Below are 57424 nucleotides of genomic sequence, written 5' to 3'. Positions count from 1 at the left end.
GTGCGCGACGATCTGCTGCGCATCCCGGGCATGGGGTCGGTGCTGCAGTTCGGCGCCGGCGACTACGCGATGCGCGTGTGGCTCAATCCCCAGCAGCTGGCGGCGCGCGGCATGACCGCCGGCGACGTGGTCGCGTCGATCCGCGAGCAGAACGCGCAGGTGGCGGCCGGCGTGGTCGGCTCGCCGCCGTCGCCCGACGACACGGATTTCCAGTTGCAGGTCAACGCGCAGGGCCGCTTGATCACGGAAGAGGACTTCGCCAACATCATCGTGCGCAGCGATCCTGCCAACGGCGCCGTGGTGCGGATCAAGGATATCGGCCGGGTCGAGATGAGCGCCAGCACCTTTTCGCTGCGTAGCCTGCTGAACAACAAGGAGGCGGCGGCGATCGCGATCTTCCAGGCGCCGGGATCGAACGCGCTGCAGCTGTCGGACGACGTGCGGGCGACGATGGCGCGCCTGAAGGCCAACTTCCCCAAGGGCGTCGATTACAGCATCGTCTACGATCCGACGCGCTTCGTGCAGACATCGATCGAAAAAGTGGTGCACACCTTGATCGAGGCGGTGCTGCTGGTGGTGCTGGTGGTGATCATCTTCCTGCAGACGTGGCGCGCCTCGGTGATTCCGCTGCTGGCGGTGCCGGTGTCCATCGTCGGCACTTTCGCGGTGCTGCTGCTGCTTGGCTACTCGATCAACACCCTGACCTTGTTCGGGTTGGTGCTGGCCATCGGTATCGTCGTCGATGACGCCATCGTGGTGGTGGAAAACGTCGAGCGCAACATCGCCGACGGCCTGACGCCGCACGACGCCACGGTGAAGGCGATGAACGAGGTCAGTGGCCCGATCATCGCCATCGCGCTGGTGCTGTGCGCGGTGTTCATTCCGCTGACCTTCGTGCCCGGCCTGTCCGGCCAGTTCTACAAGCAGTTCGCCGCCACCATCGCCATTTCGACGGTGATCTCGGCGTTCAATTCGCTGACGCTGTCGCCGGCGCTGGCGGCGCTGCTGCTGCGGCCGCACGACGCGCCCAAGGACAGGCTCTCGCGCGGCATGGACAAGGTGTTCGGCCGCTTCTTCCACTGGTTTAACTGCATGTTCCAGCGCCGCAGCGCGGCATATAGTCGAGGCGTGACCGGTCTGCTGGGGCGCAAGTCGCTGGCGCTGGTGGTGTACGGCGTGCTGCTGGTGTTGACCGGGCTGCTGTTCACGCGCATCCCGAGCGGCTTCGTGCCGGCGCCGGACAAGCAGTATTTGATCGGCGTGGCGCAGCTGCCGGCCGGTTCCTCGCTGGCGCGCACCGAGAAGGTGATCCGCGACATGAGCGACATCGCGCTCAAGGTGCCCGGCATCACCGATTCGATCGCCTTCCCGGGTCTGTCGATCGCCGGCTTCTCGGCGTCGCCGAACGAAGGCATCGTCTTCTTCGGCCTGGCGCCGTTCGACAAGCGCACCTCGGGCGACCTGTCCAAGGACGCCATCCTGGGCAAGGTTAATGGCGCGATCCAGCAGATCCAGGGCGCGCGCATGTTCGTGGTGCCGCCGCCGGCCGTCGACGGCCTGGGTAACGCGGGCGGCTTCAAGGTGCAGGTGCAGGATCGCGGCAGCCAAGGGGAGCAGGCGCTGTATGGCGCCGTCTGGGGCGTGCTCGGTCAGATCTACGGCAATCAAAAGTCGAGCATCGGCACGCCGTATTCGACCTACGACATCAACGTGCCGCAGCTGTTCGCCGACGTCGACCGCACCAAGGCCAAGCAAATGGGCGTGCCGCTGCAGGATATCTACGACACCTTGCAGATCAACCTGGGCTCCTTGTATGTGAACGACTTCACCCGCTTCGGCAAGACCTACCAGGTGGTGGTGCAGGCCGACGCGCCGTTCCGCTCCCGCGCCGACAGCATCGCGCGGCTCGAAACCCGCAATTCGGCGGGGCAGATGGTGCCGCTGGGCTCCGTCATGCAGGTCAATCCGACCTTCGGTCCGACCCGCGTGACGCGCTACAACGGCTTCCCGTCGGCCGACATCAACGGCGCCGCCAATCCCGGCTTCTCCAGCGGGCAGTCGGAGGCGGAGATCGAGCGGCTGGTCAAGACCCTGCCGCGCGGCATGTCGTACGAGTGGACCGACCTGGCCTACCAGGACCGGCTGACGCGTTCCGTCACCTTGCCGGGGCTGGACATCAAGATACCGACGCTGGGCGCAGTGCTGTTCCTGTCGGTGGTGCTGGTGGTGCTGGTGCTGACGGCGCAGTACGAGAGCTGGAGCCTGCCGCTGGCGATCATCATGATCGTGCCGATGTGTATTCTGTCGGCGTTGTTCGGCGTGTGGCTGTCGCACTTCCCGCCGTTCGGCCAGGCGGGGGATTTGAACCTGTTCACACAGGTGGCGCTGGTGGTGCTGGTCGGGCTGGCGTGCAAGAACGCGATTCTGATCGTGGAATTCGCCAAGGAGCTGGAAGAGCAGGGCAAGCCGATGGTGGACGCGGTGATCGAGGCGTGCCATCTGCGTCTGCGGCCGATTTTGATGACGTCGATCGCCTTCTGCGCCGGCGTGATACCGCTGATCCTGGGCAGCGGTGCGGGCAGCGAGATGCGCCGCGCGATGGGGATCGCCGTGTTCTCGGGCATGGTCGGCGTGACCCTGTTCGGGATTTTCCTGACGCCGGTGTTCTACGCGCTGCTGCGCAAGGGCACCGAGAAACGGCGCGCCCACGCGGAAGAACTGCGGCGCGAAATCGACGCCGCCGCGCATCCGTTCCATGCCGGTGTCGACGACGCGGGTCCGGCGGGGGCGCCCGGGGCGCACAAGACGGCACCGGCGCACGAGCCACGCAAGGAGGACTTATGATCACGCGCCGCATGGCATCCCTGCGTCCGGCCGGTCTGGCCATCGCTGTTTCGCTGGCGCTGACGGCTTGTTCCAGCGCGCCGCCGGCCAAGCACTTCGAACCGGCGCTGGGCGCCGGTTTCACCAACGCGCCCGATGGCGCCAAGGCCGAGCAGCCGGTCAGCCAGTTCTGGCGCGGCTTTAATGACCCGCTGCTCGATAGCCTGGTGGAGCGGGCGCTCGCGGCCAACACCGACGTACGTTCGGCCGCCGCCAGCCTGCGCGAGGCGCGTGCGCTGAACCGCTTCGCCGACGCCAACCTGCTGCCCAGCATCGGCGTGAACGCGGGCGCCGCGCGCATACGCGGACCGAACGACGCCGGCGTCGTCAGCACCACCAACAACTACTCGGCCGGGCTGGATGTCAGCTGGGAGGTCGACCTGTTCGGCCGCCTGGGCGACGCCCGCCGCGCGGCCGAGGCCAACGTGCTGGCCGGCGCGGCCGGCGTGCGCGCCGCGCAGGTCAGCGTGGCGGCCGAGGTGGCGCGCAACTACTTCGATCTGCGCGGCTTGCAGGAGCAATTGCGGGTTGCCGTGTCGTCGCTGGAGACGCAGAACGAGGCGCTCAAACTGGTCGACGCGCGCCTGGAGGTCGGTCGTGGCACGGCGCTCGACAGCGAGCGCGCGCGGGCGCTGGTCAAGTCGACGGCGGCCAATATACCGGCGCTGGAATCGGCGCTGATACGCACCCGCTACCGCATCGCGGTGCTGTGCGGGCAGCAGCCGACGGCGCTCGACGCCGAGCTGGAGCCGGTCAAGCCTTTGCCGGGATTGCGGGCGGTGGAGCTGTCGGCGATCGGATCGCCGGCGGAGCTGCTGCGGCGGCGTCCCGACATCCAGTTGGCGGAGGCGCAGGCCAGCGCGGCGGCGGCGCAAGTGGGCGTGGCGCGCAGCGCGCTGTTCCCGCAGATCGTGCTGGGCGGGACGTTGGGGCAGAACGCGCAGCACCTGAGCGAGCTGGCCAAGGGGCCGGCCTATGTGTACAACCTGGGCGCGCAATTGACGTGGAATTTGCTGGACTTCGGCCGTATCCGCGCGCAGATCGCGGCCGCCGACGCGCGCAGCGACGGGGCGATGATCGCCTACGAGCGCGCGGTGCTGACGGCGCTGGAGGAGACCGAGGGCGCGCTGGCCGCGTACACGCGCAGCCAGCGCCAGGCCGCGTTGCTGTACGAGTCGGCGCAGTCGTCGGAGCAGGCGGCGCTGATCGCGCGCGAGCGGTTCGCTGTCGGCTCGACGGACTTCCTGACGGTGCTCGACGCCGAGCGCGAACTGCTGGCCGCGCGCGACAGGCTGGCGCAGTCGCAGGCGGGAGCGGCGACGACCCTGGTGGCGGTGTACAAGGCGCTGGCCGGGGGATGGGACGTGCCGGGCCAGTAAATACGGGGCGTGACTGCGGGTGGGCTGCCAGGCTTGCCACGACGTGCCGCTGTGCGCAAGAATCTCGAGAGTTTTTTCTATGATCCCGGAAGCCGAAGCGGTGCCGGGGACGGTTTTTTGTTTAAAAGGGTTTGGATGATCGTCGCCTTCAATTTAGCCGGTTTCTTCGCGGCGCATGCCATTTGGAGTGTCTCGGACGGCGAAGCCCTCGTTCCGATGTTCGCGTACGTCAGCGAGAGCGGAGAGAAACAAATGCAACGCCTCGTCATTGACGGCGACCTGGAAAAATCCGTGGCCTTCGGACAGGCGAAGCTCGAGTCCAATGAGAGCGACGCGAGCGACGGCGTTCTGGTTTACGATGGACGGATTCCGATCGACGATCGGATGGTCGATGCGGTGATCGTCGAAATCAGAAGCTATTTTTCACTTGACTCGAAGGCGGTGATGGCCGTCCCTTACGCCCTGGCGGCGCCCGGGGAGCTGCGCGTTTTCAAGCCCAAGTTGCTGCAATGGGAGGAGTGCGAGGATTTCGACATCGATCGGTCGGTACAGTCCTTCTTCGAGGGCGTTGACGCCCACGAGCACGGCGCGGCGATCTGGAACAAGGCGCTCGATCAGTCGATGTGATTGCCAAGGTCTCCCGAGGAAAATAACAGCGAGCCTATCATGACAAAATTTCTTATCTCCTTTCCCGCGAGTGCGATGGATGTTGCTGCGGAGGACATGGCGGCCGTGGCCGAGGCATCCCATGCGGTGATCCGCGAGGCCAAGGCCGCCGGGGTGTATGTTTTCGGCGGCGGCGTCAATAGTGACGTCGCTTCGCTGATGGTTGCAGCCGATGGGCGCTGCACGAACGAGACATACCCGCAAACCAGGGAGTTCGACGGCGGCTTTTGCGTTCTCGAGCTGCCCTCCAGGGAGGTCGCCGTCCATTGGGCTGCGCGGATTGCTTCGGCCTGCCGCTGTGCGCAAGAACTTCGCGAGTTCTACTACGATCCCGAGTGCTGAATAGCCGGGCCTTCTCATGCTAAAAATCTTAGGAAAAGCCACATCGATCAACGTGCGCAAGGTGTTGTGGACGTGTGTCGAACTTGGCATCGAATTCGAGCGCGAAGATTGGGGCGCCGGCTTCCAGTCCACTACGCAGGAAAGCTTCGTCGCGCTCAATCCGAACGCGATGGTGCCTGTGCTTGTCGACGGCGATTTCGTCCTGTGGGAGTCGAATGCGATTTGCCGCTACCTGTGCAACAAGACCGGCGACACGCGACTGTTGCCTGCCGAGGCACAGGCGCGGGCGCGGGTCGAACAGTGGATGGACTGGCAGGCGACCGAGCTGAACAATGCCTGGCGCTACGCCTTCATGGCGCTGGTCCGCGCGAGTCCGGCGCATCGCGACCCGGTCCAGATACGTACCAGCGTCGAGGCCTGGAACCGGCACATCGGCATCCTCGACCGTCAACTCGATGCCGGCGGCCCGTATGTGGCCGGCGCGACGTTTTCGTTGGCCGACGTGGTGCTTGGCCTGTCCGTCAACCGCTGGATGCTTGCGCCGGTCGAGCGGCTGCGGTACCCGGCTGTCCTCGACTATTACGAGCGCTTGGGCGAGCGCCCGGGCTTTCGTCGATTCGGCTGCAACGGGCAGCCTTAAGCGCTCCGTCGCTGCCCGCCGGCGCGTCTGTGCGAATAGCGTGCGCAGGTCTGGGAATGTGCCGATACGTCCCCATTTGTTCCGTATGCTGACCAAAACGGAAACGACAATGTGGACTTTCCTGCGCTCGCTCGTGGTGGCCGTTGTCCTCATCCTGGGCCATGCTTTGCTGGAGCCGGTTATCGAACGGGCGCTGTATCCGATGCGTCTGGCGGCGATGCCCAAGCCCGAAACGCTGCCCATGCCGGTCGACGGGGTGAAGGTAGGCGCGCTGCGCGACACCTGGGGCGGCGCGCGTGGGGAAGGGCGCAGACACGAAGGCATCGATATCTTCGCCGAGCGCGGCACGCCCGTGCTGTCCAGCACCGAAGGTCTGGTGATGAAAGTCGGCGCCAACCGTCTCGGAGGGCTGGTGGTATGGGTGGTGGGGCCGGGCGGCCAGCGGCATTACTACGCCCACCTCGATCGCCACTCGAATCTGGAGGCGGGCATGCGCATCCCGGCCGGCCGTGTGCTGGGCTATGTGGGCACGACCGGCAACGCGCAAGGCACGTCGCCGCACTTGCACTATGGCGTGTATGAGATGGGCGGCGCGATCAACCCGTATCCGCTGCTGCGCACGGAACGGTTTGCGGCCGGGCTCGTGTCCGAATGACAGACTTGACCCCGGGCTGGGTGCAGGTTGGGTTGGCGGACCGCGCCGTCTAATCCGCCCGGCGCGGTTCCGCGGGGTCGGCGCGTTCCAGGTTCGCCCTGACGCGCTGCAGCAGCGCCAGCAATTGCGCGCTTTCCGCGTCGCTCATGCCGCTCATGGCGAGGTTCGAGACCTCCGCGCCCAGCGCGTGCAAGCCCTGGATCACCGTTAGGCCTTCTTCCGTAGGACGCAGCCGCGCGCTGCGCCGGTCGTTTTCGTCGACTTGCGCGTCGAGCAGCTTTTTGTCGCGCAGGCCGCGCATCAACCGCGCCAGCTGCGCCTTGTCGCGCCCGGAGTGCGCGACCAGCTCGCTCTGGCTGGCGCCCGGATGCTTGGCGAAAAAGCCCAGCACCTTGTATTCCATGTGCGTGAGCTCGTGCCCGGTGTCGCGCAGGCTGCGCAGCTGCATCGAGCGGTACATGTGCATCAGCGTGTGGATCGCGTCAAAAACGGCCTCGGCCGGTCCGCTGCCAAATTGGTTGACAACGTTAACTTGTTTCTGTAGATTGGGGGACATTGTCAACTAAAGGTGATTTGCATGGATGATAAACGGATACAGCGTGTTCGTCACGAACTCAAGGCCCGCGAAGTGGTTGTCAGCGCCGTCAGGCAGCTGGCGCCGAATTTCGTTAGCGTAACATTCAAAGGCGAGAGCCTGCACGATTTCGTCTCTCTGTCGTATGACGATCACGTCAAGTTCATCCTGCACGACGCCGCCGGCGAGCGCGTGATGCGCGATTACACGCCGCGTCATTACGACCGCGACGCCCGCGAGCTGACCCTCGAATTCGCGCTGCACACCGACGGCCAGATGACCGACTGGGCGCGCCAGGCCGAGGTCGGCCAGCAGGCCGTCATCGGCGGTCCCAAGGGGTCGATGATCATCCCGGCCGATTACGCCTGGCAGATCCTGGCGGGCGACGCCACGGCGTTGCCGGCGATCCGCCGCCGCCTGGACGAACTGCCGGCGTCCGTGGACGTGCTGGTGCTGGTCACCGGCGAAGACGCCGCCGCCCTGGAATTTACCAGCGCCGCGCGCTTGCGCGTGCAACTGGCGCAAACGCCGGACGATCTGGTCGACGCCTTCCGCGCCATGTCGCTGCCCGGGGGAGACGGCTTTATCTGGTGCGCGGGCGAGGCGCGAATGGCCAGGCAGGTGCGCGACATTCTGTTTGTCGACAAGGGCTTTCCGCGCGAGGCGGCGCGGATTTCGGCGTACTGGAAGAAGGGTGCGCCCGCCCATCACGAGAACCTGGAATAAGCCATCACCCGCCGGTGAGGCGGCGGCCGGCCTCGCCGGTATGACGGCTTGATGACATAGCCATAGTAAAAAATGATGTGGCTAAATTGCCCAAAGTGAGCGAACGCACGCACCGGACTGGTGCAACGAGTGCACAATATCCTCCTTATTGAAGGAGATTGTCATGTCCAGTAGCCACACTTTTCGTCCCGATCTGGTGTCGTCGGAAATCGTCAAAACCGGCATCGAACTAGCGGATCGGGAAGGGCCGGACAGCGCCGCCGCCTATCTGAGCGAGCGCGGCGTGCTGGAACCCGTGATCGCGCGGGTCATCTCGGAGCCAGCGCATCGCCGCAACATGGGACGCTTGCGCGGCAAGGACGAAAGTCTGCTGGCCGAAGAAGCCTCGCGATACAAATTCATCCGTTGAACCGGCCCGCGACAGCTGATCCGGCTGTTGCGTGTCCGCCACGTGCATGTTGCACTGCCGCGACCCTGTTTCGCAGGCGTCGCCAGCGCTTTCGCTCCTCTTCGCATGTTGCGATGCAATATTAATAATCCTTTACAAAATTCCGCGTTGCGCTAGAGTTCAGCTACCGATGATAACGCTAACTTGAAGTTGGCCGACATCTGCGGATCAATTCCCAAATCAGACAAAAGAGCGTGCCGCTATCGAGGCGCATGACTCAGAGCTGAAATGATAGCGCTAACTTAGACTTGGAGAGATGGATGGAGAGTTCCGGCAGCCCGCACGCCAGCGCGATACGCTGGGTCGTCATGGGCGTGAGCGGCTGCGGCAAGAGCACCGTGGGCCAGGCGCTGGCCGCCGCGCAAGGGGTCGAGTTCGTCGAGGGCGACCAGTTCCATCCGGCGGCCAATGTCGCCAAGATGTCGGCCGGCCATGCGTTGACCGACGACGACCGCGCCGATTGGCTGCTGGCGCTGCAGGCGAAGGTGGCTGCGGCGCGCCGGGACGGCGTCGGCCTGGTGCTGTCGTGCTCGTCGCTGAAGCTCCGCTACCGCGACCTGCTGCGGGCGGCCGATCCGGCCTTGCGCTTCGCTCATCTGAGCGGTGCGCGCGAGCTGATCGCCGACCGCATGCGGGCGCGCGTCGGCCACTACATGCCGCCGTCGCTGCTCGACAGCCAATTCAAGGATTTGCAACCGCTCCAGGCCGACGAAGCCGGGATCACCCTGGCCATCACGTCGCCGCCGGCGCAGCTGGTTGCGCAGATCGTGTCCAGCGAGGGAAGGGACGCATAAAAAACCAGCACAGGCAGCAAATAGGACAGCAAAACGCAGCGGACCGTCAGCAGTGCCGCGCGCAACCAACCACAGACCAAAAAAACGGAGACTACAATGACTACACCTACTCGTAACACCATCATGCGCCTGGCCGTCGCCAGCGCTTGCAGCTGGATCGCGCTGTCGGCCCAGGCACAGGCCCAGGCCCAGGTTCAGGCGCAAGCCCAGGCCCAAACTCCGCCGGCGGGCGTCGAAGCGCAAGGCGCCACGGTGCAGGATAACGCCGCGCCGGCCTCGGCGCCGGCGGCGCCGGAAGCGGCGGCGCCGGTCGAGAACGTGGTCACCGTGTCCGGTTCGCGCATCGCCTCGCGCGGCTTCACGCAGCCGACGCCCACCACCACCTTGAGCGCCGACGACCTGGCCAAGGGCGCGCAGCCGAACATCTTTAACAGCATCGCCGAACTGCCGGCGCTGCAAGGCAGCACCGGACGCACCACGAGCACCAATAGCACCAGCAGCGGCGTGCAGGGTTTGAGTTCGCTCAGCCTGCGCGGCCTGGGCGCGATCCGCACCCTGACCTTGCTCGACGGCCAGCGCGTGGTCGGCGCCAACGTCACCGGCGTGACCGACGTCAGCCAGTTCCCGCAGCTGCTGATCAAGCGCGTGGACGTGGTGACCGGCGGCGCCTCGGCGTCGTATGGCTCTGACGCCATCGGCGGTGTCGTCAACTTCATCACCGACAAGCGCTTCCTGGGTTTCAAGGCGAATGTGCAGGGCGGCATGACCACCTACCACGACGACAAGAACGGCACCTTGCAGGCCGCGTGGGGCAAGTCCTTCATGGACGACCGCCTGCATGTGCAGGTCAGCGGCGAATACGGCCGCCAGAAGGGCATCGAGTCGCCGGGTTTCGGCGAGGTCGGGCCGAACGGCCGCACCTGGTATCAGAACCCGGCCTTCCAGGTGCGTCCGCTGTCGCAGACCAACGACGGCAAGCCGCAGTACTATTCGGTGCTGCACGCGCAGCAGTACCAGTACGCCAAGTATGGGCTGATCACCAACGGTCCGCTGCAGGGCACCGCCTTCGGCGCCAACGGCCAGCCGTATAAATTCAACTATGGTTCCAACGGCGTGCCGACCGGCACCGGCTCGGTGACCGGCTGTATCAATCCGCTGTGCGTCGGCGGTGACTTGAGCGGCAGCGTCGGCGCCGGCACCAATCTGGCGATGGACCTGACGCGCCAGGTGGCGTACACGCGCGTCGGCTTCGACATCAATCCCGATCACGAGATCTACATGACGGCCAATTTCGGCAGGGTGAAGTCGGCCTTCTCGCCGAATCCCGGCGCCGCCAAAAACGCCAACCTGACCATCCAGTGCAGCAATCCCTACCTGCCGGCGTCGATCGCCGCCGCGTGCGCGGCCAATAACATCACCAGCTTCCAGTACGGTACCGCCAACGCCATCTTCCCGGAAAATATCAACGTCCACCCGACCCGCCAGATGGAGCGCGTGGTCGTCGGCGGCACCGGCAAGTTCCAGGTGATGGGTAAGGAATGGTCGTACGACGCCTACGCCGAACATGGCGCCAACAAGACTGACATCATCGTCAACGACATGACCTTGAACGCGCGCTACAACGCGGCCATCGACGCCTTGCGCGGACCTGACGGCACCATCGTCTGCCGCAATCCGGTCGCCGCCGCATCCGGCTGCAAGCCGCTCAACATCATCGGCAACAACCCGGTCGACGCGGCCACCTGGTCCTACATCGCGCCGGAAAACGGTCCGCGCCAGCACACCCGCCAGACGCAGGATGTCGCCAGCGTCAACTTCAGCGGCGAGGCGTTCGAGTCGTGGGCCGGCCCGATCGCCGTGGCCACAGGCGCCGAGTACCGCCGCGAACACTACAAGGTCACCGGCGACCCGTACGGCAACGGCATCTTCCCCGACAGCCAGAACACTGCGCAATATCCGGCCGACCCGCTGCTGAACACCACCGTCGGTAACAACTGGTACGCCGGTAACTACCACAACGCCCAAGGCACCTACAACGTCAAGGAAGCGTACCTGGAGCTGAACGTGCCGGTGCTGAAGTCCGCCACCTGGGGCGAAGCCAACCTGAATCTGGCCGACCGCCACACCAAATACAGCACCTCCGGCCATGTGGAGAGCTGGAAGGTGGGCGCCAACTGGAAGACCGGCATCGACGGCCTGCGCCTGCGCGCGGTGACGTCGAAGGACGTGCGCGCCCCGAATCTGAGCGAGCTGTATGCGGCGCAGGTGGTGGTCAACAACGTGGTGGCCTACCAGGGCAACACCATCGGCATCCAGCAGCGCACCGTGGGTAACACCAACCTGCGTCCGGAGATCGCCCGCAACAGCACCGCCGGTATCGTGTTGACGCAGCCATCGTGGGCGCCGGGCTTCAGCGCGTCCATCGACTACTTCGACATCAAAGTGAAGGGCGTGATCTCGGCGCTGACCGCGCAGCAGGAAGTCGATCTGTGCGCGGCCGGCAACCAGGAAATCTGCGGCGCGATGGTGCTCAACAGCCCTGTGGCCACCAATAACTATGTGACGGTGCAGGCGTTCAACCTGGCGTCGCTGCATGTGAAGGGCTACGACATGGAGGCCGCCTACCGCATGAATCTGAAGGACCTGGGCCTCCCGGGCCGCCTGACGTTCCGCGGACTGGTGACCCGCAACATCAGCTTCCTGACCGATCCGGGCGTCGTCGGCACGATTCCTTCGGAAGGCGCGGGCGCCAACCTGGCCTTCGGCGTCAGCCAGGGCACGACGCCGAAGTGGAAAGGCTTGGCCTCGCAGTCGTGGGATACCGACAAGTACAGCCTGACCTTGACCGAGCGCTGGATCAGCAAAGGCGTCTACAGCAACGAGTTTATCGAGTGCCAGACCAATTGCCCCGTCTCGACGACGATCCACCCGACCATCTTCGATAACAAGATGAAGGGCGCGTTCTACGTCGATCTGGGTGGTTCGTACAAGCTGGGTGAGAAGACCACGGCCTACTTCAAGATCGACAATATCGGTAACGTCGATCCGGAGCCGGCGCCGCAGGCCAACCTGAGCTACGGCATCAACCCGCAGCTGTACGATGTCCTGGGCCGCGTCTACCGCGTCGGCGTCCGCTACAACTTCTAACCTTCACGCCAAGGCGAGGTTATGAACATTACCAGTCCGTTGGCGGCGCTGTTCGGCGTCTCGCCAGCCGTCTGGGGCATGCTGGCCGTCGGCTTGTCCGTCGGCCTGCTGACCCTTTTGATCGCCTGGGGCAAAGTGCAGCCGCTGCTGGCGTTCGTGGTGGCCGCGCTGGCGGCCGCGCTGTTGCTTGGCATGCCGCTGGAGGCGATACCCAAATCGATCGACAAAGGCATCGGCGACCTGCTTGGATCGCTGATCGTCATCGTCTGCCTGGGCGCCGTCTTCGGCAAATTGATCGCCGACAGCGGCGCCGCCCAGCGCATCGCCAGTTACCTGATCGGCGTATTCGGTTCGGCGCGCATGCCCGTGGCGCTGACGCTGACCGGCTTCGTGGCAGGGATTCCCCTCTATTACAACGTCGGCTTCGTGCTGCTGGTACCGCTGGTGTTTTCGCTGGTGTACCAGAGCGGTCGGCCGGCGGTCGCGCTGGCGATACCGCTGCTGGCCGGGCTGTCCATCGCGCACGGCTTCCTGCCGCCGCATCCTTCGCCGACCGCGCTGGTGGCGCAGTTCCATGCCGACATGGGCCGCACGCTGTTCTACGGGATGATCGTCGCCATACCGACCTTGATCATCGCCGGCCCGCTATTCGCGATGACCTTGAAGCGCATCCACAGCGAGCCGGCGCCGATGTTCCGCGCCGGCCTGCTGGAGGAGGCGCAGCTGCCCGGTGTTGTCAACAGCTTCGCCACCGCCTTGCTGCCGGTCTGGCTGCTGGCCGGCGCCACCGCGCTGACCATGGTCCCGACCGGGGATGCGGCGCTGAAGTCGGTCATCAATTTCATGGCCAATCCGATGATCGTGATGTTGATCGCGCTGGCCGTGGCGCTGGTCACGCTTGGCCTGGCGCGCGGCAAAAGCCTGCCGGCGCTGATGTCCGGCGCGCAGGACGCGCTGCGCGACATCGCGCCGATCCTGCTGGTGATCGCCGGGGCGGGCGCGCTGAAACAGGTGCTGGTCGATTCCGGCGTCAGCGGGGAGTTGGGCCGGCAGCTGGGCGGCCTGCCGGTGCCGCCGCTGGTATTGGGCTGGCTGGTGGCGACGCTGATACGTATCTGCCTTGGTTCGGCCACCGTGGCGGGACTGACGGCGGCCGGCATCGTCGCGCCGCTGGTGGAAAGCTCGGGCATCGATCCGAGCCTGATGGTGCTGGCGATCGGTGCCGGCAGTTTGATGTGCAGCCACGTCAACGATTCCGGCTTCTGGATGTTCAAGGAGTACTTCGGCCTGTCGCTGAAGGACACCTTCCGCTCGTGGACTTTGATGGAGACGCTGGTTGGCGTCTTCGGGCTGATTTTCGTGTTGCTCCTATCGATCTTTATCTAAGGACTAAGCAAATGAAAGTATCTTTAACGCGGCTGCTGATGGCGACCGTGGCGATGCTGGCCGTCCCGTTGCAGGGCGCCCAGGCCGCGCCGGCCTCGGTTTCCGTCTATCAGACCATGCCGGATGACCCGCTGGCCGTCAAAGTGCAGGCCAGCGGCGACGGACGAACCGACGATACGGCTGCGATCCAGAAAGCCATCGACCGCGCCGCCAACAACGGCGAGGGCGGCGTGGTGTTCCTGCCGTCGGGCCGCTACCGCATCACGCGCACCATCCTGATTCCGCTGGCGGTGCGCCTATACGGCGTCGGCGCGACGCGGCCGGTGCTGGTGCTGGGCGAACGCACGCCCGGCTTCCAGAAGGGTGTCGGCAATATGGTGGTGTTCACCGGCGGCGACCAGTACCGGGTCGGCAAGGTGCCGGTGCCCGTCGCCAGCGCGGTGCCATTCAGCGAGAACGTTCGGGACGGGAATTCGTCGACCTTTTATTCGGCGATGAGCAATGTGGACTTTGAAATCGGCGCCGGTAATCCGGCGGCGGCGGCCGTGCGCCTGCGTACGGCGCAGCATTCGAACCTGAGCCACATCGACTTCCATATCGGCTCCGGGTTGGCGGGTATTTACCAGGTCGGCAACGAGGGCTTCAACCTGAAGTTCTACGGTGGACGCTATGGCATCCTGTCCGAGAAAACCTCGCCGGCCTGGCAGTTCACGCTGATGGATTCGACTTTCGAAGGCCAGCGCGATGCCGCCATCCGCGAGCATGAAGCCGGCCTGACGATGATCAACGTCTCCATCCGCGATACCAAGGTGGGCATCGAGATCGATCGCGGATACGGCGATTGGTTGTGGGGTAAGGATGTGCGCTTCGAGAACGTGTCGAAGGCGGCGATCATCATTTCGAACGAGGACAATGTCTATACCCAGGTCGGTTTCGACAACGCGGTCGCGCGCAATACGCCGGTCTTCGCGCAGTTCCGCGACAGCGGCAAAAAGATCGCGGCGCCGGGGCAGATTTACCGGGTCGGTGAATTCAACTACGGTTTGATGCTGCCGGGCGTGGGCAGCACCGGCAAGTTCGGCATCAACTCGAAGATCGCGCCGCTCGGCGCCATGCCGGCCGCGCCCAAGCGCGTGCTGCGCGCGCTGCCGCCGACCACCCAGTGGGCCAACGCGCGCTCCCTCGGCGCCAAGGGTGATGGACAGGCCGACGACACGGCGGCGATCCAGAAAGCCATCGACAACAACCGCGTCGTGTATCTGCCGCTTGGTTTTTACATCGTCAACGATACGATCCGCATGAAGCCGGACACGGTGATCGTCGCGCTGCATCCCGGACTGACGCAGCTGGTGCTGCCGAATGGCTCGCCGCTGTACGCCGGCGTGGACGGGCCCAAGGCGCTGCTGGAGAGCGCCAAGGGCGGTGACGCGATCGTCTCCGGCTTCGGCCTGGCGACAGGTGAGGTCAATCCGCGCGCGGTCGGCCTGTTGTGGAAGGCCGGCGAACAATCGCTGGTCGACGATATCCGCATCCAGGGCGGCCATGGTACGCGCCTGTACGACGGCAAGCGCCGCGACCCGTACGAGAAGCGCGCCGACTTTGATCCGACCGCGCACTGGGACCGCCAGTATCCGAGTATCTGGGTGACCGATGGCGGTGGCGGCACCTTTGTCGCGGTCTGGTCGCCGAGCACCTTCTCGCAGGCCGGGTTTTACGTCTCCGACACCAAGACGCCGGGACGCGTCTACGAACTCTCCGCCGAGCACCATATCCGCGCCGAGATCGTGCTCGATAACGTGGAAAACTGGGAGTTCCTGGCGCCGCAAACGGAGCAGGAGGTACGCGACGGCATGGACGCGGTATCGCTGGAAATCCGCAATTCACGCAACATCCTGTTCGCGAACTATCACGCCTATCGCGTCACCCGCTCGATCAAACCGGCGCCGGCCGCCGTCAAGACGACCAACTCCAGCGATATCCGCTTCCGCAATGTGCACGTCAACGGCGAGAGCGGCTTCGCCACCTGCGACGCCAACGGTTGCGACACCTATCTGCGCGCCAGCAAATTCCCGTTCGAGAACGCGCTGCTGGATGTCACGCACAAGCTGGAGGTGCGCGAGCGAGAGTTCGCAATGCTCGACATCGTCGCCGATCCGGTGGCGCCGCCTGCCAATCCAGTCAAGGTGGAGAGGCTGGAAGAAGGCTTTTATTCGATCGCCGGCGGCGTGGTCGACGCCAACGGCAAGCTGTATTTCGTGGACCGCCGCTTCCAGCGTATCTACAGCTGGTCGAAGGACAAGGGGCTGGTGGTGGTGCGCGACGCGCCGCTCGATCCGGTCAATCTCGCCATCGACAACAGCGGCGCGCTGATGGTGCTGTCGTCGCACGGCTTCGAGGGCACGGTGTATTCCTTCCATCCGGATCGTCCGGCCGGCGAGGTCACGGTGATCAAGCCGACTCCCGTGAAGGCCCGCCGTGGCGCGAAGACCGTGGTGCCGGTTAATTTCTGGCAGAACGGTGAGTTCCGCGACCAGCTCAACCCCGACACCTATGAGTTCACCACGCTGGCCGAGATGTTCGCGCGCGACGTCGCGCTGCCGAAAAAGCGGGAGTATGTGTCGCCGGATGGCACGCTGGTGCTGCCGGCCTACCGCATGTTCCAGCAGGGGCAGCCGAATCATCTGGGCTGGCGCTTCTCCGACTCGCTCGATACCCATGGCCTGGTGTCGGCGGGGCGCAACGGCCGCGTGGTGTTCACCAACGGCTCCGAGAACCGCACCTTCAGCGGCGTGATCGGCGCCGGCGGCGGCATCACCGATCTCAAACTTGCGGCCAATCGTGGCGGCGAGAGCGCGGCCGTGGACGCGGCGGGCAATGTGTATGTGGCCAACGGCCAGATCTTCGTCTACGCGCCCGACGGCAAGGAGATCGGCCGCATCGACGTGCCGGAACGCCCGCTGCAGCTGATCTTCGGCGGCGAGGGCGGACGCACGCTGTTCATCCTGACCCACCGCGCGCTGTACGCGACCGGAGGCTTGAATGGCGCTTAAACATCTCGGACGTGCGGTGTTGGCGATGCTGATGGCCGTCTGCGCGCAGGCCGGCGCGCAGCAAACGCACATGCTGTGGCCGGACGGCGCGCCCGGATCGGAAAAGCGTCACGGCGAGCCGGAGACGGTGCAGAACACCTACGTCAGCAACATCCACGATCCGTCGCTGACGGTGGTCAAGGCCGACCCGCGCCACGCCAACGGCGCGGCGGTGATCATCGCGCCGGGCGGCGGGCATCGCATGCTGGTGTGGATGAACGAAGGCATGGTGGCGGCCAAGTCGCTCAACCGCGTCGGCGTGACGGCCTTCGTGTTGAAGTACCGGCTGGCGCGCGACCAGGGTTCCAGCTACAGCATCGAGAACGACGCCGCCGCCGATCTGCGGCGCGCGGTGCGGTGGGTGAGGGCGCATGCGGCCGAATTCGGCGTCGATCCGAACCGGCTCGGGGTCATGGGATTTTCGGCGGGCGGTGAACTGGTATCGCTGGTGGCCGATAATCCGGCGCCGCAGGCAGCGCCGGGCACCAAGCAGGATGCGGTCGACCGGCAAAGCGGTCGGCCCGACTTCCAGGTGCTGGTTTATCCGGGGCCGCTGGGCGTGCCGGGGAAGGCGGTGCAGAACGCGCCGCCCGCCTTCATCGTCGCGGGATCGGCGGACAAGTGCTGCGGTCCGCCGGCGGTGGCGCTGTATCAGCAGCTGGTGGGGGCTGGCGTTTCGGCGGAGCTGCACATGTATGCGGACACCGACCACGCGTTCAACATGGGGCAGCGCTCGGAGCGATTGTCGGATGTGCATTGGCCGGACCGGCTGGCCGACTGGCTGGCCGACAGCGGCTGGCTGGTGGCGCATGCTGGCAAGGCGCCGCAAGGGGTGCCATCGCCTGCGCAGTAATTATCCGGTGAGGCTTACGCGAGCCGCCTGCGGACTTCGTAGACGTTGCGACCCACTTCGCGCACCACTTCAAGCAGCTTGGCCGGCGGGACATCGAATTCGTCGGCCCAATAGCGTACCGCCTGCGTGAGATTGGGGTTGATGGTGGTCTGGAAGCGGAAGTCCGCAGGGCTGGGGTTTTGCTGTGGCTGCATGATGTTAAATAAATGGTATCGAGTGTCACAATGGTGGCAGCGATTCGCCGCAATTACAGTGCATTACCGCACTTATGTCGGCAAATCGGACGCTTGACCAAGTAGAAAGATTTCCTGATAATGGTAATCATTCTTATTTGCGAGCCACGCGTAGTTCCCGGCGCCAGCCAGCACACCTGCCGCCCCGCCGAACGCCGCGATTTCCTCGGATTTCTTCCAGACCCAGGGTGGTCGGCAAGGGCGGCTCCATGTACCGGAGAACCGAGCCCTGTGAAACCCCTGAACCCTACTTTGTATCCGCGCGCGCGCCTGCCGGGCGCGATCATCGCCATCGTCGCTGCGTTGTCGGCACCTCAAGCCTTTTCCCAAGCGGCGGCGCAGCCGGCCGACGATGCCGACATGCCGGCAGTGCTGGTGTCGGCCTCGCGCTCAAACATCGCCGCCAACCAGGCGCCGCAAACGGTGGTCATCATCAAGCAGGAGGAGATCGAGCGCCAGATGGCGATATCGGGTAATTCGTCCGATGTGTTGAGCAGCGTGCTGCCTTCCTATACGCCGAGCCGGGGCAAGATGAACGGCTCCGGCGAGACGCTGCGCGGCCGCGCGCCGCTGCTGCTGGTCGACGGCGTGCCGCAATCGAATCCCATGCGGCCGACCGGGCGCGAAGCGCATACCATCGACTTTTCGATGGTGGAGCGGATCGAGGTGGTGCAGGGCGCGAATGCGATCAATGGCCTCGGTGCGACCGGCGGCACCATCAATATCATCACCAAGCGCCCGGAGAAGGGCGCCTTCAACCAATCGGTTGACGTGCAGGCGACGCTGCCGACCAGCGACGTCGGTTCCGACACGGCCAGCTACAAAACCGCTTATCGCCTTGATGGCCGCAACGACAAATTCGAATACTTGTTTGCCCTGTCCTACGAGGACCAGGGCCTGTACCTGGACGGCAAGGGCCGTTCGATCGGCGCCGACAACACGCAGGGCGATCTGATGGACTCGCGCACTTACGATGTGCTGGCGAAGCTGGGCTACTGGATCGATGACGACCAGCGCCTGCAGGTCTCGGTCAACCGCTACAAGATCAAGTCCAAGGCCGGTTACCTTGCCGTGGCGGGCGATCGCGCGCGCGGTATTCCAACCACCTCGATCGAGGCCACGCCGCCCGGCATCGCGCCGTGGAACGACGTGTGGACCTCCAGCCTGAGCTACCGCCACGCCAATCTGGCGGGGATGGAGCTGTCGGCGATGGTGTTCAACCAGGAGTTCGAGGGCCTTTTCGGCGCGGATATCTCGGCGACCTTCCAGGACCCGCTGATCGCGCCGGCCGGCACGCTGTACGATCAATCGCGCTCGGTCGCCTCCAAGTACGGCAGCAAGGTCGGTCTGAGCCGCGACGATCTGCTCAATGGCCGCCTGAAGCTGACGGTCGGCTTCGACACGCTGGTCGACAAGGGCAAGCAGGACCTGTATCTGACCAACCGCACCTACGTGCCGCAATCCGAATACCGCAACCTGTCCTTGTTCCTGCAGGGGGAATACAAACTGCTCGATACGCTGACGATGCACGCCGGCGTGCGCAAGGAGAAGGCCGATCTGGAGATCGACAGCTACCGCACCCTGGCGCAGTACAGGCGCGTGCTGGTCCAGGGCGGCACCATCGATTTCAACGAGACGCTGATGAATGCGGGACTGGTGTGGAACCCGGTCGGGGACGTGTCGCTGTTCACCAGCTATTCCGAAGGCTTCGGCATGCCGGATATCGGCCGCGTGCTCCGCTCCATCAACACGGTCGGCCAAAGCGTGGCGAATATGCGCGATCTGCAGCCGATCCTGACCAAAAGCGTGGAAGTGGGCGGGCGCTATCACAGCGGCGCCTGGGATCTGGATGCAAGCCTGTTCCGTTCCGATTCGGATTTCGGCACGCGCGTGGTGCCGATCAACGGCGCCTTCATGATGGCGCGCGAGAAGACCCGCATCGAAGGCGTGGATCTGAGTTTGGGCCATCGCTTCAGCAAGGCGCAACGTGCCAAGCTATCCTACGCCTATACCAAAGGCCGTTACGACAGCGACGAAAACGGTTCGCTCGACGCCAAACTGGATGGCCTGAATGTGGCGCCGAACCGCCTGATCGCCACCTGGAGCGCGGACTGGAACGGCAAATTCTCGACCTTCGTTCAGGCGCAGCATGCGTTCAGCCAGTCGTTCGACGATCCGGCCAAGGCGTTCGGCGGCTACACGCTGGTCGATGCGAGCGCGAACTACAAGATGGGAAAGAACGGCGAATTGCGCATGTCGATGGCCAACCTGTTCGACCGCAGCTACATCACTTACTATTCGCAAAGCGCGTTGGTGGAGCCGAAGCGCTACTTCGCGGGGCGTGGCCGCACCGTAAGCCTCGGCTACGCGCTGCGGTTCTAAAAGGTCCGACCAGCGCCCGCGTCACAAGCCGCAGGCGCTGGCTCTTCAATGGCTAGCTACGGCCCGGCTTACGTCGACAGGCGCTTGCGCACCTCGAGCAGGTTGCGACCCACTTCGCGGACCACTTCGAGCAGCTTCGATGGCGGCACGTCGAACTCGCTCGCCCAATAGCGGACTGCCTGCGTCAGGTTCGGGTTAATCGTATGTTGGCAGCGGAAGTCCGCTTCGTTGGCGTTTTGGTATGCTTGCATGATGTCTCATTTTTTGATAGTGGGACGTTAATCAAATGGCACCGATTGCGTTGTCCTGCACTGCTATAACGCGTGGCGATTTGATTCGGATGACAAGCGGACACAAAAAAAATGCCGGCATTCGCGTGTGGCGGGGTTCGCCTGGCCAATCCGCCACACGTCATCAGGCGGCGCTTATTTGCCTGGGTCCTTCTGGTTCGCGAACTGGTCGAACTCCACGTTGTACACCTCTTTGCCGACCTTCTCGACCTTGCGCACATAAACCGTCTGCACGATGTCGCGGGTTTGCGGGTCGATCGAGATCGGGCCGCGCGGGCTATTGAGCTTGATGGTCTTGAGGACTTCCATGGCCTTGTCGCCATCGATTTTGCCATTCAGCTTGCGGGCCACTTCATAGATCGCGGCCATGCCGTCATACGCCGCCACGGCCATGAAGTTGGGCCGTCCGCCGTTCGGATTGGTGGCCGCGAAGCTTTTCAGGAACGCCGCGTTTTCCGGCGACTTGTGCGCGGCCGAATAGTGGAAGGTGGTGATCACGCCCAGCGTGGCGTCGCCCATCGCCGGCAGCACGTGGTCGTCGGTCAGGTCGCCGGTGGCGATGACCTTGATGCCCGCTTCGGCCAGGCCGCGCTCGCGATAGCCTTTCATGAAGGCGATGCTTTGCTCGCCGGCCGGCACGAAGATGAACACCGCGTCCGGCTTGGCGTCCTTGATGCGCTGGATGTAGGGGGCGAACTCCGGATTGCGCAACGGGACGCGGATCGACTCGGTCACCGTGCCGCCGCCCTTGACCAGTTCATTCTTGAACGCCGTTTCGGCATCGATCCCGGGACCGTAGTCCGCCACCAGGGTGACCACCTTCTTGATGTTGTTCTTCACCGCCCATGTCGCCATCGGCGCCGAGATCTGCGGCAAGGTCATGGAGAAGCGCGCGATGTAGTTGGACTTGGTGGTGATGATCGACGTGGCCGCGTTCATGATGATCATCGGCTTCTTGGCTTGCTCGGCGATCGGCGCCACCGCCAGCGCCTCCGGCGTCAGGCCGAAGCCGGCCAGGAAGTCGACCTTGTCGCGCACCACCAACTCCTGTGCCAGGCGCTTGGCGATTTCCGGCGACGGGCCGGTGGTGTCCTTGACGATGATCTCGATCTTCTTGCCGGCCACGGTGGCGCCGTTCTGCGCCATGTAGGCCTTGATACCGCCTTCCATCTGCTTGCCGTAATCGGCGAAGGGGCCGGAAAAGGCCGCGATCACGCCGACCTTGATGGTGTCCTGCGCGCGCGCCAGCGGCGCGGCCGCCATGGTGATGGCCGCAAGTGTCGCAATATTTACAAATTTTTTCATCGTCATGCCGGTCTCCTGTCTGGTTCTGTTTTTGCCTATGTGGGCGCGATGCGAAGCGCCACGTCGCGACCATTTTAGAGTCGTTTTGTGGGCGTGCCGCTCCCGTTCTGTTTCTTGACAACGTCCCGCGACAATCATAGTATCCAATTTATGTGCGATTAACAACCTATTGTTCGATAATCGCACATCCAATAAAATAACAGGAGACAGTAATGAAAAACAGTATCCGTTGCGCCGTGGCGCTTCTGGCAGGCATGGGCGCATCCGCAGCGATGGCGCAAAGCAGCGTGACCGTGTACGGGCTGCTCGACACCGGCCTGGTTCACGTCACCAACGTCAATGCCGCCGGCGATTCCGTGACCAAGATGCCTTCGTTGACGGGCTCCTTCCCGTCGCGCATCGGCTTCCGCGGCATCGAGGATCTGGGTGGCGGGCTGCAGGCGGTCTTCACGCTGGAATCGGGCCTGGCGCTCGATACCGGCACCAGCCAGCAGGGCAACCGCCTGTTCGGGCGCCAGGCGTCGGTGGGATTGAGGGGCGCCTTCGGCACCGTGACCCTGGGACGCCAGATCAACATGACCTACATCGCCGGCCAGAAGGCCGACGTGATGGGACCTAACCTGTTCGCGATCGGCAGTATCGATCCGTATCTGCCCAATGCGCGCAGCGACAACGCCATCGGCTACCTGGGTAACTTCAATAACTTCGTGGTCGGCGCCACCTACAGCACCGGGCGCGATTCGTCGGCGGCGGGCGGCCCGGCGGCCACCGGCTGTGCCGGCGAGGTAGCGGGCAATTCCAAGGCGTGCCGCCAGGTCACCGCGTTGTTCGGCTACGAGATCCCGGCGTACGGGCTGAATGCCTCTTACGACATCCTGTACGGGAACACCGGCGCGGCCGCCGGTTTGACCAGCAGCGACAATAGCGACAAGCGTATTACCGTCAACGGTTACTTCAAGGTTGGCGAAGGCAAGATCGGCGCCGGCGTGGTCGATCGCACCACGCGCGCGGTGACGGGGCTGACGGAGTCGGACCTGTACTTCCTCGGTGTGAGCTATCCGGTGACGCCACTGACGACGCTCGATGCGCAGGTGGCCAAGCGCGATGTGAAGAACAGCAGCGCGGATGCGACCTTGCTGGTGGCGCGCCTGACCTACTATTTTTCGAAGCGGACCGCCGTCTATGGTGGCATCGGCCGGATGAAAAACAGCGGCTTGTCGGCGATCGCGCTGGATGCCGGCGGCACTGTCGGCGTGGGTAAGACCCAAAACGGTGTGATGGGCGGTTTGCGTCACAGCTTCTAACGCGGCATCGGCGGCTCGTGGCGGATTACGGCGTTTTGCCTGATCCGCCATGCCGGCGTCTCCATCGCCGTGCGACGAATTACGGCAGCAGAATCGCCAGCTCCTGCGCGCCGCGCAGCAGCACCGGCAGGAACTCCTTCTCCAGTTGCTTGACGCTGACCCGGGCCGCTTGCGCGCCCACGTTCAGCGCCGCCAGCACCTGGCCGGAGGCGCCGCGTACCGGCACCGCGATCGAGCGCAAACCCAGCTCCAGCTCCTCATCGTTGATGGCATAGCCGTCGCGGCGCACGTCGGCCAGGATCTCGCGCAGGCGCTTCTGGTTGACGACCGTGTTCTCGGTCATCGCACGCAGCTTGGTCCTGGCGAGGTACTGCTCCAGTTCATTGGCCGGCAGGTGCGCCAGCATCACGCGCCCGAGCGAGGTGCAATAGGCCGGCAGGCGGCTGCCCGTGTTGAGCGCCACCGACATCACGCGGGAGGTGGCCGCGCGCGCGACATACAGCACTTCGCCGTCCTCCAGCACCGCCATCGAACTGGATTCGTTGAGCGTCCGGCTGATATCGTTCAGGTAGGGCTGGGCCGACACCGTCAACGGCGTCGACGACAGGTAGGAGTAGCCGAGCGTGAGCACCTTGGGGCGCAATGAAAAGTTATTCAGTTCGGCGTCCACATAACCCAGTTCGCGCAGCGTGTGCAGGCAGCGGCGCACCGCGGCGCGCGGGATGCCGGTTTTCTGGCTGATGTTGGCGATGGTCTGCGGCTTGCGCGAATCGCTGAACGCTTGCACCACCGCCAGGCCGCGGGCGAGGGAAGTCATGAAACTGGGATCGGTCATCGCGTCGATCTGTTCGGCGATGGTCGGTTCGCGCTCGTCATCCTGCCCGGCGGCGCTGGTATCGGTGGTGGTGGCTTTTGACATGGCGTGATTTTAATGCAGACGGTGGATTTAATTGGCGTTTTTTCTTGACCACGGCATGCGCAAGTTCTACACTGGCTGTGCGGTAATCAATCATTAGTTCGATTATCGCACATTGCGGCAAGCGGCGCATGACAAGCGAACACTATAAGTAAAAACGCCTGACAGGCGACGAATCATCAAGGTATGGACATGATCGATAAAACTTTTGAATCACTGGAGCGCGCGGTGGCCGATATCCACGACGGCGCGACCGTCATGATCGGGGGCTTCGGCAACGCGGGCATGCCATCGGCGCTGATCGACGCGCTGATCGCGCAGGGCGCGCGCGAACTCACCATCGTCAACAACAACGCCGGCAACGGCGAAACCGGACTGGCGGCGCTGCTCAAGGCCAAGCGGGTACGCAAAATCATTTGCTCGTTCCCGCGCCAAGCCGATTCCCAGCACTTCGACGCGTTGTACCGCGCCGGCGAGATCGAGCTGGAACTGACCCCGCAGGGCAATCTGGCGGAGCGCATCCGCGCCGCCGGCGCCGGCATCGGCGGCTTCTTCACGCCGACCGGCTACGGCACGCTGCTGGCCGAGGGCAAGGAGACGCGCCTGATCGACGGCCGCCATTACGTGCTCGAATCGCCGATCCACGCCGACTTCGCGCTGATCAAGGCGTTGCAGGGCGATCGCTGGGGAAATCTGGTCTACCGCAAAACCGCGCGCAATTTCGGCCCGATCATGGCGATGGCGGCCAAGGTGGCGATCGCGCAGGTGCGCAAGGTGGTGCCGCTGGGCGAGCTCGATCCGGAAGCGATCGTCACGCCGGGTATTTTCGTTCAACGTGTGGTGCAGGAGGCGGCATGACCAACAGATATAGCCGCGACCAGATCGCGGCCCGCGTGGCGCAGGATATCCCCGAAGGCGCCTACGTCAACCTGGGCATCGGCCTGCCGACCAAGGTCGCCAATTACCTGCCGGCCGAGCGTGAGGTGTTCCTGCACAGCGAGAACGGCCTGCTGGGCATGGGGCCCGCGCCCGCGCCGGGCGAAGAGGACGAAGACCTGATCAACGCCGGCAAGCAGCCGGTCACCCTGCTGACCGGGGGCGCCTACTTCCACCATGGCGATTCGTTCGCGATGATGCGCGGCGGCCACCTGGATGTCTGCGTGCTGGGCGCCTTCCAGGTGTCCGAACACGGCGACCTGGCCAACTGGCATACCGGCGCGCCGGACGCGATACCGGCCGTCGGCGGCGCGATGGACCTGGCGATCGGCGCCAAGCAGGTGTTCGTGATGATGGATCACCTGACCAAGACCGGCGAGAGCAAAATCGTCGACAAGTGCACCTATCCGCTGACCGGCGTCGCCTGCGTCAACCGCATCTATACTGACATGGCCGTGCTGGATGTGACGCCCGGCGGTCTGGCGGTGCGCGAGATGGCGCCCGGATTGACCTTTGACGAACTGCAGGCCGCCACCGGCACCAAGTTGCTGCCGCCGGCCACCGCCAACAACAGAATTTAATACGAGGATCGAAACATGAACGAAGCTTATATCTGCGACGCGATCCGCACCCCGATCGGCCGTTACGGCGGCGCGCTGAAGGATGTGCGTGCCGACGACCTGGGCGCGGTGCCGCTGCGCGAACTGATGAACCGCAATCCAGGCGTGCAGTGGGACCAGGTGGACGATGTGATCTACGGCTGCGCCAACCAGGCCGGCGAGGATAACCGCAACGTGGCCCGCATGTCGGCGCTGCTGGCCGGGCTGCCGGAGCAGGTGCCGGGCACCACCCTGAACCGCCTTTGCGGCTCGGGCATGGATGCCGTCGGCACGGCGGCGCGCGCGATCCAGGCCGGCGACGCCTGCCTGATGATCGCCGGCGGCGTCGAATCGATGACACGCGCGCCTTTCGTCATGGGCAAGGCCGATTCGGCCTTCTCGCGCAGCGCCTCGCTGCAGGATACGACGATGGGCTGGCGCTTCGTCAACAAGAAGATGAAGGAAGCCTACGGCACCGATACGATGCCGGAGACGGCGGAAAACGTCGCCCAGGATTTCGGCGTCGGCCGCGTCGACCAGGACGCGTTCGCGCTGGCCAGCCAGGAGCGGGCCGCGAGGGCGATCGCCGCCGGTGTTTTCGAGCGCGAGATCGTGCCGGTGTCGATCCCGCAAAAGCAAGGCGACCCGGTCGTCTTCGCCCAGGACGAGCATCCGCGCGCGACGACGATGGAGGCGCTGGCCAAGCTCAAAGGCGTGGTGCGCCCGGATGGCAGCGTCACCGCCGGTAACGCTTCCGGCATCAACGATGGCGCCTGCGCGCTGTTGATCGCCAGCGGCGACGCCATGCAAAAGCACGGCCTGAAGCCGCTGGCGCGCATCGTCGGCATGGCCACCGCCGGGGTGGCGCCACGCGTGATGGGCATCGGTCCGGTGCCGGCGGTGCAAAAGCTGCTGCGCCAGACCGGGTTGACACTGGAGCAGATGGACCTGATCGAGTTGAACGAAGCATTTGCCGCGCAAGGCCTTGCCGTGCTGCGCGAACTTGGTGTGAGCGCCGACGACCCGCGCGTCAACCCGAACGGCGGAGCCATCGCGCTCGGCCACCCGCTGGGCATGAGCGGCGCCCGCCTGGTCACCACCGCCACCTATCAGCTGCACCGCACCGGCGGCCGCTATGCGCTGTGCACCATGTGCATCGGCGTGGGGCAGGGCATCGCGATGATCATCGAGAGGGTGTAGAACCGCTTTGATTTAACGTAGTTAAAAGTGCAGGAGACAAAATGAACAAGCAAAAAAGCGGCGCCCATGAGCGCCTTGCGTATCGACGGAGGCAGCCATGCTAGCGAATCTGGCAGGCGTGCTGTTTGACGGCATCGCCTATGGCAGCCTCCTTTTTCTCATCAGCGTCGGCCTGTCCGTCACGATGGGGATGATGAACTTTATTAACCTGGCCCACGGCGCGTTCGCGATGCTGGGCGGGTATGTCAGCGTGATGCTGCTGTCGCGCCTTGGCGTGCCGTTCCTGGCGTCGCTGCCGCTGGCGTTCGTCGCCTCCGCGCTGGTGGGGCTGGTGCTGGAGCGGACGCTGTATCGCCGCCTGTACAAGGCCAGCCACCTCGATCAGGTGCTGTTTTCCATCGGCCTGACGTTCATGTCCGTGGCCGCGGCCACCTTCTTCTTCGGACCGACGCAGCAGCCGGTCACGTTGCCGGCCTGGCTGCACGGGCAGGTGTCGCTGTTTGGCCTCGACGTTGGCGCCTACCGGCTGTTCTTGATCGGCATCGTGGTGCTGATCACCATCGCGCTTGGACTGCTGATCGAGCGTACCCGCTTCGGCGCGCAGATCCGCGCATCGGTCGACAATCAAACCGCGTCGGCCGGCCTTGGCATCAACGTCAGCCTGGTATTCAGCCTGACCTTCGCGCTGGGTTCAGGCCTGGCCGGCCTTGGCGGCGGCCTTGGCATCGATGTGCTGGGCCTCGACCCGACCTTCCCGATCAAGTACATGGTCTACTTCCTGCTCGTCGTGGCGGTCGGTGGCGCCGGCACCATCAAGGGGCCGCTGCTGGCGGCGCTGATACTGGGCGTGTTCGACGTCGCCGGCAAATACTACGTGCCCGAAATCGGCGCCTTCGTCATCTACGCGCTGATGGTGGTACTGCTGATCGTCTTCCCGGCTGGCCTGGTGCGGAGGAAAGCATGAACGCCTTCACCGAATCCGCAGTTAAACCAGTTCCAGCCGCAAAGAACGTCATGACGCCACAACAGAAACGCCAACTGAACCTGCCGAACGATCGCTGGAAGCCGCTGGAAATCGTCTTCTGGCTGCTGCCGGTGGCTGCCTACTTCTTCTTCCCGGGCTATCTGGTGCTGATCAGCCAGATCATGATCATCGGCCTGTTCGCGCTGTCGCTCGATCTGATCCTCGGCTACGCCGGCATCGTCTCGCTGGGGCATGCCGCGTTCTTCGGCCTGGGCGCCTACACGGCCGGCCTGCTGGCGGTGCACGGCTGGGGCGAGCCGCTGAGCGGCCTGCTGGCCGGCGCGGTGGTGGCAGGCGTGTTCGGCTTCGTCACCTCGTTCCTGGTGGTGCGCGGCCAGGACTTGACGCGCTTGATGGTCACGATGGGCATCTGCCTGATGCTGCACGAAGCCGCCAACAAGGCATCCTTCATCACCGGCGGCGTCGATGGCTTGTCCGGCATGATGGTCGGTAAGCTGTTCGGCGTGTTCGAATTCGACTTGAACGGAACGGTGGCTTTCTGGTACAGCTTTGCCGTGCTGTTCGTCCTGTTCGTGGTGCTGCGCCGCGTGGTGAAGTCGCCGTTCGGTTTGAGCCTGATCGGCATCCGCGAAGGCGTGCGCCGCATGCCGTCGCTGGGCGTCAACGTCAACCGCCGTTTGATCGCGATCTTCACGGCCGCCGCCGCCATCGCCGGCGTGGCCGGCGCGCTGCTGGCGCAGACGACGCAGTTCGTCGGACTCGACGCGCTGGGCTTCCCGCGCTCGGCCGAGTTGTTGATCATGCTGGTGCTGGGCGGGACCGGGCGCCTTTACGGTGCGCTGATCGGCGCCGCCGTGTTCATGATCGCGCAGGATTACATTTCCGGCCTCAATCCTGCCTACTGGCAGTTTTATATCGGCCTGCTGCTGGTGCTGATCGTGCTGTTCGCGCGCGGCGGCATCCTGGGCGGCCTGGAGAAGATCGCCCAGCGTTTCAAACCATCCAACAAGGAGCAGGCATGAGCCAGGACACCACACTGCGCACCGAAGGCCTGGGCAAGCGCTGGGGCGGATTCGTCGCCAACAGCGACGTGACGCTGACCTTCGAACCGGGCGCGCGCCACGCGCTGATCGGCCCTAACGGCGCCGGCAAGACCACCTTCATCAACCTGCTGACCGGCGGCTTCATGCCCAGCAGCGGCAAGGTCTATCTGGGCGGCGAGGACATCACCAACCTGCCGCAGCACGAGCGGGTGCATCGAGGCATGACGCGCACCTTCCAGCTCAACACACTGTTCGCGGGAATGACGGTGCTCGAATCGGTGGCGCTGGCCATCAGCGAGCGTCGCGGCTTGCAGTCGGTCTGGTACAAGACGGTGGAAAACCATCCGGACGTGATCGACGAGGCGATGGAGCTGCTGGCCACCTTGAAGCTGACCGACCAGGCCAACAGCATCACCCGCAGCATGGCTTACGGTAAGCAGCGGCTGGTGGAGATCGCGCTGGCGCTGGCGACCAAGCCGCGCATCCTGCTGCTGGACGAGCCGGCGGCCGGCATTCCTTCTGCCGAGAGCAAGGAGCTGTTCGAAGTGCTGTCGCAACTACCGCGCGATGTGACGGTGCTCTTCATCGAACACGATATGGGGCTGGTGTTCCGCTTCGCCGACCGCATCACCGTGATGGTGGGCGGGAAGGTGCTGACCGAGGGCACGCCGGAGGAAATCGCGGCGGACCCGCGCGTAAAGGAAGTGTATTTGGGGGAGGCGGAGCATGCGTGAGTTACTGGCGCTCGATAAAGTCACCGCCGGCTACGGCGAATCCATCGTGCTGGAAGACGTGTCGTTGACGATGAATGAAGGCGACAGCCTGGCGCTGTTGGGCCGCAACGGCGTCGGCAAAACCAGCCTGCTGGTGACGTTGATGGGATTGACGCGGCTGCACGGCGGCGGCATCCGCTGGGACGGCAAAGACATCGCCCGCATGCCGACGCACAAGCGCTCGCGGTCGGGATTGGGCTGGGTTCCGCAGGAACGCCATATGTTCCCGTCGCTGACGGTGGAGGAGCACTTGACCGTGGTCGCGCGTCCCGGTCCGTGGAATCTGCAGAAGGTGTATCAGATTTTCCCGCGCCTGTTCGAGCGCCGCGCCAACATGGGCAACCAGTTGTCCGGCGGCGAGCAGCAGATGGTGGCGATCGCGCGCGCGCTGATGACCAACCCACGCATCCTGCTGCTGGACGAGCCGATGGAGGGCCTGGCGCCGATCATCGTGCAGGAGCTGGTGCGGGTGATCCGCAAGCTGGTCGAGGAGGAGGGCATGTCGGTGATCGTGGTGGAACAGCATGCGCGGCTGGCGCTGTCGCTGACCAAGCGCGCCATCGTGCTCGATCGCGGCCGCATCGTCCACGATTCCGATAGCGCCAGTCTGCTGGCCGACGGCGACAAGCTCGATAAGCTGGTGTCGGTGGCGTGAGGCCCAGAGTGACAGGACTATCGGGCGTCGCGCACCGACGCCATGGCGGTCGATGCCGACGCGCCGGCGGGCGCGGTCAGCGGCGCCCGGCTTTGCTCGTTGTTTTCCTGTACCAGCTTGGTCAACAGCTCCATGAACTTGAGCTGCTCCTCGCTGCTTAGCGGCGCCAGAAGGCGGCGGCGCAGGCGCTGCGCGCCGGGGATCATATCGTCTAGCAGCTGCTGGCCGGCGCGGGTGATGGTCAGCGCGCGCTGGCGGCGGTTGGTCGGAATGACCTTGCGCTCCAGCAGACCCTTTTCCTCCAGCCGCGCACACACGGTGGCGCCGGTGGAGGTGTCGATGCCGCTGCTGGCCGACAGCGAGACCTGGTCGATGCCTGGGTTGCCGGCCAGGTTGCGCAGCATCGCGTACTGCACCGGCGTCAGCTCGCCGCCCATCTCGTCGTAGAAGATCGAGACCGATATCTGCTGCGCGCGGCGCAGCAAGTGTCCGGGATGCTCGTACAGATTGGTCAATGTGCTTTCGGTTTCTGGCATGGCGTATTCTCTGCTTGTGCGGCGCAATATGAAAAGAGTTGGGCCTTGGTGTTTACTTCCGTGTTTTCCGGTCTATACTTTACGATATTCAGTACACTGAATGTTAAGCTGAAAACCAATAAGGAGACAAGATGTATCCAAAAAACACATGGTATGTGGCTTGCACACCCGACGAGATCGACGTCAAACCGCTGGGCCGCCAGATCTGCGGCGAGAAGATCGTTTTCTACCGTGGCGCGGAAGGCAAAGTGGCGGCGGTCGAGGATTTTTGTCCGCATCGCGGCGCGCCGCTGTCGCTTGGCTTTGTGCGCGAAGGACAGCTGGTGTGTGGCTACCACGGCCTGGAGATGGGCTGCGACGGTAAAGTCATCAGCATGCCCGGCCAACGCGTGCGCGGCTTCCCCTGCATCCGCAGCTATCCGGTCGAGGAGCGCCATGGCTTCATCTGGGTCTGGACCGGCGACAGGGAACTGGCCGATCCGGCGCTGATCCACCATCTGGAATGGGCGGACAATCCGCAATGGGCTTACGGCGGCGGCCTGTATCACATCCAATGCGAGTACCGCCTGATGATCGACAACCTGATGGACCTGACGCATGAGACGTATGTGCACGCGTCGAGCATCGGCCAGAAGGAGATCGACGAGGCGCCGGTCAACACCCGCGTCGAGGGCGAGGAGGTTATCACCAGCCGCTATATGGAAAACATCATGGCGCCGCCGTTCTGGCGCGCGGCGTTGCGCGGCAACGGCCTGGCCGACGATGTGCCGGTCGACCGCTGGCAAATCTGCCGCTTCACGCCACCCAGCCATGTGATGATCGAGGTGGGCGTGGCACACGCGGGCAAGGGCGGCTACGACGCCGATCCGAAGTTCAAGGCGTCGAGCATCGTGGTCGACTTCATCACGCCGGAGACGGAGACCTCGCATTGGTACTTCTGGGGCATGGCCCGCAACTTCAAGCCCGAGGACCAGGAATTGACGGCGACCATACGCGTGGGACAGGGCAAGATCTTCGCCGAGGATCAGCAGATGCTGGAGCTGCAGCAGCAGAACATCCTGCGCCATCCCGACCGCAAACTGCTGATGCTGAATATCGACGCCGGTGGCGTGCAGTCGCGCCGCTTGCTGGACCAGTGGTTGGAGAAGGAGACAGCGCAGCCCAAGCCGGAGCAGGCGGCATGAGCGCCGGCCGGCTGAACGTCCGGGTCGCGCGCCGGACGAGCGAGGCGGAGGATATTTGCAGCTATGAGCTGGTCAGCGCGGACGGCACGCCGCTGCCGGCCTTCAGCGCCGGCTCGCATATCGATGTGCATATCGGCCCCGATCTGGTGCGCCAGTACTCGCTGTGCAATCCGCCGCACGAAACCCACCGCTACCTGATCGGCGTGTTGCGCGATCCTGCTTCGCGCGGCGGCTCGCAGGGCATGCACGAGAAGATCCACGCCGGCGCGGCGCTGACCATCAGCGCGCCGAAGAATCACTTCCCGCTGGTCGAGGCCCAACGCAGCCTGCTGCTGGCCGGCGGCATCGGCGTGACGCCCGTGCTGGCGATGGCGGAGGCGTTGTCGGCGCAAGGCGCGGACTTCGAGATGCACTACTGCGCGCGTTCGCCCGAGCGCGCCGCCTTCCGCGAGCGCATCGCCGCTTCGCCATTCGCCGCGCAGGTCCACTTCCACTACGATAGCGGCGCGGCCGAACAGAAACTTGATCTGGCTGCGCTGCTGGCGGGGCTGGATCGCGACACCCACATCTATTTCTGCGGCCCGGCCGGTTTTATCGACTACGTGAAGGCGACAGCCGCCGCGCGGCAATGGCCGCAGGCGCAGCTGCACCTGGAGTACTTCGGCGCGGTCGCCGTCGATACCGGCGGCGACCGGGCCTTCGAAGTCAGACTGTCTTCCACCGGCGCGAATTACACTGTTCCCGCCGGCGTCACCGTGATGCAGGTATTGCGCGAAGCCGGCGTGTTTGTGGCGGCTTCCTGCGAGCAGGGCGTGTGCGGCACCTGCCTGACACGCGTGCTCGAAGGCGTTCCGGATCACCGCGATTTGTATTTGACCGAAGAAGAACAGGCGGCCAACAACCAGTTCACCCCTTGCTGTTCCCGTTCCAAGAGCCCCACCCTCGTGCTCGACCTATAAAAAACAAGAAGGAGACACCATGTCAGAGAATATCAATACCCATCGCCGTCAGATTCTGCTGGGCGCGGCCGCCTTGTCCGCCGGCGTGCTGCCGGCCGCCGCGGCGGCCGAGCCGTTGAAGGTGGGCTTGATCGTGCCGATGTCCGGACCGTTCGCGTCCACCGGCCGCCAGATCGAGGCCGCCGTCAAGCTGTTCATGCGGCAGAACGGCGCCAGCGTCGCCGGGCGCCAGGTCGAAATCATCCTCAAGGACGATGGCGGCGTGGCGCCGGATGTCACCAAGCGGCTGGCGCAGGAACTGGTCTCGCGCGACAAGGTGCAGGTGCTGGCCGGCTTCGGCCTGACACCCCTGGCTTTTGCCGCCGCGCCGGTGGCGACGCAGGCCAAGGTGCCGATGATCGTGATGGCCGCCGCGACGTCGGTGATTCCGCAGCGCTCGCCGTACATCGTGCGCACCGGCTTCACCTTGGCGCAAGTGACCGCGCCGATGGCCCAGTGGGCGGTCAAGAACAAGATGAAAACCGTGGTCACCCTGGTGAGCGACTATGGCCCCGGGCTGGATGCGGAGAAGGTGTTCGCCAAGGACTTCAACGAGGGTGGCGGCAAGGTCGTCGAGAGCCTGCGCGCACCGCTGCGCAATCCCGACTATGCGCCGTTCCTGGCCAAGGTAAAGGACTTGAAGCCGGACGCGTTGTTTGTGTTCGTGCCTTCGGGGGAGGGCGCGGCGGTGCTCAAGCAGTTCACGGAGCGTGGCCTGGCCGGCGCCGGCATCCGCTTGATTTGTACCGGCGATGTGCTGGACGATGATTTGATGGCGAGCATTGGCCCGGCCGCCGCTGGTGTGGTCAGCAGCCACCACTATTCGGCCGCGCATCCGTCGGCGGAGAACAAGGCGTACGTCGAAGCGTTCGGCAAGGCGAACAAGGGAATGCGGCCCAACTTCCACTCGGTCGGCGCTTATGACGGCATGCAGTTGTTATACGCGGCCCTCAAGAAGACCGCCGGCGACAGCAACGGCGACAAGCTGCTGGCGGCGATGAAAGGCATGGAGTGGACCAGCGTGCGCGGCCCGGTCGGCATCGATGCCGGCACCCGCGATATCGTGCAAACGGTTTATATCCGTAAGGCCGAGGCGACCGGCGGCTCCTACTTCAACGTGGAGTTCGACAAGGTCGACAAGGTGCGCGACCCGGGTGTTTAGGCAGCCCGATTTCCCGCGCTGTTATAGCTCGACGATGAAGTCCCGGACGGCGCGGCTGAAAGCTTCCGGCTGTTCGATGCAGCTCAGGTGGGAGGCCTGGCGCAGTATCTCCAGCTTCGCGTTGGGGATGCCGTCCACCAGCGTTTGCGACATCTCTATCGGCGTTCCCTGATCCAGTTCGCCCGCGATCACCAGGGTTGGCGCCTGGATCGCCGCCAGACGCGCAGTGGTATCGACCGTGCCGACGGCGTTGCAGCAGCCGGTGTAACCGACGGTGTCGGTCGAAACCACGCGTCGGCGAAAGCGCGCCACCGTCGCCGCGTGATCGGCGCGGAAGCCGTCGTGGAAGTAGCGTCCCATGACGGCATCGGCGATCGCCTCGATGCCGCCTTCGTTCACCGTGGCGATGCGCTGCTTCCAGGCGTCGCGCGCGGCTTGCGGGTAGCCGGACGTGGTATTGGCCAGCACCAGCGCGCGCACCAGCCCCGGATGGCGCAGCGCCAGTTCCTGGCCGACCATGCCGCCCATCGATAAACCCAACCACACAACCGGACCGGTATCGAGCTCGCGCAGCAGCGCGGCCGCATCGTCGGCCAGGTCGGCCATCGAATAGGCGCCCGCCGGCGACTCCGAACTGCCATGGCCCCGGTGATCGTAGGCGATGACGCGGCTATCTTCCGCCAGTTGGTTTGCCAGCCCGTCCCACATCGTCAGGTCGCAGCCGATGGCGTGGCTTAGCACCACGGTGTGACGCGGCGCCTTGCCGTTGCGCGGCTCGCGCACGGTGTAGTGCAGCGATGGACGTGCTTTGTCCCGGCTGTCCGTGCGGCCTTCGCGGCCGACGCCGGGGTGGCTGGCGTTGCCAGGCGCCGCCGGGTCCAGCGCGTAGCCGATCTGCGGGCCGACTTCGCGCAGGATCGCCAGCGCGTGTGTGAAAGCGGTGTTCGCGGCCGGTACGCCGGCGTAGATGGCCGATTGGATCAGTACTTCCTTCAATTCGTCCGGCGTCAGGCGGGTCGCCTCATCGCCCAGCAGCGCGGCGCGCACGTGCAGGTCGAATTCTTCCCAGCGGCCCAGGGCGGTGGTGATGGAGAGGACGATGGCGCGACGGGTTTTCGGCTCCAGCCCCGGACGGCCCCAGATCTCGTTCCAGGCGAAGCGCGTGATCAGGTTCTGGAAGTCGGCATTGAAGTTGTTGGCGTTGCCGAGGGACCGGTCCACCCACGCGTCGCCCAGTATGGCGCGGCGGTTGTTGAGGCCACGTTCGAAGTCGTGGTCGATGGGATCGTAGCTCATGATGTCTTCACTTTAGGTTGAGCGAGGCGAGATCGGCTCGCAGGCTTTGCAGCTGTCGTTGCGCGAGCCGCTGTGCGGGCGCGGTGGCGGCGACCGGATCGAACAGCGTGCGCAGATGCGCCGTGTCGACGTGGGCGTGTAGCTTGTCGTCCTGCTTCAGCGTCTCCTCGATCACGTCGGCGAGGTGGCGCTGGCTGGCAAGCGCATCGCCGGTCATTTTTTCCAGCAGCGCGTGGGCCGCCTGCTTGCCGATGGCGGCCGCCAGATAGGCCGATGCCGCCTCGGCGAACACCAGCCCTTGCAGCGCATCGATATTGCGCAGCATGCGCGCGCTGTCGATCTGGAGGCCGGCAAAGGCGTCGTTCAGCGCTTGCAGTGCGCCGTGGGCGCTGAGGAACAGGTTTGGCCACTCGGCGAGTTCGGCCTGCCAGTTGCCCAGGCCCCGCTCATGCTGCTGGCCCATGCTGGCCAACAGCGCGGCGGCGTGCTGCGGCGTGCGCGTGGCGGCGGCCAGCGCGATCATCGCCGACACGGGATTGCGTTTGTGCGGCATGGCCGACGATCCACCGCGTCCATTGCCGGATGGTTCGGCCAGTTCGGCGATCTCGCCTTGCGCCATCAGGCTCAGGTCCGTGGCCAGCTTGCCCAGGCTACCGGACAGCACCGCCACTTCCAGGCCAAGACGCACCCACTCGTCGCGCTGCGTGTGCCAGGCCGCATCGGCCACCTTGAGTTTGAGCGCGGCGGCGACACGGCCTGCGACCGCCGGACCTTGCTCTCCCATCACCGCGAGGGTGCCGACGGCGCCGCCCAATTGGAGCTGCAATGCGCGCGACGCGCTTTCGCGCAGGCGCAGGCGGGCGCGCACCAGGGGCGCCAGCCAGCCGGTCAGCTTGAAGCCGAAGCTGGTCACCTGGGCGGGCTGCATCAGGGTGCGTGCCAGCACCGGCGTTGCCAGGTGCCGCTCCGCCAGCTGCAGCAGATGCCCGGTCAGGTCGTGCAGACCGTCGTCGAGCAATTGCAGCGCGTCGCGCGTGGCCAGCACCATCGCCGTGTCGATGACGTCCTGGCTGGTGCTGCCCCAGTGGACCTTGCCGGCGGCCTGCGCGTCGTACAGCGCGACGGTCTTGGTCAGCTCCTTGACCAGCGGGATGGCCAGGCTGCCGGCGCGGCGGCCGGCGCTGATGATGGCGGGGATGTCGTAGAGCTGCGCGTTGCAGACGCCGGCGATGGCGCGTGCGGCGGCGGGTTCCATCATGCCCTCATCGGCTTGGGCCTGCGCCAGGGCTTCCTCGAAACGGAACATCGCCTGCACGATGGCCGTGTCGTCGAACACGGCGATCATGTCGGTGGTGGTCAGGAAGCTGTCGAAAATCGATACACTCACTGCTGCTCCAGTTCTGGTTCAAACATAGTCGAAGAAGGCGGTTTCCTGCGCGCCCTGCATGTGGATGTTCCAGCGGTACTGGCCATCGGCGGTTTTCACCGCGAGCAGGGTGGGGCGGCGCGCCGCCGGGATTTGCTCAAGTATCGCCGATTCCGCCAGTCCGGCGTCGCCTTCCAGGAAAACAGCGGTGAACTGGTGCTTGACCAGGCCGCGCGCGAACACGGTGATATAGGCCAGCGGCAGTCCCGGCGCCTGCGGGACGGCGGACAGGCGCAGGGCGAACCCGCCCTGGTCGTTGCTGGGCACGCGGCGGAAGCCCGCCAATGGCTGCGACGCTTCCGCGCCGGCGGCGGCGGGCTGCCAGGTCTCTATCTGGGCGTCGTTGATCGGCAGGCCGTCGCCGTCGTAGATGGTGCCGCTGATGGTGACGGCGTCCACCGGCCTGGCGGCGTCGCTGAAGTCCACCGCCCATTGCCACGCCTCGTGGGAGAACGGGCCGATGGTCTGCGAGGTGGTGATCGGTTTCGCTGGATTGGTCATGTTGGTTCCCCTCAGATGCCGGTTGGCGTGGCGTCGCGGCCGCGCAGCACGATGTCGAATTCATAGCCCAGCATCTGGTCGCTGACCGTGTGCTCAAGGCTGAAGCGCGAGATCAGGCGCTGGCGCGCGGCCAGGTCCGGAATGCTCTGGAAGATCGGATCGTAATCGAACAGCGGATCGCTGGGGAAGTACATCTGCGTGACGAGCCGCTGCGCATACACGTTCCCGAACAGCGAGAAATGGATGTGCGCCGGACGCCAGGCCTTGTCGTGGTTCCCCCAAGGGTAGGGGCCCGGTTTGATGGTGACGAAGCGGTAGCGGCCTTCGTCGTCGGTCATCATCTTGCCCCAACCGTTGAAGTTGGGATCGAGCGGCGCGTTGTGCTGGTCGCGCTTGTGGCGATAGCGTCCGGCCGCGTTGCACTGCCAGACTTCCAGCAGCGAGTCGCGTACCGGTTTGCCGTCTTCATCGAGCACGCGGCCGGTGACGACGATTTTCTCGCCGAGCGGCTCTCCCTCGCCGTGCGCGGTGAGGTCCATATCGTGCGGTAGCAGGATGCGTGGCGACGGGGCGATGTTTTGCGTCGTTGGAACCGGCGCCACGATGCGCAGCGCCGACTGCACCGGCCCGCGCCTGAGCGTGGATTTATATTCTGGGTAAATCAGTTCCGGATAGACGCCGGGCGCGATAGCATCGAATTTCACTGCTGTCTCCTGAGTGGGTTTGTTCTGTCGACGATGGTACGAAAGCGGTCGTGACATCACAAGGCGGCGGCTGCGTGCTATATTCGCTAAACGCACAGTCTGTGCGCATATCGCCCAAATCTGCATTTTTATATGTCATGAACACCGAAAACGACGTTCCAGCCAAACGCGACATGATTGCCGGCCTCGAAAAAGGGTTGCAGGTGATCGAGGCGTTCGACCAGGAGCGCGGCCGCCTGAGCATCGCCGAAGTGGCCGAGCGCACCGGCCTGACCCGGGCGGCGGCGCGCCGCTATCTGATCACGCTCACGCATCTGGGCTATATGCGGCACGAGAACAAGCTGTTTTCGCTGACGCCGATGGTGCTGCGGCTCGGCCAGTCCTACCTGCATTCGGCGCGCCTTCCGCGTCTGGCGCAGCCGCTGTTGTACCGGCTCGCGTATTCGGTCGGGGAAGCGGCGTCCGTCGGCGTGCTCGATCACGATCAGCTGGTGTGCGTGGCGGCGGTCAGCGCCGGCCAACTGGTGTCCGCGACGCTGCAACCGGGGACGCGGGTGCCGGCGTGGTGCACCGCGAACGGCCGCATGCTGCTGGCCAGCCTGCCGCTGGACCAGCTGGATGCCTTTCTGGCCCGCGTGGTGCCGGAGCAGATCACCGAGCACACGATCGTCGGCAAGGAGCGTCTGGCGCTGGAGATCGCGCGCGCCAGATCGCAGGGCTACGCGCTGGTGGACCAGGAGCTGGAGCTGGGACTGCGCACGATGGCGGTGCCGCTGAAGAATTTTCGCGGCGAGGTGGTGGCCGCCATGAATATCAGCGTCCACGCGGCGCGCATGCCGCTCGACCAGATGGTGGAGCGCTGCCTGCCGGCGCTGATCAAGATGCAGGTCGAATTGAATGCGTTGCTTTAGTCGCTCTTGCGGAATTCCTTGGGCGTGACGCCCATGCGTTTCTTGAACAGGCGGCTGAAGTAGGCCGGGTCCTGGAAGCCCAGTTCATAGGCGATGCTGGCGATGCTGGCCGGGACGTAGGTCAGCTTGCGGCACGCCTCCAGCATTAGCCGGTCCTGTGTGATGTCGAACGCCGATTTGCCGGACAGTTTGAGGCACAAGCGGTTCAGGCGCACCGGCGACGCTTTCAGGACGTCGGCATACTGGCCAACCTGCCACTGCTCCTTGAAATGCCGCTCCACCTCCGCCCTGAAGCGGCTAAATAGCTCGAACTCGCCCCGGCCCGACTGGTCGGCGAAGCGGTGATCGGCCTGCACCCGCACCAGCAGCAGCAGGGCGGCGCGCGCCAGCCACTCCAGCATCAACGTGTGGCCGTATTGCGGCCAGGCCGCTTCCGCCAGCAACTGCTGGAGCAGCGCCTCCAGCCGCGAGCGCGCCTCCGGCAGTCCGTTCAAGCCGATCGCCAGCGGCTCGACGAACAGCGTGGAATATAAATCCCCCTGGTTGTCGGCCGCCGAGAAAATGACATTCTGGTCCACCGTCAGCACGTAGCCCTGGGCCTCCGGCGAAAAATCGAAGCCGTGGACCACCGACGGATGGATCGTCAGCACGGCGGGCCCGCGCAGCTCCAGCAGTGCGTCGTCGACGCTGGCGCGCACTTCGCCGGCGAATAAAAAAAGTACCTGAAACAGCCCCGGGTGGGTGTGGTTGTCGATATGCCAGTCATACCTGCGGCTGCGCGTTTCGATCAGCTCTATATGAACGAATTCGGCGTTTTCCGAGCGGGTTTGCTCGCCGTAGAGGGCAAACCTGGGGATCTCGGCAAGTGCTTGTTTGGCTGGGGAGGGCATGGTGTGGGGTCCGTTGTTTGTCTAAATAGTACAAGTTTTATGCCGTTTCATCCATTTTTTTTAGGACTTGCCGGCGCTACGATGGCGTCATAGAAAAATCTATGACGCACCCATAAAACACATCGGAGACAACCATGCGCACCCAAGTAGCCATCATCGGCGCCGGCCCGGCCGGCCTGCTGTTATCCCATTTGCTGCATCTCGACGGCATCGAGTCGGTCATTGTCGAAACCCGCTCGCGCGCCGACATCGAGGCGACCATCCGCGCCGGCGTGCTGGAACAGGGCACCATGGATATCCTCAACGAATCCGGCGTCGGCCAACGGATGCGCGGGCAGGGCGCGCTGCACCACGGCTTTGAATTGGCGTTCGGTGGCAAACGGCACCGCATCGACCTGACCGGATTGACCGGCAAGGCCATCACCGTCTACCCGCAGCATGAGGTGATCAAGGATCTGGTGGCGGCGCGCCTGGCAGCCGATGGCCAGATACTGTTCGAGGTCAGCGACGTGGCGCTGCATGGCGTCGACACGCAAACGCCGTCGGCCACCTTTATGCACAACGGCGAGGCGCGTTCCATCGAAGCCGATTTCGTGATCGGCTGCGATGGCTATCATGGCGTGAGCCGTCCGGCGATGCCGGCGCAGGAGCAGCGCAAGAATTTCCAGCGTATCTATCCCTTCGGCTGGTTCGGCATCCTGGTCGAATCGGCGCCGTCGTCCGAGGAGTTGATCTATGCGCGGCACGAACGCGGCTTCGCGCTGGTGAGCACTCGGTCGCCGACGGTGCAGCGGCTGTACTTCCAGTGCGATCCGGCCGACCACGTCGACAACTGGTCCGACGATCAGATCTGGGCGGAGCTGCACGCGCGGCTGGAAAACCACGACGGCTGGAAGCTCGCAGAGGGCAAGATCTTCCAGAAAAATATCATCGGCATGCGCAGCTTCGTATCGACGCCGATGCAATCGGGCCGATTGTTCCTGGCCGGCGATTCGGCGCACATCGTGCCGCCGACCGGCGCCAAGGGCATGAACCTGGCCGTCTCGGACGTCAAGCTGCTGGCGCATGGGCTGGAGCAGTTCTACAAGAAGGGCAGCGGCGAGAGGCTTGCAAGCTACACCGACGATGCGCTCAAGCGCATTTGGCGCGCCGAGTATTTTTCATGGACGATGACGCGGCTGCTGCATACCTTCGCCGAGGCGACACCGTTCGAGCGCGAAATGCAGCGCGCGGAATTGGAGAATATCGTGACCTCGCGGGCGATGGCGACGGCGCTGGCGGAGAACTATGTGGGAGCGTTTTAGAACCCCACGGGTCGCAGGGTAGGAATATAAGAGGGGCCGCGTAGGACTGGGATGACAAAGTGCTATGTTCCTAGCCTACATTAGGCTCCTACGCGCTCCTATGACCTAGCGCACATAGCGGAGATATAGTGTATCCATCAGGTCGGCAACGATCTATCGGAATAAAACACACTACAAGAGGCCCGCCATGCAACAAGCTACTCACACCAATGTCTCCGGCAACGCAGTACTGGCAATGCACGCCGTTACCCCGGCTGCGGCGCCTGCGCCCGCCATCAGCATCATCGGCGCACAACAGAACGAGCTGCTGCGGGCCTTGTCGCGTGAAGAGCTGGTTAGCCTGTTCGCGCATCTGGAACTGGTGCCTCTGACGGCCGGCAAACACTTGTTCGACTTCGGCGACAAAATGGAATACGCCTTCTTCCCGACCAATGCGATCGTCTCGCTGCAGTATGTGACCGAAGACGGCGGCGCCACCGAAATCGCCGTCGTCGGCCGCGAAGGCGTGGTCGGCGTCTCGATGTACGAAACCGAACGCGCCAACTGCTCGGCGGTGGTGCAGAGCGCCGGTTACGGTTATCGCATCAAGTCGGCCGTGCTGCGCGAAGCCTTCTTCAGCGGCGGCGCATTGGCTCAGCAGTTGATGCGCCATACCAGCGCGCTGTTTGCCCAATTGGCCCAAACCGTGGCCGGTGTGCGTCACGGCAGCATCGAACAGCGCCTGTGCCGCTGGCTGCTGGAACGCCTGGACCGCTCCACTTCCAATGAGTTGAAAGTGACGCAGGAGATGATCGCGAATATGCTGGGCGTGCGCCGCGAGAGCATCACCTGCTCGGCGGGCAAACTGCAGGAAGAAGGCTTGATCGAATATCGTCGCGGCACCGTTACCGTTCTCGATCGCAGCGGCATGGAACGTCGTGCCGGCGGTTGCTACGTCCCCGCGTAACTGCTTCTCAAACAGTTCTTCTCCGCTTCAAACCTCTTAGTGCAGGTACCTCGGCGCATGCTGGAGTTGATCCAGCTTGCGCTGCACCAGGCAGTACCACGCCATCGCCCATTTGGACGCCAGCATCGATTCCTCCACCGTCGGCGCGGACATGGTCCGCTGAACCGCCATCATCTGGCGATGCAGGGCGCGCGCGGCGGGCGTATGTTTGGGGGCTTTTGAAGTATCCATGGTCTTATTGTGGCCCCGTCGCCAAACTCCGGCTGTGCGGTGTACCACGTTGGCGCTAAGCTACTTTCTCTTGCGCTTTTCTTCTAAGCAAGCACATTTATCTTCCTTTCCCAGTCTTTTGCGGATCTATATACTGTTTTCTCATGGTATCGGCCGCTTAATAAGGAAAAATGATGGGGAAGAGGGATTTTCAGGTCGCTGCCGTGCTGTCGGTTGGCGTTATCGCTGGCGCACATGCGCAAATCGCGGTGCAGGACGGCGACCGGATCGAGAAAGTGGAGGTTACGGCCACGCGCTCGGCGAACGCGGTCGACGTGCAGCAGGTGCCGGCTGCGATTACCGTGCTCAAACCGGACAATCTGACCAGATATGGCCTCGGTAACCTGACCGACATCGCCAGCCTGGTGCCGGCGATGTCGGTCCAGGAGCAGGGGCCGGGCATCAACAACATCACGATGCGCGGGCTGGTGGTGCGGGGCATCGTCCCCTCGGAAGTGCAGGACGCGTCGCTGGTGGCGGTTTATATCGACGACATGCCCGTCACGCTGAAGTCGTCCAATCCGGATCTGAAGGTGCTGGACCTCGAGCGCATCGAGGTGTTGCAAGGGCCGCAAGGCACGCTGTTCGGCGCCGGTGCGATGGCGGGCGCGGTCCGCCAGATCACCCAGAAACCCGATTTGACGGATATATTCGGCTCGGTGGAGGCGGTCGGCTCCAGTACCTCCAAGTTCGGTGGTGGAAATCACAACCTGCGCGGCACGGTCAACCTGCCGCTGAAAAACGATGTGCTGGGACTTCGCCTGACCGCCTACACCGGCAACGACTCCGGCTACATCCGCAACCAATACAATGGCGCCATCACCAACGCCGTCTCCACCAACCAGGGACGGGCGGCACTGCGGTTGAAGGCCTCGCGCGATCTGGTGATCGACGCCAGCGTCACCGCTTCCAACGTCAAGGCAGGTGTCAACGACGCCTATGGCGATCTGGCGCCGTACACCACCTTCGCTCTGATCCCGCAAACCAGCAACGACAAACTGCAGTTGTATAACGTCGGCGTCAACTACGATTTGGGCGGCGCGCAACTGGTGTCGTCGACCTCCTACCTGCATCGCGACACGCTGTACGTGACCTCGGCCCAGTATCCGGCGACGGCGTTCATCTTCGGCGGGCAAAATCCGCTGATGCAGGCGGCCTACACTATCGGTAACAAGGTCGAGGACTTCGCGCAGGAGTTCCGCGTCAACTCCAAGGGCGAAGGCCCGTTCAAGTGGACCGCCGGCGCCTTCTTCGAAAAGGGCAAGCGCGATACGCTGCAGGACGAGCCGACCGTCGGTTTCGATGCGCGTTACGCGGAGACGCGCAACTTCCCGGGCTATAACTCGCAGCTCAATGAGCTGGCTTTCAATCCGGACGACTTCTTCTCTGGCGCGCAAAACACCAAATCGCGTCAGGCCGCGCTGTTCGCCGAAGCCACTTACACCGTCTGGGAAAAGCTGGACCTGACTGCGGGCGTGAGGCTGTTCCGTGGCACGCAGGATTTCGATCTGCGTTTCAGCGGCTTGTTCGGCAATCTGGTCGGCGCCACCCCGGCGGCGCCGGTCGGACAGCCGACCGTCAGCAACAGCAGCGCGACATCGAAGGGCGCCAATCCGCGCTTCGTCGCCGCCTACCGTCTCGATCCCGACCACACGCTATACGCCTCGGCCGGCAAGGGCTTCCGCTACGGCGGCAACAACCAGCCGGTGCCTTTCAACTTCTGCGGCATCAACGCACCGACCACCTTCGAGCCGGATAGCCTGTGGAACTACGAGGTCGGCTCGAAAAACACGCTGCTGAATCATCGCATGACGTTCAACGCCAGCGCCTACGTGATCGAGTGGAAGGACGTGCAGGTCTTCAACCGCCTGCCTTGCACCTACTACTTCACGCAAAACGCCGGCAAGATCCGCAGCGAAGGTCTGGAACTGGAAACCGCCTTCAAGCTGACGCGCCGCGCATCGGTGGGAGTGAGCGCGGCCTACAATCACGCCTACGCCACGCGCACCGTGGTCACCGGCATCGCGGCGCAGAACATCCCGGAAGGCAGCCGCGTGCCGTATGCGCCGCGCCTGTCGGCCACCGCCACCGCCAGCTACAGCATTCCCGTGCGCGGGACTGACGAAGTGGGCGTCTCCGCCAGCTATGCGTATCGCGGCGACGCCTATACCAACTTCGCGCCGGAGCAGGGCAGTTATGCGCGCATTCCGTCGTCGAACACGGTCAACGCCACGGTCACTTACAAGACCGGCGCGTACGAGATAGGCCTGTTTGGCACCAACCTGACCAACGGCGCCAAGGTGAGCGACGTCGTGCCCAATACCATCGCCATCCAACCTGGAAATCTGGTGTACATGGCGCGTCCCCGCACTGTGGGATTGCGCGTTAAAGCGAGATTCTGATGCTGAAGCAGCGGCCTTCCGAGTATATCGATGCGCGGCAGCGCGGCGAGGTCGCTGCGGAGCGGAGCCGCACGCTGTGGCTCGGCGAGTGGCCGACCTGGATGCTGATCGCCGTCATCCATGGAGGCTGGCTGCTGACGCTTGCATATTGGCGGGAAATCGGCACTGTGCCTGCCACGTTGCTGATGATTTGGTGGTGCGCCTGGTACATGTCGTTGCAGCACGAACTGATACACGGCCATCCAACCCGCTGGCCGGCGGTGAACCGCCTGTTCGGTTATCTGCCGCTGGCCGTCTGGTACCCGTATGGGCTGTACCGCGACAGCCATCTGCGCCACCACAACGACTTTCATTTGACGATGCCTGCGCTGGACACCGAGAGCAACTACGTCGCGCCGGCGCGGTGGGCGCGGATGAACAAGCCGTTGCGCGCGCTGCACTGGTTTAACAAGACCTTCTGGGGGCGCATGCTGGTTGGCCCGGCGTTGGCCGTCACCGGCGCCTGGATCGAGGCGGTGCGCGAGCCGCTGCGCGGCGACTGGCGCAATGTGCCGATGTGGCTGACCCATGTCGCCATGCTGGCGGCGATGCTGTGGTGGGTGCGGTCTGCCTTCGGCGTGGAGCCTCTGTATTATCTGCTGGCGATCTCATATCCCGCGCAATCGTTGGCGATGGTGCGATCCTACTATGAGCATCGGCCGGCGGCGGATCACAAACAGCGCATCGTGCTCAATGAAGCCGGTTTTGTCTGGCGGGTGCTGTTCCTGAATAACAATCTGCACCTGGTCCATCACGACCTGCCTTCGGTGCCGTGGTATCTGCTGCCGCGCGTCTACAAGGCGCGGCGGCTGGCTTACAATACGCGCAGCGGCGGCTTTCATGTCCAGGGTTATGGACGGTTGATACGCCGCTTCGGTTTCGGCGCGATCGACGCGCCGGTTCATCCCCATATGCCGGACTAGCCAAATGACCTGGATCGCCGCTCTGCCGATGTACAACGTCTCCGAGCGGTTGGGGCGGGCCTATGAGGATTTTCTGGTCGCATTGGCGCAGGAGGCCGGACAGGAGGTTTCGCCTCAATCGCCTTCGGACCTGCCAGCGTTCTGGCGGCGGCGGGACCTGCTGCTTAGCCAGACTTGCGGCTACCCCTACATGACCCGGTTGCGTGGCGAAGTGACCCTGGTCGCCACGCCTTGCTACGATTTCGCCGGTTGCTCCGGCAGCGATTATTCGAGCGTGATCGTGGTGCGCGAGGGAGCCGGGGTCGATGTGCTGGCCGATGCGGCCGGGCTGGTCGCGGTGGTCAACGACGTGAACTCCAATAGCGGGATGAACGTGCTGCGCCATGCGGTGGCGCCGCTTGCGCAGGACGGCCGGTTTTTCGGCAAGGTGATCCAGTCGGGTAGCCATGCCGCCAGCGTGCGCATGGTGCGCCAGGGCGCGGCCGATATCGCGGCGGTCGATTGCGTCACCTGGGGCTATCTGGCGCGGGAGGATCCGGAGGCGTCGATCGGGCTGAAGGCGTTGCGGTATTCGGCTTCGTCGCCCGGGTTGCCGTTGATCGCGGGTGCCGCGGTGGAGCAGGAGTTGGTATTGCGGCTGCGCGGGGCTTTGCTGCGGCCTGGCGCCAGGCTGCGGGAATTGATGGATGTGTTGAGTATTCGCGGGTTCGAGTATCGGGACGATGCCGACTATGCGCTGATTCTTCAGATTCAAACAGAGGCCGAGGCGGCGGGTTATCCGGGGCTCGCGTAGGCCGGATTAGCGGGCGAGGCCCGCCAATCCGCCCCCTGTCTCCTAGGGTCATCTGGCGCCGCGCCACAGCGGCACCGCCGTCGCGTCCAACTTGCGCGGCAGCAGGCCTTCGGCGTAAAACGCATCGGCGATGCGCTGCTGCTCGCCCAGGGCATCCTTTTGCACCAGCCGCACATCGTAGCTGCGCCGGCTATTGGCCAACTCCACCGTCTTCGCATCCAGCCCCCACGCCGGCGCCAGCAACTCCGCCGCTTCCTTCGGCGACTGCTTGACCCACTTGCCGGTCTTGCGCAAGGCTTCAAAGACCACCCCCAGCACATCCGAACGCGCCTCCGCATAGCTGGTGGCGGCCAGGTAGTAACGCTGATAGTCGGCGACATTGCGGCCGTCCGCCAAAATCTTAACCGACGACTGCCGCTGCACGCCGGCCAGGTACGGGTCCCATGTCACCCAGGCGGCGACACTGCCACGTTCGAACGCCGCGCGGCCATCGGCCGGCGTCAGGTAGGCCGGTTCGATGTCCTTGAAACGCAACCCCGCCTTATCCAGCGCCGCGATCAGCAGGTAATGGCTGCCCGCAGCCTTGGTCAGCGCTATCTTCTTCCCCTTTAAATCCGCCACGGTGGCGTAGGGCGCATCGGCGCGCACCACGATCGCCTGTGCCGATGGCGACGGCGCCTCCTGCGCGAAGTAGGTCAGTTGCGCGCCGGCCGCCTGGGCGAACACCGGCACCGTGTCCGCCACGTCCGCGCTCAAATCCACGCCGCCGACGTTGAGCGCCTCCAGCAGCGGCAGGCCGCTGGAGAACTCGTGCCAACTGACCTTGACGCCCAGCGGCGCGAGATCCTGTTCGAGCTGGCCGCGTACTTTGAGGATGGTGAGCAGGGTGGACGACTTCTGATAGCCGATGCGCAGCGTCGATGGTTTTTGCGCCAGCGCCGGCAAGCAGGCCAATGGCAGCAAGGTTGTCAGCGCAAACAGGGATAGCAAGGTGCGGCGGCGCGGGGTGGACATGAAGTCTCCGGAAGTTGGTTGTCTTTCGATTGTAGGTCGCTTGCCGCCGGCGCCGGAACGAATGGTTTCGCGTTTGGATATAGCGCCAGCAGATATCGTCCACGTAAAGACATTATTCTCAAAATTCATATTTGAATATAATAAACAATTAGTTTCTACATAATTATCCGCGTCATAAGATCGCTCCAACTTGACCAATTTGTGGAGCTAACTTATGACAGTATCGCGTCGGAACTTCCTCGTGCGGCTTGCCGCGACCAGCGGCTACGCCGCAGCCACCGCCGCGATGACGACCTTGGGCTTGGGGGCGCCGGCGATCGCGCTCGCCGCCCAGCCAGAAGGGCCGCAGCTGGCGCCCGGCTCGGGAAAGGGCTTGCGCGTGCTGGTGCTGGGCGCCGGTATCGCCGGCCTGGTGTCGGCCTACGAGTTACGCAAGGCGGGCTATGAGGTACAGGTGGTCGAGGCGCGCGACCGGGTCGGCGGCCGAAATTGGACCATACGCAACGGCACCCGCATCGAGTACGGCGACGGCACCACGCAAACCGCGGAATTCGATCCGGACCACTATTTCAACGCGGGCCCGGCGCGTTTGCCCAGCCATCATCAGACCATTCTCGGCTACTGCCGCGAGTTCGGTGTCGAGTTGGAGGCGGAGGTCAACACCAGCCGCAGCGCCTACTTCCTGCCGGATCCCGCTAAGGGTGGCCAGCCGGTCCAGCTGCGCCGCGCCATCAACGATGCGCGCGGCCATATCTCCGAACTGTTGGCCAAGTCGGTCAACCGCGGCGCGCTCGATCAGGAGCTGAACGTTGACGATCGCGCGCGGCTGGTCGAATTCCTGAAGGTTTATGGCGACCTGACGCCGAAGGCGGAATTCAAGGGTACCGAGCGCTCCGGCTACAAGGTTTTTCCGGGATCGGCGGAGCAGGTGGGCGAGCGTCAGGAGCCGTTGTCGCTGGAGGCCCTGCTGGACCCCGACCTCTGGACGTCGCTGATCTTCGATGAGTTGCTGATTTTCCAGCCGACGATGCTGCAACCGGTTGGCGGCATGGATCGCATCCCGCACGCTTTCCACGAGCGGCTGAAGGATGTGGTGCGGCTGAACACGGAGGTCAAGGCCATCCGCAACAAGCCGAATGGCGTCGATGTGACGGTGCGCGAGCGCGCCAGCGGCAAGGAACAGGTGCTGTCGGCCGATTTCGCCATCACGACTTTCCCTTTGCCGGTGCTGGCGCTGGTCGACACCAATTTTTCGCCGGAGGTGAAAGCGGCGATCTCCGGCGTGCACTACGACACGGCCAGCAAGATCGCCTGGCAGTCGCGCCGTTTCTGGGAAACGGACACGCATATCTACGGCGGCATCTCCATCGTCAAGCACGAGACGGCGCTGATCTGGTATCCCAGCGGCGGTTTTCACAAGGCCACCGGCGTGCTGGTTGGCTGCTACAACATCGGCCAGGCCGCGCGCGATTTCACCGCCAAGCCCCTGGCGGCGCAATTCGGGTCCTCGCGCGGTGTCATCGACCGTGTGCATCCCGGGCGCGGCGCCGAATTGCAGCGTCCCGTCAGCGTTGCCTGGCACAAGGTGCCGTATAGCCTTGGCTCTTGGGTGCATTGGGCCACGCCGGCGGAAAAGGAATACACATTGCTCAATAAACCGGAGGGGCGGGTTCACTTCGCCGGCGAGTACCTGAGCCAAATCGGCGCATGGCAGGAGGGCGCCGCGCTGTCGGCCCACCATGCCATCGCCGCCATCGCCAACCGCGTTGCCGCCGGCGCCACCGTCGCCAAGCGCGCCGCCTGATTTTTTCACTTGAGAGAGCACACCATGAAAACCACCGCCAAAGTTATGTTCGCAAGCCTGTTGCTGTCCGGGGCCGCCGTGCACGCCCAGCAGATCAAGCGCACGCCCATCCCCAACTCCAATTTCCCGATCTCGGTCGCCGTCACGGTGCCGGCCAAAGCGGAAACCATCTATTTCAGCGGCGTGCTGCCGGACGTCGCCGACGCCGCCGCGCCGAAAGGAACGCCGGCCGCCTATGGCAGCACCGAGACGCAGACCGCGTCGGTGTTGCGCAAGCTGCAGGCCGCGCTGGCGGCCGAAGGCTTGACTTTCGGTGATGTCGTCTCGCTGCGCGTGTTCCTGGTGGGCGATCCGAAGCTGGATAACAAACTCGATTTCAACGGGCTCAATACCGCCTTCGGACAATTCTTCGGCACCGCCGCGCAGCCAGCCAAGCCTGCCCGCACCGCCTTGCAGGTCGCCGCGCTGCCGCTGCCGGGCGCGCTGGTGGAGATCGATCTGGTCGCCGCCCGCGTCAAGCCATAACTTTTACATCTATCAGGAGCCAAACCGCATGAATCAACCATCATCGATCCGACCACGCCTTCATCCCGTAGCATTGGCAATCTCGTTGCTGTACTCCGCCGCGGCCGCGTCGCCGGCCATGGCCGCCGAGGCGCAACCTGAAACGGCGGCGCTGGCCGCCGCGATCGTGCAGGACGTCGTCGTCACCGGCACCCGCGATCTCCAGCGCTCGGCCGGGGAAAGCCTCAGTCCCATCGATGTGATCAGCGCCAAAGACTTGCAGCGCACCGGCCAGACCGATTTGCGCGACGCCCTGGTCAAGCTGCTGCCGTCGATCAACCGGCTGGCCCAGACCGGCGACGCCGCCAACCTGACCAGCGCGTTGACGTTGCGCGGACTCAGTCCCAATCACGTCCTGCTGCTGGTGAACGGCAAGCGCCGTCACACCTCGGCCAATATCACGGCCGATGCCGGCTCGCAGCAGGGTGCCACGCCGGTCGATATCGACCTGATACCGGTCAGCGCCGTCGACCACATCGAGGTGCTGCGCGACGGCGCGGCGGCGCAATACGGCTCGGACGCCATCGCCGGCGTGATCAATGTCATACTCAAGTCGTCCAGCCAGGGCGGAAGCCTGACCGCCACCACGGGCGAGTACTACAAGCATGACGGCTTCACGCTGGGCGGCGCGGCCGATATCGGGCTGCCGCTCGGCGCGGATGGTTTCCTGCATCTGAGCGCGGAGTACCGCAGGCATGAACACAGCATGCGCAGCGGCGCCGACGAGCGCACCGGCACCTTCGTCAACCGCACGCTTGGCGATCCGCAGATCCGCCGCGAGTCGTTTGGCGCCAACGCCGGCATCTCGATTAGCAAGGACATCGAGTTGTACGCGTTCGGCACCGCCGCCCACCGCGCCGGCGGCAGCTATCAGAACTACCGGCTGCCATCGCGGCTGCCGCAGGTGCATCCGAACGGCTTCAGTCCCATCGAAACCAGCAACGAGACCGATGCGGCGCTGACCGCGGGGATCAAGGGCGCCGATCTGGCGGGATGGCGCTGGGACCTGAGCGCCAGCTACGGCATCGACAACGTCAAGATCAACATGGTCGATTCGGCCAACACCGATTTGTATGCGGCCACCGGCGCCACTCCCACCCGCTTCCATCTGGCGCAGTACAAGAATATCCAGCAAAGCGCCAATGCCGACCTTGCGCGCTCGCTCGATAGCGGCTTTCTGCCTTCCTCTTTGAGCGTTGCGCTGGGCGCCGAGTTCCGCCGCGAGACGTATGAGGTGGGGGCGGGCGACGAGGCTTCCTACTTCGGCAGCGGCTCGCAGGCTTTGCCCGGCCTGTCGCCGGTCAGCGCCGGCAAGCACTCGCGCAATATCGGCGCCGCCTATGTCGATCTGTCGACCAAGCTGGCCAGCCAGTGGGAGGCCGAACTGGCCGGCCGCTACGAGCATTACAGCGACGCGGGCAGCACCCGCAACGCCAAAATTTCGACGCGCTATGAATTCAACCCGCGCTTGGCGGTGCGCGGTACCGCCAGCACCGGCTTCCGCGCGCCGTCGCTTGCGCAAGCGAACTACTCCAGCCTCGCGGTCTCGCCCACCACCGCCGGCGGCCAACTGGCCGTCAATTCGGAGGCGGCACGCAAGCTGGGCGCCCTGGCGCTGCGTCCCGAGAAGTCGCGCAGTTTCAATCTGGGCCTGGTCGCCGAGCCGTTAGAGAATCTGCATGTGACGGTCGACGCCTACCGCATCCTGATTCGCGACCGGATCGTCCAGGGCGGCACTTACACCGGCCAGGCGGCGATCGATGCGCTAACGGCGGCCGGCATCAGTTTGCCGAGCGGCTTGTCGTCGGTGAGCGCCAGCTACTACGCAAACGGTGTCGATACCCGCACGCAGGGGTTGGATTTTGTTGCGGGCTACCCCACCAACCTCGGAAGCCTGGGCCGCGTCGACTGGGATTTCAGCGCCAACATCAACACCAGCAAGGTCACCAAGGTCGCAAATGACGGCAACGGAAAGACCCTGCTCAACGCCCAGCAGGTCGGTTACCTGACCACGGCGACGCCGAAGAACAAATTGATCATCGGTGGCGTCTGGACGCTTGACGACTGGAGCGTGAGCCTGCACGCCACCCGTTACGGCAAGACCGCGACCGAGGCCACTTTCTATTCGGGACCGAATATCTATTCGACGACGGTATTCAACCGCATAGAAAACAAGCCGAAGACGCTGACCGACCTGGAAGTGCGTTATTCGGCGACCAAAAAGCTGCAACTGGCCGCCGGCGCCACCAATCTGTTCGACGTATATCCGAGCAAGGTGCCCCCCATCAGCCGCTATCTGGGCGTTTATCAGTACGATACGGCGGCCGCGCAGATACCGTTCAACGGCGGTTATTACTACGTCAGGGCGAACTACAAGTTCTGATTGGGGGTAATATGGCGTCTGTTTTTGCAGGCTCTAACTTGATACATACGTCGATACTTACATGAAAATAGATGACATCAGTGCGTTCGTGGCGGTGGTGCGCAGCCAGTCGGTTAGCGCCGCCGCCGAGACGCTGGGGCTGACGCAGTCGGCGATCACGCGGCGCGTGCAGAACCTGGAGCATGAACTGGGCGTGGAACTGCTCGACCGCAGCGTCAAGCCGCCGAAACCCAGCCTGATGGGCAAGCAAGTGTTCGAACAATGCGGAAAAGTGCTGCTGGAAGTGGACCGCCTGCGCGACCTGGTGCAGGTGGACCAGGCGCCCACCGGCGTATTCCGCATCGGCGTCATTCAAACCATCGGCGATGTGGTGCTGCTCGATACGCTGCAAAAGCTGAACCGCACCTTCGACGGCTTGCATACGGAAGTGACGTCGGGCTGGGGTTCGCAGCTGGTCGAGCGGGTCGCCAACGCGGAGATCGACGCCGCCGTGGCGCTATTCCCGGCCACGAAAGTGCTGCCCGAAGGGCTGCGTGGCCGCACCTTGGGCCGCATCGAGCTGGTGATCGTCGCGCAGAAGGGCGCGATGCCCAAGCGCAGTTACAAGTTGCGCGACATTTTCAGCACCGGCTGGGTGCTCAATCCGGACGGTTGCGGGTTCCGCGCCGGGCTGGCGCGCGCGCTGATGGAGCAGGGGCTGTCGTTCAAGATCAATCTCGAGACATTCGGCACCGACCTGCAACTGGGCCTGGCCGCCAGCGGACTGGGACTGGGGCTGATGCCGCGCCCCATCCTGGAGCGCAGCCGCCACCGCGCGCAGCTCGATATCGTCAACGTGGTGGACTTCAAGCCGGTGCTGGATATCTGGCTGGTGCAGCCTTTGCAGCCAGGCGCGGTGCAGCACGCGATCGATTTCTTCGCGCAGGCGGTGCAGCACGCGTTCGCCGAGGCGCCATTGAAGGCGGTGCCCAAGGTCGCCGCGCGCTAGTTTGTAATTATTCCTGAAAATCATATATCAATAGTCGAAACAATTAGTTTTGACATAATCATTTGCTACCTATACTAGATTTCAACGGCTCGCGAAGCCTTCGAATCCTCAGCATAGGGAAGCAACGACATGTCGGTTTCAACTCCAGCCTACGGCGGCGCGACAGCACCAGTATCTTCTTCCGTATCCGCTCCGGATACGGCGCCCGCCAAAACCAAGCCTTCCGTTCTGCTCTCCGTATTGCGGCGCGCCGCCAGTCCGCTGGTGCTGCTGGCGCTGTGGGAAGTGGCGTCGCGCACCGGCTTCCTGCCGGAGCGCGTGCTGGCGGCGCCGTCGCAGATCTTCGTCACGCTGGGCGAGTTGATCGTATCCGGTGAAATGGGCAGCAACGTGTGGGTGTCGCTGCATCGCGTCCTCACCGGCCTGTCGGTGTCGCTCACCTTGGGCACCGCGCTGGCGCTGATCGCCGGCCTGTCGCGCCAGGGCGAAGTGGCGGTCGATTCGACGATGCAGATGGCGCGCACCTTGCCCTTCCTCGGACTGGTCCCGCTGTTCATCCTGTGGTTTGGCATCGGCGAGTTCACCAAGATCGCGCTGATCGCCTTCGCCACCACCTTCCCGATGTATTTGACGCTGTACAGCGGCATACGCGGCATCGATTCCAAGCTGGTGGAGGCGGCGCGCCTGTTCGGCCTGAGCTACCCGCAGTTGATCGTCCATGTGATCCTGCCCGGCTCCCTGCCATCCTTCCTGGTCGGTCTGCGTTACTCGCTGGGCGTGAGCTGGTTGTCGCTGGTGGCGGTGGAGCAGATCAACGCCACGGCGGGCCTGGGCTACCTGATTAACAACGCCCGCGACTTCATGCGCACCGACGTCATCGTCGTCTGCCTGCTGGTTTACAGCCTGCTGGGCCTCGCCACCGATCTGCTGGTGCGCGCCATCGAACACTATGCGCTGGCCTGGCGTCCAACCTTCATCAAGGATTGAGCATGCAAACCATACAACTCGACCGCCCCGGCGCGGGGATCGCCGCGCGCAACGACGGCGCTTCCAGCTTCCGTCCCGAAGCGCCGGTCACGCCACGCACTCCGGTGCGGGCACGCCTGCTGAGCAAGCAGTTCGGTCCCAACGTCATCCTCGACCAGCTCAACCTCGATATCCGCGCCGGCGAGTTCGTCGCGCTGCTGGGCCGCAGCGGCTCCGGCAAGACCACGCTGCTGCGCGCACTGGCCGGACTCGATCGCATCACCTCCGGAACGCTGGAGGTGCCGCAAGCCCGCGCCGCCGTGTTCCAGGAGCCGCGCCTGATGCCATGGAAGCGCGCCTGGCGCAATGTCACGCTTGGATTGAAGATCGACCAGCCGCGCGAACGGGCACGCCGGGCGCTGGCCGAGGTGGGGCTGGATCACCGCGAGAACGCCTGGCCGGCGACGTTGTCCGGCGGCGAGGCGCAGCGCGTGGCGCTGGCCAGGGCGCTGGTGCGCGAGCCGCAGTTGCTGCTGCTCGACGAGCCGTTCGCCGCGCTGGACGCGTTGACCCGCATCCGCATGCACCAGCTGATCCTGGCGCTGTGGCGCCAGCACCGCCCGTCCGTGCTGCTGGTGACGCACGACGTCGACGAGGCGGTGCTGCTGGCCGACCGCGTGCTGGTGCTGGACAAGGGCCGCATCGTCTCGGACATCGCGATCACCCAGCCGCGCCCGCGCAGCGCCGAGCGGCCGGAGTTCCAGCGGGTCCGCGCCGAGCTGCTGCAATTACTCGGCGTCGAAATCGATGCGCCGGTTTCCGCGCCGGAGCCGGAAATCCAGGCGCCGGTCCATACCCCGTTCAACTTCAGTAACTTCTCGATCTGATCATGACCACATCCGTCCTTCGCCTGCCAGTCATCGATCCCGCCCATCAGCTGGACAGCCCGGAATTCGCCGCGCTGCTGGAGGGCTTGAGCGCCGAATTCGCAGCCACCGCCGAGCGGCACGACCGTGACGCCAGCTTCCCGCACCAAAATTTCGAACGCCTGCACGAACTGGGCCTGCTCGGCCTGACGGTGCCGCGCGCTTTGGGCGGCCTTGGCGCCACGCTGGCGCAGACCGCGCGCGTGGTGGCCGCCGTTGCACGCGGCGAGCCGTCTACCGCGCTGGTGCTGACGATGCAGTATCTGCACCACGCGTCGGGCCGGCAGTCGAAGTGGCCGCCGCACCTGCTGCACCGCGTCGTCGACGAGACGCTGCGCGACGGCGCGCTGATCAACGCGCTGCGCGTGGAACCGGAGCTGGGAACGCCGGCACGCGGCGGCCTGCCGGCGACCACGGCGCGCCGCACGCCGCAGGGCTGGCGCATCAGTGGCCGCAAGATCTATTCGACCGGCATACCGCGCTTGACCTGGCTGGGTGTCTGGGCCCGCAGCGACGATCCCGAGCCGCTGGTCGGCAGTTGGCTGGTGCGCCGCGATACGCCGGGCATCACCGTCATCGAAAACTGGGATCATCTTGGCATGCGCGCCACCGGCAGCCACGAGGTGGTGTTCGACGACGTGCTGGTGCCGCTCGATCATGCGGTGGAAGTGGCGCCGGCCGGCGCCGCCCCGGATCTGGATGCCTCGCTGCTGTTGTGGATGTCGGTGCTGCTGTCGGCGATCTACGATGCGGTGGCTCGCGCGGCCCGCGACTGGTTGGCCGGCTGGCTGGAAGAGCGCGTGCCCGCCAATCTCGGCGCGCCGCTTTCGACGTTGCCGCGCTTCCAGGAGGCGCTGGGCCAACTGGACGCCTGGCTGTTCTCCAACCGCGTGCTGATCGACGCCGCCGCCAACGGCGCGGTGCCGGCCGCCGACGCCTTCCGCATCAAGTACCTGGTCACCAACCAGGCGATCCAGGTGGTGGAGAAGGCGATTGAGCTAAGCGGAAACCCGGGCCTGTCGCGCGCCAATCCGCTGCAGCGCCACTACCGCGACGTGCTGTGCAGCCGTATCCACACGCCGCAGAACGACACCATTCTGGTCAACAGCGGCAAGGCGGCTTTCGCCGCGCGCGCAGGCAAAAAAATCCCCTCGTCCGGCGTGGCCGGTATTTCATCCATCACTGCAAAGGAAGCATCATGAGCATTGAATTCATCGGTTTTAGCGCGACCCAGGAAGTATCCGAAACCCTTCTGCCGCAAGGTTCCGTCGTCAATAAAAGCTTCCTGGGCGCGGTCGCCCGCGCCCACGAATACGCCGGTTTCGACCGCGTGCTGGTGGCCCACAGCAGCGCATCGGTGGACGGCTTCCAGGTCGCTTCCTATATCGCCTCGCAGACGCAGAAGCTGGGCATCCTGCTGGCCCATCGTCCCGGCTTCGTGTCGCCGACGCTGGCGGCGCGCCAGTTCGCCACGCTGGACCACTTCAGCGATGGCCGCCTGGCGGTGCACGTCATCAGCGGCGGCGACGACACCGAGCAGCAGCGCGACGGCGACTTCCTCGACCACGACCAGCGCTACCAGCGCACCGACGAATACCTTGACGTGGTCCGCAAGACCTGGACCTCGGAAGGGCCGTTCGACCACGACGGTCCGATCTACCGCTTCAAGGGGCAGAACGCCGGCGTGCGGCCGCTGAACAACCAGCACATACCGGTCTATTTCGGCGGCTCGTCCGAGGCGGCCATCGAAGTCGCCGGCAAGCACGCCGACGTGTACGCGCTGTGGGGCGAATCGCTGGCCCAGGTGGCCGATACGATCGCCCGCGTCAGGGCGGCGGCCGCCAAGCATGGCCGTGCCGACAAGATCCGTTTCAGTCTGTCGTTGCGCCCCGTGCTGGCCGCGACCGAGGATCAGGCCTGGGCCAAGGCGGACGCCATCCTGGCCACCGCCACCGAGCGGGTCAAAGGCAATTCCTTCTTCAGCCAACGCCCGCAGCAACCGCAGAACGCGGGCTCCCAGCGCCTGCTCGACACCGCCGCGCAGGGCAAGGTGGTCGACGAGCGCCTGTGGACCGGCATCGCCGCGCTGACCAAGGCCGCCGGGAATTCCACCGGCTTGGTCGGCACGCCGGAGCAAGTGCGCGACGCGCTGCTCAAGTACTGGGAACTGGGCGTGACCACTTTCCTGATCCGTGGCTTCGATCCGATCCAGGACGCATTGCAGTACGGCCGCGAGCTGATTCCCCTGGTGCGCGCGGCGGTGGCCGAACGCGAAGCATTGCAAGCCGGCG

52 protein-coding genes (2 of these 52 running past the window's edge) are annotated in these 57424 nt (G+C 64.5%); 39 read left to right on the top strand and 13 right to left on the bottom strand.

Features of this window, described 5'->3' with window-relative positions:
* From BMX85_RS03110 to BMX85_RS03085, 6 genes are all read left to right on the top strand, one after another.
* Positions 1-2844: the 3' portion of an efflux RND transporter permease subunit gene (locus BMX85_RS03110; protein ID WP_090314208.1), read on the top strand. It extends 489 nt beyond the left edge of the window; the window shows 2844 of its 3333 coding nt (coding positions 490-3333); its start codon lies beyond the left edge, outside the window; it ends in the stop codon at positions 2842-2844.
* Positions 2841-4262: an efflux transporter outer membrane subunit gene (locus BMX85_RS03105; protein WP_090314207.1), complete on the top strand. Its 1422-nt coding sequence runs from the start codon at positions 2841-2843 to the stop codon at positions 4260-4262. The genes BMX85_RS03110 and BMX85_RS03105 overlap by 4 nt, the downstream gene beginning before the upstream one ends.
* Before the next feature lie 135 nt (positions 4263-4397).
* Positions 4398-4889 carry a hypothetical protein gene (locus tag BMX85_RS03100; RefSeq protein ID WP_090314206.1) on the top strand — a complete coding sequence of 164 codons (492 nt, stop codon included), beginning with the start codon at positions 4398-4400 and terminating at the stop codon, positions 4887-4889.
* A gap of 39 nt (positions 4890-4928) precedes the next feature.
* On the top strand, positions 4929-5270 hold the full coding sequence (locus BMX85_RS03095) for a YciI family protein (RefSeq protein ID WP_177196633.1): 342 nt from the start codon (positions 4929-4931) through the stop codon (positions 5268-5270).
* Between the two features lie 16 nt (positions 5271-5286).
* Positions 5287-5910: a glutathione S-transferase family protein gene (locus BMX85_RS03090; protein WP_090314204.1), complete on the top strand. Its 624-nt coding sequence runs from the start codon at positions 5287-5289 to the stop codon at positions 5908-5910.
* 109 nt (positions 5911-6019) lie between these two features.
* Positions 6020-6565, top strand: a complete 546-nt coding sequence (locus tag BMX85_RS03085; RefSeq protein ID WP_090315191.1) for a M23 family metallopeptidase — start codon at positions 6020-6022, stop codon at positions 6563-6565.
* A 49-nt stretch (positions 6566-6614) separates the two neighbouring features.
* Here BMX85_RS03085 and BMX85_RS03080 read toward each other — a convergent pair whose 3' ends face one another.
* The gene (locus BMX85_RS03080) at positions 6615-7121 is read right to left on the bottom strand and encodes a MarR family winged helix-turn-helix transcriptional regulator (RefSeq protein WP_229210264.1); all 507 of its coding nucleotides are present in this window, start codon (positions 7119-7121) and stop codon (positions 6615-6617) included.
* A 21-nt stretch (positions 7122-7142) separates the two neighbouring features.
* Between BMX85_RS03080 and BMX85_RS03075 the strand changes: the two genes are divergently transcribed.
* From BMX85_RS03075 to BMX85_RS03045, 7 genes are all read left to right on the top strand, one after another.
* Positions 7143-7865, top strand: a complete 723-nt coding sequence (locus BMX85_RS03075; RefSeq protein WP_090314203.1) for a siderophore-interacting protein — start codon at positions 7143-7145, stop codon at positions 7863-7865.
* A 163-nt stretch (positions 7866-8028) separates the two neighbouring features.
* Positions 8029-8274, top strand: coding sequence for a hypothetical protein (locus BMX85_RS03070; protein ID WP_090314202.1), 246 nt, complete (start codon positions 8029-8031; stop codon positions 8272-8274).
* Positions 8275-8573: 299 nt separating this feature from the next.
* Positions 8574-9107 (top strand): gluconokinase, encoded by a 534-nt coding sequence (locus BMX85_RS03065; RefSeq protein WP_229210263.1) that lies wholly within the window; start codon positions 8574-8576, stop codon positions 9105-9107.
* A gap of 96 nt (positions 9108-9203) precedes the next feature.
* Entirely contained in the window at positions 9204-12254 is a 3051-nt protein-coding gene (locus tag BMX85_RS03060; protein WP_229210262.1) for a TonB-dependent receptor plug domain-containing protein, read from the top strand.
* 21 nt (positions 12255-12275) lie between these two features.
* Positions 12276-13640: a gluconate:H+ symporter gene (locus BMX85_RS03055; protein WP_229210261.1), complete on the top strand. Its 1365-nt coding sequence runs from the start codon at positions 12276-12278 to the stop codon at positions 13638-13640.
* Positions 13641-13651: 11 nt separating this feature from the next.
* A complete protein-coding gene (locus BMX85_RS03050) occupies positions 13652-16690 on the top strand; it encodes a glycosyl hydrolase family 28-related protein (RefSeq protein ID WP_090314200.1) in 3039 nt (1012 codons plus the stop codon).
* Positions 16680-17582 (top strand): alpha/beta hydrolase, encoded by a 903-nt coding sequence (locus BMX85_RS03045; protein ID WP_090314199.1) that lies wholly within the window; start codon positions 16680-16682, stop codon positions 17580-17582. The genes BMX85_RS03050 and BMX85_RS03045 overlap by 11 nt, the downstream gene beginning before the upstream one ends.
* A gap of 14 nt (positions 17583-17596) precedes the next feature.
* On the opposite strand, the gene BMX85_RS03040 is transcribed toward BMX85_RS03045, so the two are convergent.
* A complete protein-coding gene (locus tag BMX85_RS03040) occupies positions 17597-17776 on the bottom strand; it encodes a DUF3606 domain-containing protein (RefSeq protein ID WP_090314198.1) in 180 nt (59 codons plus the stop codon).
* 270 nt (positions 17777-18046) lie between these two features.
* Here BMX85_RS03040 and BMX85_RS03035 point away from each other — a divergent pair, with 270 nt between their 5' ends.
* Positions 18047-20197, top strand: coding sequence for a TonB-dependent receptor (locus BMX85_RS03035; protein ID WP_229210260.1), 2151 nt, complete (start codon positions 18047-18049; stop codon positions 20195-20197).
* Positions 20198-20265: 68 nt separating this feature from the next.
* Here BMX85_RS03035 and BMX85_RS03030 read toward each other — a convergent pair whose 3' ends face one another.
* Positions 20266-20448 (bottom strand): DUF3606 domain-containing protein, encoded by a 183-nt coding sequence (locus BMX85_RS03030; RefSeq protein WP_090314197.1) that lies wholly within the window; start codon positions 20446-20448, stop codon positions 20266-20268.
* A 174-nt stretch (positions 20449-20622) separates the two neighbouring features.
* Positions 20623-21798: an ABC transporter substrate-binding protein gene (locus BMX85_RS03025; protein ID WP_090314196.1), complete on the bottom strand. Its 1176-nt coding sequence runs from the start codon at positions 21796-21798 to the stop codon at positions 20623-20625.
* Between the two features lie 206 nt (positions 21799-22004).
* Between BMX85_RS03025 and BMX85_RS03020 the strand changes: the two genes are divergently transcribed.
* Positions 22005-23096, top strand: a complete 1092-nt coding sequence (locus BMX85_RS03020; RefSeq protein ID WP_090314195.1) for a porin — start codon at positions 22005-22007, stop codon at positions 23094-23096.
* A gap of 79 nt (positions 23097-23175) precedes the next feature.
* Here the strand turns inward: BMX85_RS03020 and BMX85_RS03015 are convergent, their stop codons facing one another.
* Entirely contained in the window at positions 23176-24015 is an 840-nt protein-coding gene (locus tag BMX85_RS03015; protein WP_090314194.1) for an IclR family transcriptional regulator domain-containing protein, read from the bottom strand.
* A gap of 189 nt (positions 24016-24204) precedes the next feature.
* On the opposite strand from BMX85_RS03015, the gene BMX85_RS03010 reads away from it, so the two are divergent.
* The 7 genes from BMX85_RS03010 (at position 24205) to BMX85_RS02980 (ending at position 30203) form a co-directional block, all read left to right on the top strand.
* Positions 24205-24870 carry a 3-oxoacid CoA-transferase subunit A gene (locus BMX85_RS03010; protein ID WP_090315181.1) on the top strand — a complete coding sequence of 222 codons (666 nt, stop codon included), beginning with the start codon at positions 24205-24207 and terminating at the stop codon, positions 24868-24870.
* Complete coding sequence (locus tag BMX85_RS03005) at positions 24867-25529, top strand: CoA transferase subunit B (RefSeq protein ID WP_090314193.1); 663 nt, start codon at positions 24867-24869, stop codon at positions 25527-25529. The genes BMX85_RS03010 and BMX85_RS03005 overlap by 4 nt, the downstream gene beginning before the upstream one ends.
* A gap of 15 nt (positions 25530-25544) precedes the next feature.
* On the top strand, positions 25545-26747 hold the full coding sequence (gene pcaF, locus BMX85_RS03000) for a 3-oxoadipyl-CoA thiolase (protein WP_090314192.1): 1203 nt from the start codon (positions 25545-25547) through the stop codon (positions 26745-26747).
* Positions 26748-26844: 97 nt separating this feature from the next.
* Complete coding sequence (locus BMX85_RS02995) at positions 26845-27711, top strand: branched-chain amino acid ABC transporter permease (protein WP_090314191.1); 867 nt, start codon at positions 26845-26847, stop codon at positions 27709-27711.
* Positions 27708-28754: a branched-chain amino acid ABC transporter permease gene (locus BMX85_RS02990; protein WP_090314190.1), complete on the top strand. Its 1047-nt coding sequence runs from the start codon at positions 27708-27710 to the stop codon at positions 28752-28754. The genes BMX85_RS02995 and BMX85_RS02990 overlap by 4 nt, the downstream gene beginning before the upstream one ends.
* Positions 28751-29509 carry an ABC transporter ATP-binding protein gene (locus BMX85_RS02985; protein ID WP_090314189.1) on the top strand — a complete coding sequence of 253 codons (759 nt, stop codon included), beginning with the start codon at positions 28751-28753 and terminating at the stop codon, positions 29507-29509. Before BMX85_RS02990 ends, BMX85_RS02985 begins: the two co-directional genes overlap by 4 nt.
* On the top strand, positions 29502-30203 hold the full coding sequence (locus tag BMX85_RS02980; protein ID WP_090314188.1) for an ABC transporter ATP-binding protein: 702 nt from the start codon (positions 29502-29504) through the stop codon (positions 30201-30203). The genes BMX85_RS02985 and BMX85_RS02980 overlap by 8 nt, the downstream gene beginning before the upstream one ends.
* Before the next feature lie 17 nt (positions 30204-30220).
* Here the strand turns inward: BMX85_RS02980 and BMX85_RS02975 are convergent, their stop codons facing one another.
* On the bottom strand, positions 30221-30739 hold the full coding sequence (locus tag BMX85_RS02975) for a MarR family winged helix-turn-helix transcriptional regulator (RefSeq protein ID WP_090314187.1): 519 nt from the start codon (positions 30737-30739) through the stop codon (positions 30221-30223).
* A gap of 131 nt (positions 30740-30870) precedes the next feature.
* Between BMX85_RS02975 and BMX85_RS02970 the strand changes: the two genes are divergently transcribed.
* The 3 genes from BMX85_RS02970 to BMX85_RS02960 are packed head-to-tail and all read left to right on the top strand — an operon-like array spanning position 30871 to position 34083.
* Entirely contained in the window at positions 30871-31923 is a 1053-nt protein-coding gene (locus BMX85_RS02970) for an aromatic ring-hydroxylating dioxygenase subunit alpha (RefSeq protein WP_090314186.1), read from the top strand.
* Positions 31920-32882, top strand: a complete 963-nt coding sequence (locus BMX85_RS02965; RefSeq protein ID WP_090314185.1) for a PDR/VanB family oxidoreductase — start codon at positions 31920-31922, stop codon at positions 32880-32882. The genes BMX85_RS02970 and BMX85_RS02965 overlap by 4 nt, the downstream gene beginning before the upstream one ends.
* A gap of 19 nt (positions 32883-32901) precedes the next feature.
* Positions 32902-34083 carry an ABC transporter substrate-binding protein gene (locus BMX85_RS02960; RefSeq protein WP_090314184.1) on the top strand — a complete coding sequence of 394 codons (1182 nt, stop codon included), beginning with the start codon at positions 32902-32904 and terminating at the stop codon, positions 34081-34083.
* 21 nt (positions 34084-34104) lie between these two features.
* Here BMX85_RS02960 and pcaD read toward each other — a convergent pair whose 3' ends face one another.
* The 4 genes from pcaD to pcaH are packed head-to-tail and all read right to left on the bottom strand — an operon-like array spanning position 34105 to position 38010.
* Positions 34105-35379: a bifunctional 4-carboxymuconolactone decarboxylase/3-oxoadipate enol-lactonase PcaCD gene (gene pcaD / locus BMX85_RS02955; protein ID WP_090314183.1), complete on the bottom strand. Its 1275-nt coding sequence runs from the start codon at positions 35377-35379 to the stop codon at positions 34105-34107.
* Positions 35380-35386: 7 nt separating this feature from the next.
* Positions 35387-36766 (bottom strand): lyase family protein, encoded by a 1380-nt coding sequence (locus BMX85_RS02950; protein ID WP_090314182.1) that lies wholly within the window; start codon positions 36764-36766, stop codon positions 35387-35389.
* Positions 36767-36784: 18 nt separating this feature from the next.
* Entirely contained in the window at positions 36785-37306 is a 522-nt protein-coding gene (locus BMX85_RS02945; RefSeq protein ID WP_090314181.1) for a peptidase associated/transthyretin-like domain-containing protein, read from the bottom strand.
* Between the two features lie 11 nt (positions 37307-37317).
* Positions 37318-38010, bottom strand: a complete 693-nt coding sequence (pcaH, locus tag BMX85_RS02940; RefSeq protein ID WP_090314180.1) for a protocatechuate 3,4-dioxygenase subunit beta — start codon at positions 38008-38010, stop codon at positions 37318-37320.
* A 137-nt stretch (positions 38011-38147) separates the two neighbouring features.
* Between pcaH and BMX85_RS02935 the strand changes: the two genes are divergently transcribed.
* On the top strand, positions 38148-38921 hold the full coding sequence (locus BMX85_RS02935; protein ID WP_090314179.1) for an IclR family transcriptional regulator domain-containing protein: 774 nt from the start codon (positions 38148-38150) through the stop codon (positions 38919-38921).
* On the opposite strand, the gene BMX85_RS02930 is transcribed toward BMX85_RS02935, so the two are convergent.
* Positions 38918-39811, bottom strand: coding sequence for a helix-turn-helix domain-containing protein (locus tag BMX85_RS02930; protein WP_090314178.1), 894 nt, complete (start codon positions 39809-39811; stop codon positions 38918-38920). The genes BMX85_RS02935 and BMX85_RS02930 overlap by 4 nt on opposite strands.
* A 134-nt stretch (positions 39812-39945) precedes the next feature.
* On the opposite strand from BMX85_RS02930, the gene BMX85_RS02925 reads away from it, so the two are divergent.
* Positions 39946-41115, top strand: a complete 1170-nt coding sequence (locus BMX85_RS02925) for a 4-hydroxybenzoate 3-monooxygenase (RefSeq protein WP_090314177.1) — start codon at positions 39946-39948, stop codon at positions 41113-41115.
* A gap of 187 nt (positions 41116-41302) precedes the next feature.
* Complete coding sequence (locus tag BMX85_RS02920; protein WP_090314176.1) at positions 41303-42061, top strand: Crp/Fnr family transcriptional regulator; 759 nt, start codon at positions 41303-41305, stop codon at positions 42059-42061.
* Between the two features lie 36 nt (positions 42062-42097).
* Here BMX85_RS02920 and BMX85_RS29915 read toward each other — a convergent pair whose 3' ends face one another.
* Positions 42098-42292, bottom strand: a complete 195-nt coding sequence (locus BMX85_RS29915; protein WP_143067886.1) for a hypothetical protein — start codon at positions 42290-42292, stop codon at positions 42098-42100.
* Between the two features lie 170 nt (positions 42293-42462).
* On the opposite strand from BMX85_RS29915, the gene BMX85_RS02915 reads away from it, so the two are divergent.
* From BMX85_RS02915 to BMX85_RS02905, 3 genes are read left to right on the top strand one after another with little or no spacing between them, the layout of a single operon-like run.
* Entirely contained in the window at positions 42463-44733 is a 2271-nt protein-coding gene (locus tag BMX85_RS02915) for a TonB-dependent receptor (RefSeq protein WP_090314175.1), read from the top strand.
* Entirely contained in the window at positions 44733-45695 is a 963-nt protein-coding gene (locus tag BMX85_RS02910) for a fatty acid desaturase (RefSeq protein ID WP_090314174.1), read from the top strand. Before BMX85_RS02915 ends, BMX85_RS02910 begins: the two co-directional genes overlap by 1 nt.
* 4 nt (positions 45696-45699) lie before the next feature.
* Complete coding sequence (locus BMX85_RS02905; protein WP_090314173.1) at positions 45700-46488, top strand: phosphate/phosphite/phosphonate ABC transporter substrate-binding protein; 789 nt, start codon at positions 45700-45702, stop codon at positions 46486-46488.
* A 48-nt stretch (positions 46489-46536) separates the two neighbouring features.
* Here the strand turns inward: BMX85_RS02905 and BMX85_RS02900 are convergent, their stop codons facing one another.
* Complete coding sequence (locus BMX85_RS02900; protein ID WP_090314172.1) at positions 46537-47502, bottom strand: aliphatic sulfonate ABC transporter substrate-binding protein; 966 nt, start codon at positions 47500-47502, stop codon at positions 46537-46539.
* Positions 47503-47716: 214 nt separating this feature from the next.
* Between BMX85_RS02900 and BMX85_RS02895 the strand changes: the two genes are divergently transcribed.
* The 8 genes from BMX85_RS02895 to BMX85_RS02860 all read left to right on the top strand — a co-directional run.
* Positions 47717-49306, top strand: coding sequence for a flavin monoamine oxidase family protein (locus tag BMX85_RS02895; protein WP_090314171.1), 1590 nt, complete (start codon positions 47717-47719; stop codon positions 49304-49306).
* Between the two features lie 24 nt (positions 49307-49330).
* Complete coding sequence (locus tag BMX85_RS02890; RefSeq protein ID WP_090314170.1) at positions 49331-49831, top strand: RidA family protein; 501 nt, start codon at positions 49331-49333, stop codon at positions 49829-49831.
* Between the two features lie 28 nt (positions 49832-49859).
* Positions 49860-52253, top strand: coding sequence for a TonB-dependent receptor plug domain-containing protein (locus tag BMX85_RS02885; RefSeq protein ID WP_090314169.1), 2394 nt, complete (start codon positions 49860-49862; stop codon positions 52251-52253).
* Between the two features lie 61 nt (positions 52254-52314).
* Positions 52315-53241, top strand: a complete 927-nt coding sequence (locus tag BMX85_RS02880) for a LysR family transcriptional regulator (RefSeq protein ID WP_090314168.1) — start codon at positions 52315-52317, stop codon at positions 53239-53241.
* Positions 53242-53370: 129 nt separating this feature from the next.
* Positions 53371-54228 carry an ABC transporter permease gene (locus BMX85_RS02875; protein WP_090314167.1) on the top strand — a complete coding sequence of 286 codons (858 nt, stop codon included), beginning with the start codon at positions 53371-53373 and terminating at the stop codon, positions 54226-54228.
* A gap of 2 nt (positions 54229-54230) precedes the next feature.
* On the top strand, positions 54231-55094 hold the full coding sequence (locus BMX85_RS02870; RefSeq protein ID WP_090314166.1) for an ABC transporter ATP-binding protein: 864 nt from the start codon (positions 54231-54233) through the stop codon (positions 55092-55094).
* A gap of 2 nt (positions 55095-55096) precedes the next feature.
* The gene (locus BMX85_RS02865) at positions 55097-56335 is read left to right on the top strand and encodes an acyl-CoA dehydrogenase family protein (RefSeq protein WP_090314165.1); all 1239 of its coding nucleotides are present in this window, start codon (positions 55097-55099) and stop codon (positions 56333-56335) included.
* Positions 56332-57424, top strand: the 5' portion of a protein-coding gene (locus tag BMX85_RS02860; protein ID WP_090314164.1) for an LLM class flavin-dependent oxidoreductase. Its footprint extends 23 nt past the window's final position; only the first 1093 of its 1116 coding nucleotides appear in the window; it begins with the start codon at positions 56332-56334; its stop codon lies off the right edge, out of view. Before BMX85_RS02865 ends, BMX85_RS02860 begins: the two co-directional genes overlap by 4 nt.

Origin of the sequence: Duganella sp. CF517, assembly GCF_900110275.1 — a bacterium.
Taxonomy (GTDB): Bacteria; Pseudomonadota; Gammaproteobacteria; order Burkholderiales; family Burkholderiaceae_D; genus Rugamonas.
This window is presented reverse-complemented; position numbering and strand designations above follow the sequence as displayed.

Coding starts and splice junctions, on each gene's coding strand:
- BMX85_RS03010 (WP_090315181.1), top strand. CDS start 24,205: ATGATCGATAAAACTTTTGAATCACTGGAGCGCGCGGTGGCCGATATC.
- BMX85_RS02885 (WP_090314169.1), top strand. CDS start 49,860: ATGAATCAACCATCATCGATCCGACCACGCCTTCATCCCGTAGCATTG.
- BMX85_RS03040 (WP_090314198.1), bottom strand. CDS start 17,776: ATGCAGCCACAGCAAAACCCCAGCCCTGCGGACTTCCGCTTCCAGACC.
- BMX85_RS02905 (WP_090314173.1), top strand. CDS start 45,700: ATGACCTGGATCGCCGCTCTGCCGATGTACAACGTCTCCGAGCGGTTG.
- BMX85_RS03020 (WP_090314195.1), top strand. CDS start 22,005: ATGAAAAACAGTATCCGTTGCGCCGTGGCGCTTCTGGCAGGCATGGGC.
- BMX85_RS03045 (WP_090314199.1), top strand. CDS start 16,680: ATGGCGCTTAAACATCTCGGACGTGCGGTGTTGGCGATGCTGATGGCC.
- BMX85_RS02965 (WP_090314185.1), top strand. CDS start 31,920: ATGAGCGCCGGCCGGCTGAACGTCCGGGTCGCGCGCCGGACGAGCGAG.
- BMX85_RS02960 (WP_090314184.1), top strand. CDS start 32,902: ATGTCAGAGAATATCAATACCCATCGCCGTCAGATTCTGCTGGGCGCG.
- BMX85_RS02915 (WP_090314175.1), top strand. CDS start 42,463: ATGATGGGGAAGAGGGATTTTCAGGTCGCTGCCGTGCTGTCGGTTGGC.
- BMX85_RS02930 (WP_090314178.1), bottom strand. CDS start 39,811: ATGCCCTCCCCAGCCAAACAAGCACTTGCCGAGATCCCCAGGTTTGCC.
- BMX85_RS03025 (WP_090314196.1), bottom strand. CDS start 21,798: ATGACGATGAAAAAATTTGTAAATATTGCGACACTTGCGGCCATCACC.
- BMX85_RS02975 (WP_090314187.1), bottom strand. CDS start 30,739: ATGCCAGAAACCGAAAGCACATTGACCAATCTGTACGAGCATCCCGGA.
- BMX85_RS02875 (WP_090314167.1), top strand. CDS start 53,371: ATGTCGGTTTCAACTCCAGCCTACGGCGGCGCGACAGCACCAGTATCT.
- BMX85_RS03075 (WP_090314203.1), top strand. CDS start 7,143: ATGGATGATAAACGGATACAGCGTGTTCGTCACGAACTCAAGGCCCGC.
- BMX85_RS02985 (WP_090314189.1), top strand. CDS start 28,751: ATGAGCCAGGACACCACACTGCGCACCGAAGGCCTGGGCAAGCGCTGG.
- BMX85_RS02890 (WP_090314170.1), top strand. CDS start 49,331: ATGAAAACCACCGCCAAAGTTATGTTCGCAAGCCTGTTGCTGTCCGGG.
- BMX85_RS03050 (WP_090314200.1), top strand. CDS start 13,652: ATGAAAGTATCTTTAACGCGGCTGCTGATGGCGACCGTGGCGATGCTG.
- BMX85_RS03100 (WP_090314206.1), top strand. CDS start 4,398: ATGATCGTCGCCTTCAATTTAGCCGGTTTCTTCGCGGCGCATGCCATT.
- BMX85_RS02970 (WP_090314186.1), top strand. CDS start 30,871: ATGTATCCAAAAAACACATGGTATGTGGCTTGCACACCCGACGAGATC.
- BMX85_RS02995 (WP_090314191.1), top strand. CDS start 26,845: ATGCTAGCGAATCTGGCAGGCGTGCTGTTTGACGGCATCGCCTATGGC.
- BMX85_RS02870 (WP_090314166.1), top strand. CDS start 54,231: ATGCAAACCATACAACTCGACCGCCCCGGCGCGGGGATCGCCGCGCGC.
- BMX85_RS29915 (WP_143067886.1), bottom strand. CDS start 42,292: ATGGATACTTCAAAAGCCCCCAAACATACGCCCGCCGCGCGCGCCCTG.
- BMX85_RS03080 (WP_229210264.1), bottom strand. CDS start 7,121: ATGTCCCCCAATCTACAGAAACAAGTTAACGTTGTCAACCAATTTGGC.
- BMX85_RS02910 (WP_090314174.1), top strand. CDS start 44,733: ATGCTGAAGCAGCGGCCTTCCGAGTATATCGATGCGCGGCAGCGCGGC.
- BMX85_RS02920 (WP_090314176.1), top strand. CDS start 41,303: ATGCAACAAGCTACTCACACCAATGTCTCCGGCAACGCAGTACTGGCA.
- pcaD (WP_090314183.1), bottom strand. CDS start 35,379: ATGAGCTACGATCCCATCGACCACGACTTCGAACGTGGCCTCAACAAC.
- BMX85_RS02925 (WP_090314177.1), top strand. CDS start 39,946: ATGCGCACCCAAGTAGCCATCATCGGCGCCGGCCCGGCCGGCCTGCTG.
- BMX85_RS02865 (WP_090314165.1), top strand. CDS start 55,097: ATGACCACATCCGTCCTTCGCCTGCCAGTCATCGATCCCGCCCATCAG.
- BMX85_RS02980 (WP_090314188.1), top strand. CDS start 29,502: ATGCGTGAGTTACTGGCGCTCGATAAAGTCACCGCCGGCTACGGCGAA.
- BMX85_RS02935 (WP_090314179.1), top strand. CDS start 38,148: ATGAACACCGAAAACGACGTTCCAGCCAAACGCGACATGATTGCCGGC.
- BMX85_RS03055 (WP_229210261.1), top strand. CDS start 12,276: ATGAACATTACCAGTCCGTTGGCGGCGCTGTTCGGCGTCTCGCCAGCC.
- BMX85_RS03085 (WP_090315191.1), top strand. CDS start 6,020: ATGTGGACTTTCCTGCGCTCGCTCGTGGTGGCCGTTGTCCTCATCCTG.
- BMX85_RS02895 (WP_090314171.1), top strand. CDS start 47,717: ATGACAGTATCGCGTCGGAACTTCCTCGTGCGGCTTGCCGCGACCAGC.
- BMX85_RS03060 (WP_229210262.1), top strand. CDS start 9,204: ATGACTACACCTACTCGTAACACCATCATGCGCCTGGCCGTCGCCAGC.
- BMX85_RS03015 (WP_090314194.1), bottom strand. CDS start 24,015: ATGTCAAAAGCCACCACCACCGATACCAGCGCCGCCGGGCAGGATGAC.
- BMX85_RS03095 (WP_177196633.1), top strand. CDS start 4,929: ATGACAAAATTTCTTATCTCCTTTCCCGCGAGTGCGATGGATGTTGCT.
- BMX85_RS02945 (WP_090314181.1), bottom strand. CDS start 37,306: ATGACCAATCCAGCGAAACCGATCACCACCTCGCAGACCATCGGCCCG.
- BMX85_RS02880 (WP_090314168.1), top strand. CDS start 52,315: ATGAAAATAGATGACATCAGTGCGTTCGTGGCGGTGGTGCGCAGCCAG.
- BMX85_RS03065 (WP_229210263.1), top strand. CDS start 8,574: ATGGAGAGTTCCGGCAGCCCGCACGCCAGCGCGATACGCTGGGTCGTC.
- BMX85_RS02900 (WP_090314172.1), bottom strand. CDS start 47,502: ATGTCCACCCCGCGCCGCCGCACCTTGCTATCCCTGTTTGCGCTGACA.
- BMX85_RS03090 (WP_090314204.1), top strand. CDS start 5,287: ATGCTAAAAATCTTAGGAAAAGCCACATCGATCAACGTGCGCAAGGTG.
- BMX85_RS03105 (WP_090314207.1), top strand. CDS start 2,841: ATGATCACGCGCCGCATGGCATCCCTGCGTCCGGCCGGTCTGGCCATC.
- BMX85_RS03070 (WP_090314202.1), top strand. CDS start 8,029: ATGTCCAGTAGCCACACTTTTCGTCCCGATCTGGTGTCGTCGGAAATC.
- BMX85_RS03005 (WP_090314193.1), top strand. CDS start 24,867: ATGACCAACAGATATAGCCGCGACCAGATCGCGGCCCGCGTGGCGCAG.
- pcaF (WP_090314192.1), top strand. CDS start 25,545: ATGAACGAAGCTTATATCTGCGACGCGATCCGCACCCCGATCGGCCGT.
- BMX85_RS02990 (WP_090314190.1), top strand. CDS start 27,708: ATGAACGCCTTCACCGAATCCGCAGTTAAACCAGTTCCAGCCGCAAAG.
- BMX85_RS03030 (WP_090314197.1), bottom strand. CDS start 20,448: ATGCAAGCATACCAAAACGCCAACGAAGCGGACTTCCGCTGCCAACAT.